56 protein-coding genes and 3 pseudogenes (2 of these 59 running past the window's edge) are annotated in these 56,027 nt (G+C 61.3%); 50 read left to right on the top strand and 9 right to left on the bottom strand.

Translation table 11 applies throughout. From position 1 onward, the window contains the following. From AC1RQP_RS11175 to AC1RQP_RS11160, 4 genes are all read left to right on the top strand, one after another. On the top strand, window positions 1–1,829 hold the 3' portion of the coding sequence (locus AC1RQP_RS11175; protein ID WP_492936957.1) for a ParB/RepB/Spo0J family partition protein. 313 nt of this gene lie to the left of the window's left edge; 1,829 of the gene's 2,142 nt are visible here — the last part of the coding sequence; its start codon lies off the left edge, out of view; it ends in the stop codon at window positions 1,827–1,829. 105 nt (window positions 1,830–1,934) lie between these two features. Beyond that, the gene (locus tag AC1RQP_RS11170) at window positions 1,935–2,411 is read left to right on the top strand and encodes a DUF6878 family protein (protein ID WP_492936956.1); all 477 of its coding nucleotides are present in this window, start codon (window positions 1,935–1,937) and stop codon (window positions 2,409–2,411) included. A gap of 11 nt (window positions 2,412–2,422) precedes the next feature. Continuing rightward, complete coding sequence (locus AC1RQP_RS11165) at window positions 2,423–2,713, top strand: DUF6915 family protein (RefSeq protein ID WP_492936955.1); 291 nt, start codon at window positions 2,423–2,425, stop codon at window positions 2,711–2,713. Between the two features lie 186 nt (window positions 2,714–2,899). Further along, window positions 2,900–3,289 (top strand): A1S_2505 family phage non-structural protein, encoded by a 390-nt coding sequence (locus AC1RQP_RS11160; protein WP_492936954.1) that lies wholly within the window; start codon window positions 2,900–2,902, stop codon window positions 3,287–3,289. A 160-nt stretch (window positions 3,290–3,449) separates the two neighbouring features. Here the strand turns inward: AC1RQP_RS11160 and AC1RQP_RS11155 are convergent, their stop codons facing one another. Next, complete coding sequence (locus tag AC1RQP_RS11155; RefSeq protein ID WP_492936953.1) at window positions 3,450–4,655, bottom strand: tyrosine-type recombinase/integrase; 1,206 nt, start codon at window positions 4,653–4,655, stop codon at window positions 3,450–3,452. Here AC1RQP_RS11155 and AC1RQP_RS11150 point away from each other — a divergent pair. Next, window positions 4,647–5,201, top strand: a complete 555-nt coding sequence (locus AC1RQP_RS11150; RefSeq protein WP_492936952.1) for a hypothetical protein — start codon at window positions 4,647–4,649, stop codon at window positions 5,199–5,201. The two genes, AC1RQP_RS11155 and AC1RQP_RS11150, sit on opposite strands and share 9 nt — an antisense overlap. Before the next feature lie 275 nt (window positions 5,202–5,476). On the opposite strand, the gene AC1RQP_RS11145 is transcribed toward AC1RQP_RS11150, so the two are convergent. Further along, window positions 5,477–6,628 (bottom strand): tyrosine-type recombinase/integrase, encoded by a 1,152-nt coding sequence (locus tag AC1RQP_RS11145; protein ID WP_492936951.1) that lies wholly within the window; start codon window positions 6,626–6,628, stop codon window positions 5,477–5,479. A 49-nt stretch (window positions 6,629–6,677) separates the two neighbouring features. On the opposite strand from AC1RQP_RS11145, the gene AC1RQP_RS11140 reads away from it, so the two are divergent. From AC1RQP_RS11140 to AC1RQP_RS10970, 35 genes and pseudogenes are all read left to right on the top strand, one after another. Further along, window positions 6,678–6,980, top strand: a complete 303-nt coding sequence (locus AC1RQP_RS11140; RefSeq protein ID WP_492936950.1) for a DUF6915 family protein — start codon at window positions 6,678–6,680, stop codon at window positions 6,978–6,980. A 2-nt stretch (window positions 6,981–6,982) separates the two neighbouring features. After that, complete coding sequence (locus AC1RQP_RS11135; RefSeq protein WP_492936949.1) at window positions 6,983–7,177, top strand: hypothetical protein; 195 nt, start codon at window positions 6,983–6,985, stop codon at window positions 7,175–7,177. Between the two features lie 151 nt (window positions 7,178–7,328). Beyond that, window positions 7,329–7,790, top strand: coding sequence for a hypothetical protein (locus AC1RQP_RS11130; protein WP_492936948.1), 462 nt, complete (start codon window positions 7,329–7,331; stop codon window positions 7,788–7,790). A 266-nt stretch (window positions 7,791–8,056) separates the two neighbouring features. Next, entirely contained in the window at window positions 8,057–8,365 is a 309-nt protein-coding gene (locus tag AC1RQP_RS11125; protein ID WP_492936947.1) for a DUF4326 domain-containing protein, read from the top strand. A gap of 89 nt (window positions 8,366–8,454) precedes the next feature. Next, window positions 8,455–8,826: a hypothetical protein gene (locus AC1RQP_RS11120; RefSeq protein ID WP_492936946.1), complete on the top strand. Its 372-nt coding sequence runs from the start codon at window positions 8,455–8,457 to the stop codon at window positions 8,824–8,826. After that, window positions 8,819–9,238 carry a hypothetical protein gene (locus AC1RQP_RS11115; RefSeq protein WP_492936945.1) on the top strand — a complete coding sequence of 140 codons (420 nt, stop codon included), beginning with the start codon at window positions 8,819–8,821 and terminating at the stop codon, window positions 9,236–9,238. Before AC1RQP_RS11120 ends, AC1RQP_RS11115 begins: the two co-directional genes overlap by 8 nt. Window positions 9,239–9,399: 161 nt before the next feature. Then, window positions 9,400–13,734 carry a strawberry notch-like NTP hydrolase domain-containing protein gene (locus AC1RQP_RS11110; protein WP_492936944.1) on the top strand — a complete coding sequence of 1,445 codons (4,335 nt, stop codon included), beginning with the start codon at window positions 9,400–9,402 and terminating at the stop codon, window positions 13,732–13,734. Continuing rightward, window positions 13,734–14,795, top strand: coding sequence for a DUF7146 domain-containing protein (locus AC1RQP_RS11105; protein ID WP_492936943.1), 1,062 nt, complete (start codon window positions 13,734–13,736; stop codon window positions 14,793–14,795). The genes AC1RQP_RS11110 and AC1RQP_RS11105 overlap by 1 nt, the downstream gene beginning before the upstream one ends. Window positions 14,796–15,141: 346 nt before the next feature. Beyond that, a complete protein-coding gene (locus tag AC1RQP_RS11100) occupies window positions 15,142–16,065 on the top strand; it encodes a DUF2493 domain-containing protein (protein WP_492936942.1) in 924 nt (307 codons plus the stop codon). Between the two features lie 72 nt (window positions 16,066–16,137). Next, window positions 16,138–16,689 (top strand): hypothetical protein, encoded by a 552-nt coding sequence (locus tag AC1RQP_RS11095; RefSeq protein ID WP_492936941.1) that lies wholly within the window; start codon window positions 16,138–16,140, stop codon window positions 16,687–16,689. A gap of 545 nt (window positions 16,690–17,234) precedes the next feature. Then, entirely contained in the window at window positions 17,235–17,549 is a 315-nt protein-coding gene (locus AC1RQP_RS11090; RefSeq protein WP_492936940.1) for a DUF736 domain-containing protein, read from the top strand. Window positions 17,550–17,798: 249 nt separating this feature from the next. After that, the gene (locus tag AC1RQP_RS11085) at window positions 17,799–18,065 is read left to right on the top strand and encodes a helix-turn-helix domain-containing protein (protein ID WP_492936939.1); all 267 of its coding nucleotides are present in this window, start codon (window positions 17,799–17,801) and stop codon (window positions 18,063–18,065) included. 130 nt (window positions 18,066–18,195) lie between these two features. Then, on the top strand, window positions 18,196–18,483 hold the full coding sequence (locus AC1RQP_RS11080) for a DNA -binding domain-containing protein (protein ID WP_492936938.1): 288 nt from the start codon (window positions 18,196–18,198) through the stop codon (window positions 18,481–18,483). A 142-nt stretch (window positions 18,484–18,625) separates the two neighbouring features. Next, window positions 18,626–18,820: a transcriptional regulator domain-containing protein gene (locus AC1RQP_RS11075; RefSeq protein ID WP_492936937.1), complete on the top strand. Its 195-nt coding sequence runs from the start codon at window positions 18,626–18,628 to the stop codon at window positions 18,818–18,820. A gap of 49 nt (window positions 18,821–18,869) precedes the next feature. After that, window positions 18,870–19,400: a DUF2285 domain-containing protein gene (locus AC1RQP_RS11070; RefSeq protein ID WP_492936936.1), complete on the top strand. Its 531-nt coding sequence runs from the start codon at window positions 18,870–18,872 to the stop codon at window positions 19,398–19,400. 129 nt (window positions 19,401–19,529) lie between these two features. Further along, window positions 19,530–19,808 carry a helix-turn-helix transcriptional regulator gene (locus tag AC1RQP_RS11065; RefSeq protein ID WP_492936935.1) on the top strand — a complete coding sequence of 93 codons (279 nt, stop codon included), beginning with the start codon at window positions 19,530–19,532 and terminating at the stop codon, window positions 19,806–19,808. Window positions 19,809–19,811: 3 nt separating this feature from the next. Next, window positions 19,812–20,327, top strand: coding sequence for a DUF2840 domain-containing protein (locus AC1RQP_RS11060; protein WP_492936934.1), 516 nt, complete (start codon window positions 19,812–19,814; stop codon window positions 20,325–20,327). Beyond that, on the top strand, window positions 20,324–20,833 hold the full coding sequence (locus AC1RQP_RS11055) for a S26 family signal peptidase (protein ID WP_492936933.1): 510 nt from the start codon (window positions 20,324–20,326) through the stop codon (window positions 20,831–20,833). The genes AC1RQP_RS11060 and AC1RQP_RS11055 overlap by 4 nt, the downstream gene beginning before the upstream one ends. Window positions 20,834–21,018: 185 nt before the next feature. Beyond that, window positions 21,019–21,588 carry a lytic transglycosylase domain-containing protein gene (locus AC1RQP_RS11050; protein ID WP_492936932.1) on the top strand — a complete coding sequence of 190 codons (570 nt, stop codon included), beginning with the start codon at window positions 21,019–21,021 and terminating at the stop codon, window positions 21,586–21,588. A gap of 383 nt (window positions 21,589–21,971) precedes the next feature. Beyond that, the gene (locus AC1RQP_RS11045) at window positions 21,972–24,236 is read left to right on the top strand and encodes a DUF3363 domain-containing protein (protein WP_492936931.1); all 2,265 of its coding nucleotides are present in this window, start codon (window positions 21,972–21,974) and stop codon (window positions 24,234–24,236) included. 204 nt (window positions 24,237–24,440) lie between these two features. Beyond that, a complete protein-coding gene (locus AC1RQP_RS11040) occupies window positions 24,441–26,447 on the top strand; it encodes a conjugal transfer protein TraG (protein ID WP_492936930.1) in 2,007 nt (668 codons plus the stop codon). Window positions 26,448–26,450: 3 nt separating this feature from the next. Then, window positions 26,451–26,888, top strand: coding sequence for a CopG family transcriptional regulator (locus AC1RQP_RS11035; RefSeq protein WP_492936929.1), 438 nt, complete (start codon window positions 26,451–26,453; stop codon window positions 26,886–26,888). A gap of 387 nt (window positions 26,889–27,275) precedes the next feature. Beyond that, the gene (locus tag AC1RQP_RS11030; RefSeq protein ID WP_492936928.1) at window positions 27,276–29,330 is read left to right on the top strand and encodes an MFS transporter; all 2,055 of its coding nucleotides are present in this window, start codon (window positions 27,276–27,278) and stop codon (window positions 29,328–29,330) included. 613 nt (window positions 29,331–29,943) lie between these two features. Further along, entirely contained in the window at window positions 29,944–30,912 is a 969-nt protein-coding gene (gene trbB / locus AC1RQP_RS11025) for a P-type conjugative transfer ATPase TrbB (RefSeq protein ID WP_492936927.1), read from the top strand. Then, window positions 30,909–31,235, top strand: a complete 327-nt coding sequence (locus tag AC1RQP_RS11020) for a TrbC/VirB2 family type IV secretion system protein (RefSeq protein ID WP_346362843.1) — start codon at window positions 30,909–30,911, stop codon at window positions 31,233–31,235. Before trbB ends, AC1RQP_RS11020 begins: the two co-directional genes overlap by 4 nt. Next, window positions 31,235–31,498 carry a VirB3 family type IV secretion system protein gene (locus AC1RQP_RS11015; protein ID WP_492936926.1) on the top strand — a complete coding sequence of 88 codons (264 nt, stop codon included), beginning with the start codon at window positions 31,235–31,237 and terminating at the stop codon, window positions 31,496–31,498. Before AC1RQP_RS11020 ends, AC1RQP_RS11015 begins: the two co-directional genes overlap by 1 nt. An 8-nt stretch (window positions 31,499–31,506) precedes the next feature. Then, complete coding sequence (trbE, locus tag AC1RQP_RS11010) at window positions 31,507–33,948, top strand: conjugal transfer protein TrbE (protein ID WP_492936925.1); 2,442 nt, start codon at window positions 31,507–31,509, stop codon at window positions 33,946–33,948. Continuing rightward, window positions 33,945–34,679 carry a P-type conjugative transfer protein TrbJ gene (gene trbJ / locus AC1RQP_RS11005; protein WP_492936924.1) on the top strand — a complete coding sequence of 245 codons (735 nt, stop codon included), beginning with the start codon at window positions 33,945–33,947 and terminating at the stop codon, window positions 34,677–34,679. Before trbE ends, trbJ begins: the two co-directional genes overlap by 4 nt. Continuing rightward, window positions 34,679–35,053, top strand: a complete 375-nt coding sequence (gene trbK-alt, locus AC1RQP_RS11000; protein ID WP_492936923.1) for a putative entry exclusion protein TrbK-alt — start codon at window positions 34,679–34,681, stop codon at window positions 35,051–35,053. Before trbJ ends, trbK-alt begins: the two co-directional genes overlap by 1 nt. A 3-nt stretch (window positions 35,054–35,056) precedes the next feature. After that, on the top strand, window positions 35,057–36,262 hold the full coding sequence (trbL, locus tag AC1RQP_RS10995; RefSeq protein ID WP_492936922.1) for a P-type conjugative transfer protein TrbL: 1,206 nt from the start codon (window positions 35,057–35,059) through the stop codon (window positions 36,260–36,262). Then, window positions 36,262–36,942 (top strand): conjugal transfer protein TrbF, encoded by a 681-nt coding sequence (gene trbF, locus AC1RQP_RS10990; protein WP_492936921.1) that lies wholly within the window; start codon window positions 36,262–36,264, stop codon window positions 36,940–36,942. Before trbL ends, trbF begins: the two co-directional genes overlap by 1 nt. Window positions 36,943–36,992: 50 nt before the next feature. Next, a complete protein-coding gene (gene trbG, locus AC1RQP_RS10985; protein ID WP_492937143.1) occupies window positions 36,993–37,925 on the top strand; it encodes a P-type conjugative transfer protein TrbG in 933 nt (310 codons plus the stop codon). After that, complete coding sequence (locus AC1RQP_RS10980) at window positions 37,922–39,118, top strand: TraB/TrbI/VirB10 family type IV secretion system protein (protein ID WP_492936920.1); 1,197 nt, start codon at window positions 37,922–37,924, stop codon at window positions 39,116–39,118. The genes trbG and AC1RQP_RS10980 overlap by 4 nt, the downstream gene beginning before the upstream one ends. 5 nt (window positions 39,119–39,123) lie before the next feature. After that, a pseudogene (locus AC1RQP_RS10975) lies at window positions 39,124–39,261 on the top strand (DUF2274 domain-containing protein); the annotation flags it as partial. Between the two features lie 10 nt (window positions 39,262–39,271). Further along, entirely contained in the window at window positions 39,272–39,559 is a 288-nt protein-coding gene (locus AC1RQP_RS10970) for a DUF2274 domain-containing protein (protein ID WP_492936919.1), read from the top strand. Here AC1RQP_RS10970 and AC1RQP_RS10965 read toward each other — a convergent pair. The 4 genes from AC1RQP_RS10965 to AC1RQP_RS10950 are packed head-to-tail and all read right to left on the bottom strand — an operon-like array spanning window position 39,499 to window position 45,291. After that, window positions 39,499–39,936 (bottom strand): hypothetical protein, encoded by a 438-nt coding sequence (locus tag AC1RQP_RS10965; RefSeq protein ID WP_492936918.1) that lies wholly within the window; start codon window positions 39,934–39,936, stop codon window positions 39,499–39,501. The two genes, AC1RQP_RS10970 and AC1RQP_RS10965, sit on opposite strands and share 61 nt — an antisense overlap. Next, window positions 39,933–42,089: a hypothetical protein gene (locus tag AC1RQP_RS10960; RefSeq protein ID WP_492936917.1), complete on the bottom strand. Its 2,157-nt coding sequence runs from the start codon at window positions 42,087–42,089 to the stop codon at window positions 39,933–39,935. Before AC1RQP_RS10960 ends, AC1RQP_RS10965 begins: the two co-directional genes overlap by 4 nt. After that, entirely contained in the window at window positions 42,086–43,894 is a 1,809-nt protein-coding gene (locus AC1RQP_RS10955) for a hypothetical protein (protein WP_492936916.1), read from the bottom strand. Before AC1RQP_RS10955 ends, AC1RQP_RS10960 begins: the two co-directional genes overlap by 4 nt. Next, window positions 43,891–45,291 (bottom strand): tyrosine-type recombinase/integrase, encoded by a 1,401-nt coding sequence (locus AC1RQP_RS10950; RefSeq protein WP_492936915.1) that lies wholly within the window; start codon window positions 45,289–45,291, stop codon window positions 43,891–43,893. The genes AC1RQP_RS10955 and AC1RQP_RS10950 overlap by 4 nt, the downstream gene beginning before the upstream one ends. A 248-nt stretch (window positions 45,292–45,539) precedes the next feature. Between AC1RQP_RS10950 and AC1RQP_RS10945 the strand changes: the two are divergent. Next, a pseudogene (locus tag AC1RQP_RS10945) lies at window positions 45,540–45,686 on the top strand (DUF2274 domain-containing protein); the annotation flags it as partial. Here AC1RQP_RS10945 and AC1RQP_RS10940 read toward each other — a convergent pair. Then, window positions 45,659–46,618: a LysR family transcriptional regulator gene (locus AC1RQP_RS10940; RefSeq protein ID WP_188103712.1), complete on the bottom strand. Its 960-nt coding sequence runs from the start codon at window positions 46,616–46,618 to the stop codon at window positions 45,659–45,661. The pseudogene AC1RQP_RS10945 and the gene AC1RQP_RS10940 overlap by 28 nt on opposite strands. Before the next feature lie 156 nt (window positions 46,619–46,774). Then, window positions 46,775–47,014, bottom strand: a pseudogene (locus tag AC1RQP_RS10935) (integrase core domain-containing protein); the annotation flags it as partial. 183 nt (window positions 47,015–47,197) lie between these two features. Between AC1RQP_RS10935 and AC1RQP_RS10930 the strand changes: the two are divergent. The 6 genes from AC1RQP_RS10930 to AC1RQP_RS10905 are packed head-to-tail and all read left to right on the top strand — an operon-like array spanning window position 47,198 to window position 52,697. After that, a complete protein-coding gene (locus tag AC1RQP_RS10930) occupies window positions 47,198–47,929 on the top strand; it encodes a transglutaminase-like domain-containing protein (RefSeq protein WP_188103587.1) in 732 nt (243 codons plus the stop codon). Beyond that, complete coding sequence (locus tag AC1RQP_RS10925) at window positions 47,926–48,375, top strand: MaoC/PaaZ C-terminal domain-containing protein (protein ID WP_492936914.1); 450 nt, start codon at window positions 47,926–47,928, stop codon at window positions 48,373–48,375. Before AC1RQP_RS10930 ends, AC1RQP_RS10925 begins: the two co-directional genes overlap by 4 nt. After that, the gene (locus tag AC1RQP_RS10920) at window positions 48,372–49,481 is read left to right on the top strand and encodes an acyl-CoA dehydrogenase family protein (RefSeq protein WP_492936913.1); all 1,110 of its coding nucleotides are present in this window, start codon (window positions 48,372–48,374) and stop codon (window positions 49,479–49,481) included. Before AC1RQP_RS10925 ends, AC1RQP_RS10920 begins: the two co-directional genes overlap by 4 nt. After that, window positions 49,474–50,625 (top strand): acyl-CoA dehydrogenase family protein, encoded by a 1,152-nt coding sequence (locus AC1RQP_RS10915; protein ID WP_188103581.1) that lies wholly within the window; start codon window positions 49,474–49,476, stop codon window positions 50,623–50,625. Before AC1RQP_RS10920 ends, AC1RQP_RS10915 begins: the two co-directional genes overlap by 8 nt. Before the next feature lie 38 nt (window positions 50,626–50,663). Then, window positions 50,664–51,473 carry an enoyl-CoA hydratase/isomerase family protein gene (locus tag AC1RQP_RS10910; protein ID WP_188103579.1) on the top strand — a complete coding sequence of 270 codons (810 nt, stop codon included), beginning with the start codon at window positions 50,664–50,666 and terminating at the stop codon, window positions 51,471–51,473. A 27-nt stretch (window positions 51,474–51,500) separates the two neighbouring features. Beyond that, on the top strand, window positions 51,501–52,697 hold the full coding sequence (locus AC1RQP_RS10905; protein ID WP_188103577.1) for a phenylacetate--CoA ligase family protein: 1,197 nt from the start codon (window positions 51,501–51,503) through the stop codon (window positions 52,695–52,697). On the opposite strand, the gene AC1RQP_RS10900 is transcribed toward AC1RQP_RS10905, so the two are convergent. Further along, window positions 52,694–54,082 carry a TetR/AcrR family transcriptional regulator gene (locus AC1RQP_RS10900; protein WP_188103575.1) on the bottom strand — a complete coding sequence of 463 codons (1,389 nt, stop codon included), beginning with the start codon at window positions 54,080–54,082 and terminating at the stop codon, window positions 52,694–52,696. The two genes, AC1RQP_RS10905 and AC1RQP_RS10900, sit on opposite strands and share 4 nt — an antisense overlap. Window positions 54,083–54,200: 118 nt before the next feature. Here AC1RQP_RS10900 and AC1RQP_RS10895 point away from each other — a divergent pair, with 118 nt between their 5' ends. The 3 genes from AC1RQP_RS10895 to AC1RQP_RS10885 form a co-directional block, all read left to right on the top strand. Beyond that, window positions 54,201–54,962 (top strand): glucose 1-dehydrogenase, encoded by a 762-nt coding sequence (locus AC1RQP_RS10895; RefSeq protein WP_188103574.1) that lies wholly within the window; start codon window positions 54,201–54,203, stop codon window positions 54,960–54,962. A gap of 78 nt (window positions 54,963–55,040) precedes the next feature. After that, entirely contained in the window at window positions 55,041–55,226 is a 186-nt protein-coding gene (locus AC1RQP_RS10890; RefSeq protein ID WP_492936912.1) for a hypothetical protein, read from the top strand. After that, window positions 55,223–56,027 carry the start of an acetate--CoA ligase gene (locus AC1RQP_RS10885; RefSeq protein ID WP_492936911.1) on the top strand. The gene runs 1,121 nt beyond the window's last position, so 805 of the gene's 1,926 nt are visible here — the first part of the coding sequence; its start codon is at window positions 55,223–55,225; its stop codon lies beyond the right edge, outside the window. Before AC1RQP_RS10890 ends, AC1RQP_RS10885 begins: the two co-directional genes overlap by 4 nt.

Below are 56,027 nucleotides of genomic sequence, written 5' to 3'. Positions count from 1 at the left end.
GTGGCCGAATTTCCGCGGAAGAAGATTCACTCGCCGAGAACGTGCATCGCGTCGCACTGCATCCGCTCGATCAGTTCCGCGCGTTCCAGACCCTGCGTGAGCAGCGGAAATCCGAGGAGGAGATCGCGGCCATCTTCTTCGTATCCGTCGGTGTCGTGAAGCAGCGCCTTCGGCTTGCGGCGGTTTCCCCAAAGCTGCTCGACGTCTATGCCGACGATGGCATGTCGCTCGAGCAGTTGATGGCGTTCTCCGTCACGGCCGATCGCGCTCGCCAAGAACAGGTCTGGGAGAACGTCAACCGGTCGGGCTATGACGAGCCGTATCAGATCAGGCGCGTTCTGACCGAGCGGGCGGTGCAGGCCTCCGACAAGCGCGCCCGCTTCGTCGGCCTCGCCGCCTATGAAGCGGCTGGCGGCAACGTGCTTCGCGATCTCTTCGAAGAGGACGGCGGCGGCTGGTTCGAGGACATCGCGCTGCTCGAGCGTCTTGTCGCCGAGAAGCTCCGTACCGAAGCCGAGACGATCGCAGCCGAAAATTGGAAGTGGATCGAGGTCGCCCCGAGCTTCCCCTACGGTCACGATCATGGGCTCCGCCGGCTCGAAGGTGAACCCTCCGATCTCACCATTGAGGAACAGGTTAGCCACGATGCGCTCGAGGCCGAGTATACGGCGCTTCAGGAGAAATACGAAGACGCCGACGAAATACCCGACGAGGTCGACACGCGTCTCGGCGAGCTCGAGCAGGCTCTCGCGGCCTTCGAGGACCGGCCGCATATCTTCGACCCGGCTGCCATCCCGCACGCCGGCGCCTTCATCAGCATCGATGCCGATGGGACGTTGCACGTCGAGCGCGGCTATGTCCGCCGCGAGGACGAAGTAGCGTTCGTTGCGGCAGTAGCTGAGCCAAATCCCGACGCCGGCGCGGCAGCACCTGGCCCGGATGATGGCGGCCAACGCGCATCAGCGGTCCAGGGCAGCGTAATCACCATGGCCGGGCAGGCGACTCCGGATGAGGAAGAGGACGATGCCATCCGCCCCTTGCCCGACCGGCTCGTCACGGAGCTCACCGCGCACCGGACGCTGGCGATGCAAGACGCGGTTGCGGCCCAGCCGCATGTCGCGATGACCGCGCTCCTGCACAAGCTCTGCCTCGACGCCTTCCATCGAACCTACGGTCCGAGCTGTATCGAGGCAGGCGTGCGCCATGTTCAGCTTTCCGTCCAGGCGCCGGATCTGAAGGAGAGCGCATCGGCCAAATCGATAGCCGCTCGGCACGACGCCTGGACGGTCGAGGTGCCGGCCGAAGAGGCCGCGTTGTGGGATTGGCTGGTCGCCCTTGACGACGCAAGCCGGCTGGCGTTGCTCGCCCACTGCGTGTCCTTCGGTGTGAACGCCCTGTTCGAGAAGGTCGATCGCCATGGTGGGCCCGGCATCACGGCCCATGGGCTGCAGCGTCGCCTCGATCAGGCCGATCGCCTGGCCCGTGCGGTTGATCTTGACATGGTGGAGGCCGGCTGGCGCCCGACGGTCGACAATTATCTCGGCCGTGTCACCAAGGGCCGCATTCTTGAAGCGGTCCACGAAGCCAAGGGTGACTCGTCGGCCCAACTGATCGACCATCTCAAGAAGGCCGAGATGGCCAAGGAGGCCGAGCGTCTGCTCGAAGGCAGCGGCTGGCTCCCCGAGCCGCTGCGCATTGCCGCGGTGGCTTCACCATCGGTTGGCTCCGACGCACCGTCCGGGCCGCTTCCCGAATTCCTCTCTGGCGATGACGAGGAAACGACCGACGGCGACGAGCGCGAGCAGCCGGACCCCGTCGCGGCGGAATAGTTCGTCGCTGCGGGGTGGCATCTGCCACCCCGCAGTTCTCTGCCACATCACCTCTCGCCCAAACCCGGCCCTCGCGCCGCGCTTTATCGTCTTTGGAGAACCATCATGACCGACGATACCTCAACACCCGGATCGGGTTTCGATTCTGCTTGCTGGCTCCTGCGGGACCAGGAGTTCATGAGGCTGTGCAAGTCCGCTCTTTCCGAGAATAAGACAGCGTTGTTCGATGCGCTCGCGGCTGCGCGCATCGACACCGTGGAGGTTACGTTCAACGGCTATGCCGACGAGGGACAGATCGACGGTGCTGTCGCAGACGGAGAGGGCGGTGATACAGATCTCCAAAGCATCCGTATCGAGATTGCGCGGGTCGAATGGAGCAGCCAAGTCGTCACTCGCCAAACCCTCTCGGTGAAGGACGCGATCGAGAAGCTCATCCACGATCTCCTCGAACAGACCTACTCCGGTTGGGAGAATAACCAGGGCGCCTATGGCGACTTCCTCTTCGACGTCGCCGAACGGACGATCACGCTCAACTTCAATGAGCGGATCGAAACCTCCGAATTGACCCAGCATGTATTCTGAAGGAGGAAGCGATGGCACATCCCTATCACCATTCGCTTTCGTCGTCGAAGAAGTGGGGCGGGACAGTCGATGACTATCTCGCGATCCATAGCTGGTTCGACGTTATCTGGACTGTCAAGCCTCGCTGCCGTGCGACAATCAAGGTGAGACAGCGTCAATCAGGACGAGAATGCGCCGGGCTGGACGGACGGAGCGAGGGCGTAGCCCGAGCGAAGTTCGTCCAGCCCGGCGTCGCACTTTTCGCCAAAGGGGTCAGTGCGGTCTGGCGACCGGGTCAAGTGTCTGATTCACAACGATCATGATCTCAGGCGAGAGACGAGCGCTGTGCGTTGTCCTCCCATGATGACGCCGAACCCGCAAAGTCAACGGCTTCGCCGTTCCCCAGCGCGGACGCCTTCGGACGTCCGCTCCGGTGACTATGCGGGACCCCCGTCGCCTGCTGGGAGGCCAGCCGCACACGATGGGCGGCCGTAGTCAGGAGCATATCGATGCATACCCTCACATCCACCATTCCGGTCTTTGTCTTCGGATCCAATCTCGCTGGTCGTCACGGCAAGGGCGCTGCCCTATGGGCCCGTCAGCATCGCGGCGCGATCTACGGCCAGGGCGTCGGGCGGCAAGGCAATGCCTACGCCATTCCGACCAAGGATCGCCAATTGCGGGTGCTCCCGCTGCACGTCATCCAAGCACATGTTGCCGACTTCCTCGATTACGCGCGGCAATGGCCTGACATCACGTTCGAGTTGACGCCCATCGGTTGCGGCTTGGCCGGTTATCGCCCCGACCAGATCGCTCCGATGTTCTCGAGCGCTCCCGCAAACGTGACGTTGCCGGATGCCTTCTCGGCAGCACTGGCGGCAAGGCCGCCTACGAGCTGACCGACCGGCGTGAAGTTGCAACTGATGCGCCTCGGCCTTCGCCGAGCGCACATACCGCCAAACCTTACCAAACACAGGGCGGCTCTCCGCCGAGCCAGAAAGCGAGGACAATATGGCTGATTGCGTATCTGCTTCAATCATGGTGGGCCGTAGCCGTACCTCAATCGGCTGTCTCGCCGAGATCGGACAGCAGCTGCTCGATGCGGCGCGCAATGCCGCAGTGGCGCTCAACCTCGCGCGGCCAAGCGCGATCACGGGCGTCATCGGCGAGGCTCAGCTCCAGAGTCCGCCTCTCGCGCAGCCGTGGCGCATAGGCCGGTGTCGTTACGAAACGCGAGCAGTTGAGGTAGAGGTCGCACTCGCACGGCCCTTCGCTCGGCAGCCGCAGGCAGTGCCCGAGCTCAAGCTCGGTCTTGAAGAAGTTGCTGCGCAGCCAGTCGATCGCGGGGCCGCCGAGCTCACCGGTGCGGATCGCGTCCGCGCCGGCGCCGGCGATAATGGCGCCCGGCTCAAGCACCGAGCGATAGTCGCGCAGCACCTCGGCGTCGCTGATCCGGGCGTAGATCATCGACATGTGTGGACTCTCGTGGCCAAGCACGCTCATGATCGTGTTCAGCTTGGCGCCGCGCTCCGCAAGCTGTGTGCCAACCGTATGCCGAAACCGGTGCGCGGTGATGGTTGGCCGACCCGCCTGGTCGACCAGGCCGGCAGCGTTGCAGGCGTCACGGAGCGCGTAATCGAAGAGGTAGAATGCCGACATAGGCCGGCCGCGGCGAAGAAACAGGAAGCGGACCCTGTCGCCGGTCCGGCCGTCGAGCAGCGGGTGGTCGGTTGCCGCTTTGCGCAACGCGATGATCGCGCGCAGTGCTTCAGCGGCGTCATCGTGCAGCGGCACGACCCGCTCCTTCATGGTCTTGCCCGCAGGGATGCGCAGCCTGGCCGTTCCGTCTGGATAGGCGTCAAGGCAGTCGATCGGGAGCCGGCAGATCTCGCCGCGGCGGGCACCCGACCAGCGGGCAACCAGCAGCGCGGCGCGCTGCCAGGGGCATGGCAGTTCCACGACCGCTGCCATCAGCCCGGTCAGCTGATCGGCGGGAATGTAGCGCGGGATGCGCGTCGGCATCTTCGGCATGTCGCGATGGTCGAGCAACGGCCGGCTCGGCATATCCGGCCAGCCCCACGCGATCGCATCGCGGAAGAACATGATGATCGCGGCGATCCGGGCACGTCGCGCCGTCGCCGACAACGACCGGCCGGTTTGCGTCCGGGCGTCTTCAGCCATCGCCGACACGAACCCGAGCGCATGATCGCGGGTGACATCGGCGAAACGCGCCAACTCCGGGACGGCGATCGCGAGATGCTGCATGAAATGCCGAAGCGACACCTCCTGGTGATCGACGGTCTTCCTGCTGAGCGTCAACCGGCGGATCGCGATCCAGCGTTCGACCGCGGCTTGCATAACGGCGCGATCGGACGGCAGCGGCTCGCGGCGCTTGGACGGCAGTGCTGGATACTCGCCGACTTGCCCGCGATGATAGAGCAGGAGCTGAAGCTGGCGGGCGTTGATGCGCCAGCACCGTTTGAGCGCGGCCGCCGGACAGGTGCGGAACAGACCAATGTCCTGCCGATCATCGAATCGCTCAATCGCTTCGAGGAGCCCGGCGATATGCTCGTAGTGGACCTCGTCGACCGAACCGAGTGCATTGCGCAGCGTAATCCGCGACATCGCCCAAGACATGCTCGCCGTCACGCTTCCCAGACGATAGCCGTGCTCAACGCCTTGTCGCGCGAGCCCGCCGATACCGAGATCGACACCCAGCGCTTGGGCGACGGGCGCGACGCAGAGATCGCCGACGGCGAGGAGCCAGTCATAGTCGAGCCGCAGCCAGTTGGTCAGCGCCAAGTAGTATAAATAGGAGCGCCCTCGATAGGATGCCGGAAAGCTCGGTCGCTTCTGCGTCTCGCCGCACAATCGCCCGACCCGCTCCTCGAAAGGCGCGTCGAACCAGCTCTCGATCCTTGGCCAACGCTCGACAAAGTCGCGCCGATAGCGGCGCCGCATCGCGCGAAAACCTTGGGTGACGGGTAAGCCGGCGAGAAACGCGACATACTCGGCCTCGTCGCAATGCTGGAAGGCGACTGCATCCGCGGTGACCGTCGTGCTATCGGGCGATCGTCGTGCCAAGCTCATGCGATGTCGACCTCATCGAGGCCGACCGCCCGGCGATACTCGGCAACAACGCTGGCGTCCGATACTCGCGTGTACAGGCGTGTCGCCTCGACGCTCGCATGGCCGAGCCGCTTCTGCAGCGTCAGCTCGCGCATACCCGCCTCCCACATCTTGGTAGCGTGGGTGTGGCGTAGCGCGTGCGGCGTCACCCAAGGCGCTCGGAATCCCGCTCGCTCGCAAGCCCTCGCGAACATCCGGACGAGCGCCGCGTAGGACAGCGGCTCGGCACGGCGTGGGCCGCGACCGCCGACGAGCAACAGGATCGGCGAGGTCGCGTCGCGCGGCCGCTCGTGCATGACGTAGGCGCTGACCGCCTCCAGTGTCGCCGCCTCATGCACGTCGACCAAGCGTTCGGTGCGCGACTTGGAGCGCGCGCCGCGTGGATGATCGTCACGGTGACGCACGGTCAGCCGCCGTCGACCATAGGCGATGTCGGTCAAGTGAAGGCCGAGAACCTCGCCCGGGCGCAGGCCACCGTCAAGCATCAAGCGCACGATCGCAACGTCACGCCGGCTGCGGAGCTGCGGCAACAGCTTCGCGATCTGATCGGGATCGAGCGGCCGCGGCAACCGGCGCGGCGTGCGGACCCGCAACGCCTTCGTTGACGGTGGGCGCGATGCGATGCCGGTCAGAAACGGCCGGTGTCGGTCCGAGGCCATCATGGCGCTGCGCTCGCTGACGCGGGTAATCGGATTAACGCCATCGCGGCGACCGCAGAGGATCGCCCAATCGTAGAATGCCGATATTGCCGCCAGCGCGCGGTTGACGCTTCTGGGTGACAGCGTCGGTGCAGGCTGCGGCTCGCCCTTCGAGGCAGCGAGCACCGGTCCGGCTTGGACTCCTCGGCGACGCGACCGCACCGACCGGAGATAGGCGAGCACTTCCGGCGCACGCTCCGGCGTCAGTCGATCCCAAGTCAGGTCACCTGCCGTGAAGAACCGCCAAAGATGAGCGAGATCATAGGCGTAGGCGAGCACCGTGTTCGGCGAGCAACCGCGCAGCGAAACATACGCCAGGAACTCGGTCGCGACCGGAATCGGCGTGCCGTCGGCGTCGACAAGCAGCGCCGGGACGTCGCTCGTGCCGCTGCACCGTCTGACGAATGCCATCGCTCACCTCGCTGATCGACTCGTAACACTGTAGCAGGAGACCCAACTTATGGCTGTCCACATAATCGACGCAAGCAAGCAGATCACGGCGGACTTTCGGCACCGAGCGCTCCGCCACCACGCCGAAGGCATCTTCATGGCCGAGACCATCTTTGGCCCGGCCGTCACCTTGTCGTCCGGCCGCGTTGTCCCGACGCGTTGGATCGGTGAGCAACACGTTCTCGAGGATCTCGGCTTCATCCCGTCCTTCGCCGACTGGGTGAGGTGCATCCGGCCTGAACCCTGGATGAGCCGCACGCGGCGCATCGCAGACGAGGTCGATCCGTCGCTTGCGGTCAAGGAAGGAGCCTGACCATGTACGGCACCTATCTCCGCCTCGACATCACCGCGCATGACGGTTGGCGGGCCGTCATTCGTGCTGCATCCCGCAAGCTCACCCTGCAAGCGCGGCGCGATCCGGAACGTCGGGCCGCACGCAAGCGCTTCTATCGCGAGATGCTCGACTATCACCGGCAGGAGCAGGACATCGTGCGAACCTGGCAGTTCTGACACCTCCTCCATCGGACGTTCTCTCTCATTTCACCGCATACCGGCCTGGCGCCTCGCGAGAGAGCGTTGGGTCGTCGCATCTTAAAGGAGGATTCCACTGGCTGACTACTATACCCCGACTGTAATCCAGCAGACGGTACCCGAGGCGGACATGACACCGCTTGAGCGTCTGCTGCTATCCTACGTCTTCGACGCCGAACGCGACGGAGACGGCTGGTATTTCTTCTCCGAGTTGGGTCCGGCCGACATGACCGTGATCGAGCGTGCGGCGCTGGAGGCCGCGCTCGCTGTGTCCGAGCTCGATGTCGACAATACGGCCAATACGTTTGTCAGGAAGCATCTCTCGGGTCTAAAGAGTGACGAACTCCAGCATACTCACTTGGACATCGATCTTAGCGAGACGTCCTGGCAGCTCATCCTTCAGGACATCGTACGGCGTTCGTCGACACTTAAATATGTATCGGCGGTATCGTCCTTCACTTGCTCACGGATGCGTGCCGACGGCTTTGGTGGTGCCGTCGTCGTGATCTCGGCCGAGACCATTCTCGGCGAGTCCACGAACGATCTTCTCGAGGCGTTCATCGACCAGGTCTCGCCTTGGACCGAAAGCTGACCAATGCCTTGGCGGGCCAACCATGGTTCGCTGCGCATGCGTCCGAAACCATCACCATGCCCAAGGCCGCGGCGCGCAGCGCGATTTAAACCCGGCATTTGTCCGCCCCCTGACCACGTTGCGGCCTGTCCTGTCTGGGCGCGGCGCATCTGATGTCAACGGGCAAGCCGTTCCCACAGCGGCCAAAGGCCTTCGCGTGACATCCGATGCTGGACCGCGCCCGGTCGCCAGTTCGTCGCAACGCGAAGCTCAGGAGGCGATAGGCAATGTGCAGGGTTCTGAACAAGCATCACGCCGGCATTCCGGTAGGCGCCGTCTACATTGGGCGCGGCAGCAAGTGGGGCAATCCGTTCCGGATCGGCCGCGACGGAGATCGCGCGGCCGTCATCGCCAAGCACGCGCGATGGCTGGCTGACCAGCACCATCTGCTGCGCGCGCTCGATGAACTGCGCGGATGCGATCTCGTGTGCTTTTGCGCGCCGCGCGCTTGCCACGGCGATCTCTTGCTGCGTCTCGCCAACGCCACGCGCGAAGCGCGTGTCGTGTGGTGGCGCGCCGTCCAGGCCGCAGCATGAGAGTGAGAGCAGGGCCGAGCCTCAGGCGAGCCCGGCGCGCGGCGAGAGCGAGTCGCCGGGATGACTAGCCCGCTCTCGGGGTCTCCCACATGTCCAAAACGTCCAATGCCTTCGATTTTCGCAAGTCTGTTGCCTACGACGCCGAGGCCAAGCGCCTCTTTCACAGCGGTGTCAAATCTCAACTCCGCCGTATTGCAACCGCGCTGGGTCTTGAGCCCGGTTCCTACGACCTCCGCTCCAACCAGGCCGGCATTGCCGTATCCGGTGAAATCACCCTCCACGGCGATCATCTCTACGTGCGGGTCTCCCAATCGGCGATGGGCTACCACAGCGGCGTTCTGTTTCGGACCTGCACGGGCCGGAAAGACTATGTCGGCGGCCCCAACAATTTCGCATCGCTCGATTTGCTCAACAGGCCCGACGAGCTCGCGCATTGGATCCGCGAGGTGTGCCATGTTTGACGCTATCCGCCGCCGCACCACCGCCGTTACGTCTTGGACACGCCGTCTCCGCTATCGTTGCGGCGCCAAGCTCAGCCGATGGACACGAGCCTGGCGTTATGCCGCCGGACGGCTTTCGGCGGATGAGGCGCAGCGATTGATGCTCGACTGCCGCTATCCGGCAGGCTGGCATCCGCTGCTCGTTCTCACCGTGGAGGATACGCTCGAACAGGCGCGCCAAGAGATCGCCGATCATCCCGATCTACCCCGTCTCATCGCGGACGGCTGTGCGCGCGTCGGCGACAAATGGGAACCCTACTACGGCGAGCTGTTGGAAGCGCGATGCTGGGCAATCAACCTCGCCAAGAACTACGCTGTCGACGAAAGCATCACATTTGCTCTGCTCGATGATGAGCACGACCTCAAGAAGTGATCGCCGGTTCGGATAGTTCGCTGAAAGGGTCCGGCGCTGGTCGCCGGACCCTTTCTTTCTGTGGTCAGAGGCAGAGGTGGGCCGGGAAGGGTTTGAGCCGCAGCGGTTGAGGAGAGCGCCGGGCGGCTCGGCCCTTTCCCGCTCTCCGAAAGACACCCCTCATGACCGAATCTCTCGTCGGCGGCGCCAGCGCCGCACCGCTCTCGATGCGTGCCGCCGCAGTCGTCGCATCCGCGATTGTCCGCGCCGCCCGACGGCTTTTGACCGAACTCGAACAGGGACGTCGTATCGATGCGACTCTCCTGCGCTCCGCCATGGAGGCAGCATATGGCGCCTCCGATGCAAGTGGTGCCTGGAACTGGAAGATCGCCTGCGATGCCTGCGAGGCGGCGACCATTTTGTTCCTGCGCCGGCATGGCGCCGCCATGCGCGCTAAGGCGGCATCGCCGTCCGTCATGCTGTCGATGCTGATGCGGATCACCGCTCTTCTTCCGACCCAGACACGCCGGTCCGAGGAAAGCGAATCGCTCCAGCAGTTCTCGACACCGATCGGATTGGCCTACGTCGCGAGCGTTGCCGCGGCGATCACGCCTGCCGATGTCGTACTGGAGCCGTCAGCCGGTACCGGCCATCTCGCCATCTTGGCAGAACTTGACGGCGCCTCCCTTGTTCTCAACGAGTTCGCCGAGAGCCGCGCCGGCATTCTCGGGCAGATCTTTCCATCCGTCTCCACCACGCGGTTTGACGCCGCACACATCAACGACCACCTCGATGCTCGCATCGTGCCGAGCGTCGTGCTGATGAACCCGCCATTCTCGGCAGCGGTCCACGTCGATCGCCGGATGGCGGATGCGGCATTGCGGCACGTCGGCTCCGCGTTGGCCCGTCTTCCAGAAGGCGGACGGCTGGTCGCCATCACGGGCGCAAACGTCTCCCCCGAAAATCCGGTGTGGACTGACTCCTTCGTGCGGCTCCAGGAACAAGGCCGGGTCGTGTTCTCGGCGGCGATTGACGGTGCCGTCTATGCCAAGCACGGCACCACCATTGACACCCGCCTGACGGTTATCGATCGCGTGCCGGCGGACGACATCGCGTCACTGCCGCCATCTGCTGGCATCGCCCCAGACCTGCCGACTTTGCTCGGCTGGATCATCCGGGACGTGCCAGGGCGTCGCCCAATTGCTGGCACGCCGACCGCGGTGGTGCCAGCAATTGCAGGCCCGTCGAGGCCACGAAGTGTCCGCGCCTACGTTGCCCAGCGTCAGCCGACGACCGCGGCGCCGGCATCCGATCTCGTGGCGACGGAACTCGCCCATGAGCCCATCGAATGGGCGCCCACCGATGCCGGCAAGATCACCGACGCGCTTTATGAATCCTACGCGTTGCAGTCGATCCGCATTCCGGGCGCGCAGGCCCATCCCAGCAAACTCGTTCAGTCAGCCGCAATGGCCTCGGTCGCGCCGCCAAAACCGTCCTATCGTCCGCGTTTGCCGGCCAACGTCATCGCGGATGGCATCCTGTCGGACGCGCAGCTCGAGAGCGTCATCTACGCTGGTGAGGCGCATTCGGAGTTTCTTAGCGGTTCCTGGACGGTCGACGCGACTTTTGACATCGTGGCGGCCGCACGTGATGACGCGGAGAATGCCGTTCGCTTTCGTCGCGGCTGGTTTCTGGGAGATGGGACGGGCGCGGGCAAGGGGCGACAGGTCGCCGGTATCCTGCTCGACAACTGGCTCAAGGGCCGCCGTCGTGCGATCTGGATCAGCAAGTCCGACAAGCTGATCGAGGATGCGCAGCGCGATTGGTCGGCGCTCGGCGTGGAGCGGCTGCTCGTGACGCCGCTTTCCCGTTTCCGGCAGGGCACGCCGATCCGGCTGTCGGAGGGTATCCTTTTTGCGACCTACGCTACGCTGCGCACCGACGAGCGCGGAGAAAAGCTTTCGCGCGTCTGTCAGATCGTCGAATGGTTGGGCTCCGATTTCGACGGAGTGATCATCTTCGACGAGAGCCACGCGATGCAGAACGCGGTCGGCGGCAAGGGTGAGCGAGGAGACCAGGCGGCCTCTCAGCAGGGGCGCGCCGGCCTGAGACTGCAGCATGCGTTGCCGAACGCCCGCGTCGTCTACGTCTCCGCGACCGGCGCCACCACGGTCCATAACCTCGCTTATGCCCAGCGCCTCGGTCTTTGGGGCGGCAGTGATTTCCCATTCACGACCCGAGCCGAATTCGTCGAAGCGATCGAGGAGGGCGGCGTCGCAGCGATGGAGGTCTTGGCGCGCGATCTCAAGGCACTCGGCCTCTATGCCGCGCGTTCGCTCTCCTACGAGGGCGTTGAATACGAGCTCGTTGAGCATCAGCTCACACCCGAGCAGGTTCGCATCTACGATGCCTATGCCGGCGCATTCAGCATCATCCATAACAATCTCGACGCGGCTATGCGCGCCGCCAACATCACCGGCGAAACCGGCACGCTGAACGCACAGGCGAAGTCCGCCGCGCGATCCGCATTCGAAAGCGCCAAACAGCGCTTCTTCGGCCATCTGCTCACCTCGATGAAGACCCCCTCGCTGATCCGCTCGATCGAACGCGATCTTGACGAGGGACACGCCGCCGTGATCCAGATCGTCTCGACGGGCGAGGCGCTGATGGAACGCCGGCTCGCCGAGATCCCAACCGAGGATTGGGGCGACGTCCAGGTCGACATCACCCCGCGCGAATATGTCCTCGACTATCTCGCCCATTCCTTTCCGGTCCAGCTCTACGAGCCCTTCACCGATAGCGAGGGCAATCTCTGCTCACGTCCGGTCTATCGCGACGGCCAGCCCGTCGAGAGCAGGGACGCCGTCACCCGCCGCGACCGCCTGATCGAGAAGCTCGCCTCGCTCCCGCCCGTGCCGGGCGCGCTCGACCAGATTGTTCAGCGGTTCGGCACGGACATGGTCGCTGAAGTGACCGGCCGCTCGCGCCGCGTCATTCGTAAGCGGGATCGACTCTTGGTCGAGAACCGCGCCGCCTCGGCCAATCTCGCCGAGACCGCTGCGTTCATGGATGATGCCAAGCGCATCCTTATCTTCAGCGACGCCGGTGGCACCGGGCGTTCCTACCACGCTGAGCTCTCGGCCCGGAATCGCAGATTGAGAGTTCATTATCTGCTCGAGCCAGGCTGGAAGGCGGATGCCGCCATCCAGGGCTTGGGTCGCACCAACCGCACCAACCAGGCGCAGCCGCCGCTGTTCAGACCGATCGCGACTGACGTCAAGGCCGAGAAGCGCTTCCTCTCCACGATCGCTCGCCGGCTCGACACGCTGGGCGCGATCACGCGTGGCCAGCGTCAGACCGGTGGCCAAGGCTTGTTCCGGCCCGAGGACAATCTCGAAAGCCATTACGGCCGCGACGCACTGCGCCAGCTCTATCATCTGCTCGTGCGCGGCAAAGTGGAGGGGTGCTCGCTTGAGATTTTCGAGGACGCGACCGGCCTAAAGCTGATGGATGCCAATGGAATCAAGGACGAGCTTCCGCCGATCACGACCTTCCTGAACAGGTTGTTGGCGCTGACCATTGACCTGCAAAACGTCCTCTTCACGGCGTTTGAGCAGCTACTCAACGCCCGCATCGAAGGCGCCATCGCGTCCGGCACCTACGATGCCGGTCTGGAGACACTTCAGGCCGAGAGCTTCGTCGTCGCTGACCGGCGCGTCATCTACACCCATCCCGGAACCGGGGCGGAAACCCGGCTGCTCACCGTCACCGAACGCCGGCGCAATCATCCCGTGACCCTCGAGGAGGCGTTCGATCGGATCTCCGATTCCTGCGCCGTCCCGCTGCTCAACGAGCGCTCGGGCCGCGCTGCCATTCAGGCGCCGGCGCCGAGCCTTATGCTCGATGACGGCGAAATCGAGCGGCGCGTGCGGTTGATACGTCCGATGGAGCATAACAGCCTTCCGCTGAAGATGATGGCGGAAAGCCATTGGGCGGAAGCTGACCGCGAACGCTTCGCCGCGGCCTGGCAGGCGGAACTGGCCGAATTGCCCGAGTTCACCCATAGCACCATCCATATGGCGGCAGGCCTGCTCTTGCCGATCTGGAAGCGGCTGCCGAATGAGTCGACTCGCGTCTATCGGCTTCAGACGGATGCCGGTGAGCGCATCATCGGCCGCAAGGTCTCGCCGGCCTGGGTGGCGACGACGCCGGCTGGTGACGCACCGGCGCTGACGCCGGATGCTGCCTTCGCGGCGCTGCTCGAAGGTCGCACGGTTCTCGAGCTTGCCGAAGGCATAAGACTTCGGCGCGTTCGTGTGATGGGAGCACATCGTATCGAACTGTCTGATTTCACCGACAGTATGCGGGACCGCCTGCGTGCTTATGGGCTCTTCGGCGAGATCATCTCCTGGAAGCTGCGCATGTTCGTTCCGACTGATGCCACCGGCGTCGGCGTGCTGGCCAAGGTGCTCGAATGTTATCCGCTCGTACGAGTCGGTGAACGGGAGGCGGCGTGATGTCCCACGACGCTTCCGAACTGGCACGCCGTCTCGCGCGTGATGCCGAGGCGGTGTGCCGCCATTATCTCTCCAATGGCAAGCGTGAGGGACGGTATTGGCTGGTTGGCGATGTCCACAATAGTCCGGGCCGTTCAATGTTTGTACGGCTCCAGGACTCCCCTAAGGGACCTGCCGGCAAATGGACAGACGCCGCGACCTCCGAGCATGGCGATTTGCTCGACGTCATCAGAGAAAGCCTTGGGCTTCTCGACTTTCGCGAGGTCGCGCAGGAAGCGCGGCGATTTATGAACCTGCCTCGTGCTGAACCGCAACCGGTTTTGAAATCGGTGCGTCCCTCAGTAGTAGCTGGCTCGCAAGAGGCAGCAAGACGGCTGTTTGCAATTTCGGGTCCGATCGATGGCACCATCGTTGAGACGTACTTACATCGTCGTGGAATAACCCACGTGCACCATGGCGGCAGCCTCCGTTTCCATCCGCGTTGTTACTATCGGCCTGACGAGCATCTGCCGACCGAGACCTGGCCAGCCATGATCGCCTGCGTCACCGACCTTGATGGCAAAATCACCGGCGCGCATCGCACATGGCTCGATCCGCTCGGCTTTGATCGGATCCGTCTCGGCAAGGCCCCGATCGACACGCCGCGACGTGCCATGGGCGACCTGCTCGGCAATGCGGTTCGCTTCGGGGCCGCGGACGACGATGTGCTCGTCGCCGGCGAAGGCATCGAGACCATGTTGTCGCTACGCTGCGTGCTTCCGACCCTGCCGATGGCCGCCGCCCTGTCGGCCAACCACCTCTCAGCCATCGCACTGTCGTCGAGTTTGCGCCGGCTCTATATCGCCCACGACGCCGATGCCGCTGGGGACACGGTGCAAACCGTTCTGTTGCAACGCGCGGAAATCGCCGGCATCGAGGCGATTCCATTATCGCCTCGACTCGGCGACTTCAATGAGGATCTGCACGTCTTTGGCCTTCATGCACTTCGGGCGGCCTTGCGGATCCAGCTGGCACCGGAGGACGTCTCCCGCTTTCTGCTTCTGCCGGCCACCGTCAGATAGGCGCGTTTGGCTGCCATCAACGTCGATAGCTCGGTCGCGCGGCGGATCCAATGCCGGCGAGGGCGCGACCACGGCCTTCTAGAGGGCGATCGGACGGCAGCCGGCCCGGGCCGGCAATGGCTGCGGCCAGCTATTTTCCGCCGCGCGCCGCCGAAGGGACGATCACATTATGTATGGGGCGATGGCGCGCTTTGCATCGCGAAGCAAAATAGCCGGCCTCCGCCATCCTTCGCTGGCGCTGCGGCCCTCCGCTAGCGCTCTGGGTGCTGGCCCGTCCCGCCCGCCGTCAGGTGATCGCCACGAAGGCCGCGATGGACGCGGCCGATCCGGCAAAGGACCTCATCCCATGACCGATCGCGACGACATCGAACTACAGCATACGGCATCTCCGACCGACATCGTCCTCAACGAATTGCAGCTCTTTGGCTACCGTCCATTCGACGACCAGCCCGATCCGAGACCTCTACCGGAAGGCAAGATGATCGCGGGCGCCGTTGCCGACATCTTCGACGCATTGGTCGCCACATTGAACGACACCCGGCTCGAACCGGACCTTCCAGATCTGCTGTGGTCGACCGTCAATCTCTTCCACCGCGCCACGGACCGTATAGAACGCGAACTGGACAACAACGAACAGGCCCAACGCAAGAGCCAGCGCGAGCAGAACGGCTCGGAAGTGCGATCGGTCGAACTCGAGCGCCTGACGGCCGAAGGCATCACACTGATCGAGCGTCGCAATTGCCTCGAACTCTTCCGCGAACAGGCCATCGAACGTTTCGAGGTCCACACGGGCTCAGCCTGGCGCCCCCGATCGGGATCACTGGTCAACCATCGCAACCTCACCGCGGCAATGATCGACTCCCGGGACTTTCTCGCGGCCAAGCGCCGCACCGAGACGGAGGTCATGTTGCCAGCAGGGCCGAAGATCGCACTTACGGGTGGCTTTGACTTCAACGACCACCACTTGATCTGGGATCGCCTCGACAAGGTTCACGCCAAGCATCCCGACATGGTCCTGATCCATGGCGGCTCGCCAAAAGGCGCAGAACTGATCGCCGCCAAATGGGCGACCACCCGAAAGGTGCCACAGATCGCGTTCAAGCCGGACTGGACCAAGCACGCCAAAGCAGCGCCTTTCAAGCGTAACGACGCCATGCTCGAACTGCTGCCGATCGGCGTCATGCATTTCCCGGGCACCGGAATCCAGGACAACCTCGCCGACAAGGCGAAGCGCCTCGGCATCGCCGTCTGGAAATTCGGCGCCTCGTGAGCGCCGACCTGCCATCTTCCACACCACCGAGGTAGAGTTGCGTCGCCGCAACTCCGCCTCGTTTCGATTGCATTGCAAAACCGCGCCGTGGTGGTGGTGGAAGGCGCGACCGTTTCACCTTTGCAACTTGGAGCCACCACCATGCTCGCCCTCGGACTCCTCCTCAACACCGTTGGTCTCGGCGTAATCTGCTGGCTGATCTTCACGCTGGCGGTTTACATTCTACCTTTTTTCGTGGCGCTCAATGCTGGCTTTTGGGCCTACCACAGCGGCGCCGGCGTGCTCGGCGCGCCGATTGTTGCCATCGCCGCCGGCGGCATGACGCTGGCAATCGCGCAAATCGCGTTCGCAATGACACGATCACTGATCTTGCGAGCCGTCATTGCGGCCCTGTTTGCTTTGCCGGCCACACTCGCCGCCTATCATCTCGCTCTTGCGATGGCGCACTTCGGAGTGCCTTCTCCTGCTTGGCAGCAGGTTTTCGCTTGCCTCGGCGCCGTCTGCATTGGCGGCACAGCATGGACGCGACTGAGCACCTTAACCGAGCCCCGCCCGCTCGATTCGAAAGCGGTAGTCGGAAACGGTCCTCAACCAGTTCTCAGGGCCCCGGCGCATCAGAAATGATCCTGCGCTATCCGGCTCTCCGACAGATTGGCTAAATCCGCGCGCTGAAGCAAGATCGTCAAGCTTGAGCGAAAGGTAGTCGCGACGTTCTTCGGGGCACCTCGATGAGGTGGCATTGATTGCGTCCGGTGCACATCGATGCGGCCCTGGAGCCGGTCGCTTGCGGCTGGCTTTGCGCTGACGACTACCGCTTTTGCCTCCTTACGTTTCTTTTCCTGCGCCGAAACGTAACGACCTCTTGCCTGGTCGAACCGAGGCCCGCCATCTTCTCCCGGACTTGTGGTTCAGCACGCGACACACCGGGCCTCTGTGATGGCTCGATCTGGCCGAAGACCGGCTCCGCCTCGATCGCCTGAGCCGCAACGCCGTCGTAGCGACTTTCTTCCCCTGGGCTTCGCCCATTCCTCGCGAGGCAAGAAAGTCGCTACGACGGCATCCTCCGCTGCGCTGCGGCCCTTCGGGTGCGTCGCCGATCGTCCTCGGCCTGCAGATCGCCATCGAGGCCGCGGTGGTCGCGGGCTCGAAACACAAACAGGAGAAGACACATGGCTACCATCGGTTCGTTCAAGAAGGTCGGCAACGATTTCCAGGGCGAGATCGTCACCCTCAGTCTGCAGGCCAAAGGCGTCCGCATCGTCGCGGAAACCAGCCCCTCCAACGACAAAGCTCCGAGCCACCGCGTTTTCGTGGGTCGTGCCGAGATAGGTGCCGCCTGGTCGAAGCGCTCCGAAGAAGGTCGCGACTACCTTTCGCTCAAGCTCGACGATCCCTCCTTCAACGCGCCGATCTACGCGAACCTGTTCGACGACGAGGGTGGCGAAGGCTACACCCTGCTGTGGTCGCGGCCGCGGAAGGATTGAGGCTCGCCTCCGACCAATACCCCGCCCGGTCCCGGGCGGGGCTTTCCGGCTGATGCTCCCAATCAAACCGACAACCGCTGAGTCTTCGATCGATTTTCAATGACCGAGAATTGGCGATATCGAATCAGCTTCGTCGCGGCGACCTTGGCGTCGCCGTGTCGGGCCAAATAACAGCTAGACATCGGCCAAAGGCGACTATTATAGTCGTTTCCATAGCGTTCTGTCCGTCTGCTGTGGATGTGATCATACATGATCACATCCCGCCAAGTGCGGGCCGCACGCGCGCTTCTCGGTTGGACACAGGAGACGCTCGCTGACAAGGCCTTGGTCGCTTTAACGGCACTGAAGCGCTTTGAATCCGAAAGCGGACTTCAGGTGCGCGAGGATACGCGCGACCGAGTTCGCGCTGCCCTTGAGGCATCTGGCATCATGTTTTTGGTGTCGGAGCGCGGCGAAGGAGTGATGCTCGTCCACAAACCGGATGTCGCTCGCAAGCCAGTCCGAAGGCGAACTTAGAAAACGGATCTTGCGTGCGAGCGAGACGCCAGCGAAATCCTGCTGACAGCGTCAAGAAAGGGGCTAAAGTAAGTCCGCTGGATCGTTGTGGTTGGCAGCAACTAAGAATCATTCGTTTTGTGACGCACGCATGAAGAAACCACCCCGAGATCCCGACGTTGCCGACGTCGCGCCGACGGATTCCGTGCTCACGGTCTACGACGAGGAGCATATCATCACTTATTTGCGCATGCTTGATGCGGATAAGGAGGGGGCAGACTGGCGCGAGGTGGCGCAAATCGTGCTGCACATCAATCCAGAGCTCGAGCACGATCGCGCAAAGCGTGCATTTGATACTCACCTGACCCGCGCAAAGTGGATGACAGAGCACGGCTATCGGCATTTGCTCCGCGGCGGAGCGTCAAATCCCAATCTTTAGCTCTTTTCGCAGAAGAATTTTTCTTTCCTTCACAAATCAGATTTGGTGCATCACGCGATGCGCGATTAGGGACTAGTTGCAACCAGAGGTTCTCAGAATTATGGCGCCGCCAGCGCGGCAGCTCAGTTTTGGGGACGAGTACATGCCTAAGTTCAACTGGAGATCGCTAGACGACACCTACTACGACCACGTCGAAGAAGCGGAAATGACCGGGATTGCGTGGGAATGCCTGCGCCGCAACGCGTCGTTCGAACGAGATTATCAGACGATCTCGTCATCGGGTCGAGCTCTAAGCGACGGATTCCGTCAGCATTGGGGGTTGGTTTTTCGCAGCTGATCCCGATCGATCCTTCCTTGAACAGACGATCGTCTGGGCTCCCGAGGCCGTGCCGACGATCGTGCCAGTCCGCCCGGAATTGCTTGTCAGCTCGGATTCACACGTAAGGCTGGATCTCAACGAGCTGAACGAAAGTCAATTTCGGCAAGGTCCGGATGGATGGCACGCCGTGTTATATTTGCGCGGCGTAGAGCATCGTATTTGGTTCAAAGAAGCGCCAATCGTCGCCGCTGCCTACACTGTCGAATTGCCGCTCGACCGCGACTTCGAATTCAGGGCGGCTGCCGGCATGCGCTTGTGGCGAGGGCTCAATGGCAGGCCGCAGGGCGCGCCGCCGCACGCGATCTCACCGCATCGCCGGCGGCGAATTGCGCTTGCCTTGCGTGCGTCGGATGCACGGCGCGACGGCGCAACTCATCGCGAAATCGCCGAAGTTCTGTTGCCCGCTCAGCGCATTCCCAAACGGGACTGGGGAACGCACGAGGTGCGGGATCGGATCAAACGCCTGGTCAAGACTGGATTCGCTCTTGTGCAGGGCGGCTACCGCGCTTTGCTAAGACCGCCCTCCCGAAAAAAATAGACCGTTGTCAGGGGGCGAAAATGCACCCCCCAATCTTCGCCCTCCCGTTTCGAGGTTTTCTTCCTCCATGGTGTCCGCGGCCGCGCCGGTGATTGCGCTGGCGTACCAGACGACCATGGAGCACCTCAGATGCCTGATCCGAACGCCGGTCTGCCGCCACGGTACTTGCGGACTGCCGAGGCCGCCCGATTCCTCGGCCTTTCGCCTCGCACTTTGGAAAAACACCGCATTTACGGCACCGGGCCCGCTTACCGGAAAATCGGCGCCCGCGTCGTCTACGCGGTTGCCGATCTGAACGCATGGGCCGACCGCGGCACTAGAACCTCGACCAGCGACCCCGGCATCGGTACAGTGCTGCCGGCGAAGCGGCACGCTCCCATTCCTTATGCAGGAAAGGAGCGGCGCTGATCCATGAAGACACATCCTCACGCTCCCGGCGGCCATTTAACGAAGGAGGCCAGCCCGAGCGATCTCACGACCGTCGAGCTCTTGTGGCTCGAAAAGCGCATCGAGAATCGGATTCGATTCGGTCGACACGTTTCGGAGAAGGTTCTGGACCGCAACCGGCGTGTCCTATCGTTCGCTCCCGGCAGCATCTTTGCTTTCGTCCGTTGGACGTCCAACGACTTCGGCACGGTCCTATCCCGTATCGATATCCTGCGCGCCGTAACGCCGGGGCAACGCTATTCGACCGTTCCCTGGATCACGCCGGGCGGCGAAAGTCTGTTGCGACTATCCGGCTGGCCCAAGGTGGAACGGGCGCTGCAATCGATCGATGCCGTCGAGGCGCTCGGCATCGATCCCGCGGACGCCGCACCCGACCATTGGCACCATGTTCACAACCGATTGTCGGTCAACGAAACACCTCGGCCATACACCCGGTCCCGTCACCAGGCCTGGCTCCATCGGCGGAGGGTCACGTCATGAGCAGTCGGTGTGTGACACTTTTCACGGCATTTGTTGCGACGGGTCTTCTCCTTTCTACGGTCGGAGGAACGACGCCGCGCTACATATGGAACGCATCGAACAGCGTTCCCATCGGCCTTTATCGTGTTCAACCTGCGGCACAGCTAGCCGTCACTGAACTCGTTGCCGTGCAGCCTCCCGATCTTCTCGCTGCGTTCCTTGATCTCAACGGCTATCTGCCGGCCGGCGTCCCCATGCTCAAGCGCGTGTTGGCGCTTCCTGGACAAACGGTCTGCAGAAACGGCCTAACGATCGCTGTCGATGGCATCGATATGGGTCGGGCGCACGAGCGCGACGGAAAAGGCCGTCCGCTTCCAGCTTGGCATGGATGCCGCGTAATCGCCGATGGCGATGTCTTTGTCATGAACTGGCAGTCCGCAGACTCACTCGACAGCCGATACTTTGGGCCACTACCTGCGTCCGCTGTCATCGGCAGAGCGGTAGCCGTGTGGACTGACGAGGAGTGACCATGCGCCACAGTCACACTCGCTTGGTCGGGTGCGAGTTCCCCGAACCCCCTTCGATTCGTCCTTCCCGGCCATGCTCATCAATCAGAAAACGTTCGGCCAGCCTGCAACGGAAGAGCTGTATCTGTGCAACGGAGGACTCGATCGCGTGGCTCCGTTCGCGTCGAACGATCGCGCGCGTCATCGTGGCCATCGCGCCGTTCGTGTACCAAATCACAGCCTTGACAATCTTCGAGAGCGCCCGTGCACAGCCCGCGACACGTTCAGAGGCCGTCGATCGCTTCGCTAAATTCATCGACGCTGCATCCACTCGCTTCGCCGTTCCGGCAAGCTGGATCCGTGCCGTGATGCAGATCGAGAGCGGAGGCAACCAGCGCGCGACGTCGTCCCGCGGCGCCCTAGGCCTGATGCAACTCCTGCCCGGCACCTGGGTCGAGCTCAGCGCTCGCTATGAGCTGGGTCTCGATCCCTTCGATCCTCACGACAACGTTATGGCCGGCGTCGCGTATCTGAAGGAGATGCACGATCGCTTCGGATCGGCAGGCTTCCTTGCGGCCTACCATGCAGGTCCGTGGCGATATGAACAGCATCTCGCAATTGGCAAACCACTTCCGCAAGACACCATCGCCTACGTCGCTGCGGTTACGTCAGTGCTCGGCCACGAGCAGGGCGAATACTCCGCAGTTCGCGTGAAGCGTGCAGTTCCCTGGCGGGAGTCTCCGCTGTTTATCGACCGCGCGGATGCACGAGATTGAACGACTGGCGTGCATCCGTCGTGCAGCGACAGCGCAAATCGTCGGTCGGCTCACGGCAAATCTTCGCCGCCGAGCTGACTTCTGATCGAGCTGTCCCATGACCATTCAACGAGGATCTTCCGCAATGACCGCAATCGCATTTTGTCGCAAGCCGCTCAGAGCCCATGGGAGCTTTAGAACCGGAAATTTGGTGCTGGGGACGAGCAACCGAGGAGGGCAAGATAAAGCGAACTGGCGTTCGCGAACTCGCCGACGATCGGCGATCGGGAAACCTTTGTCTGCACATTGGTTTTTAGCAACGCGACGACTGGCGCTCAAACGACGTTTAGGTGAGGGCGGCTGGCGCTGTTCAAACTTTTCGAACAATTTCAACGCGCCACGAGATGGCGCTCGCGGAGTTCGATTTGAGGGGCTCCACATTTTATTTCGATCTCGTGCGCGTGACTGCGATTTTATGCGATCGACCCATCGCGGCTCTTGCGCGGGGCCTGTCCGATGAGGATCGTCAGTTCATGGCGCAAGATCAAGGCGATGATTTTCATGTGCGACCCGGCCGCGTAGGTAGCCGCGGCACCCGGATCAATCCGCGCGGCAATCTCAGCTCCCAGCCATTCCTGAAGCAGGTGCAGGTGGCCGTTAGGAAGGCTGGCGGCAACCCAAATAGGATTGGCCGCGAGCCTGGTCCCGGTGCCGGACGCGAGAGAGGGTTAAGCGGCCGGTTCAACGCGCGGGGACGCGGCGCAAAAGTTGTTCCTTTGTTTCTTCGTGAGGGGCGCGACGGTGGGTGGCAGCAGGACTCGAGCGGACGCTTCCGGTCGCGTCGCGTCGCTGTCAAGGCGAGGATCATCAAGCTCAATCCGCAGGGAAAGAAGCAGCAGCATGGCGCTGCGAGGGCGAAGGCGGCGAGCAAGTCGGTCGATGCCCACCTTCGGTACCTTGAACGCGATGGAGTTGATCGGGACGGGCAGAGAGGAAAGGCCTATTCGGCTGTTGAGGACGAAGCTGACGGCAAAGCCTTTGTCGAGCGGGGTCGGGAAGATCGGCATCAGTTCCGCTTTATCGTCGCGCCTGAAGACTCCAACGAGATGGCTGATCTGAGAAGCTTCACGCGCGACCTGATGCGGCAGGTGGAAAACGACCTGGAGACGCACCTCGACTGGATTGCGATCGATCATTACAACACCGGCCATCCCCATACCCACATCATCGTTCGCGGTGTTCTGGAGGAAGGCGGCGTCCTCAATATCGCCGGAGATTATATCGCCCACGGCATTCGTCATCGCGCTTCCGAACTGGTGACGCTGGAGCTCGGACACCAGAGCGAACTCGAACTTCAGGCCAAGTTGAAGACTGAGGTTGAGGCGGAACGGTGGACCCGACTCGACAAGATGCTCGTGATTGAGCAGCGGGAAAGGGGGAAAATTGACCTCCGAGCGGGAGAAGGGACGACCTACGCATTTCGTGAGAACCGCGCCGTCATGATCGGTCGGGTGAAATTCCTGGAACGCTATGGCTTGTCGAGCGAGGTTGAGACCGGGCAATGGGCGATCTCGGATCGTGCCGAGACCTCCTTGAAGGAACTCTCCGACCGCAACGATATCATCAAGACCATGCATCGGGCGCTCACAAGCCACGGACTGGAAGAAGAGCGCGGTATCGAACAGTACGTTCGCCATGGTGTTCGGCCGGGCGAGAAGATCACAGGCCGGGTCCTTGCCAAGGGGTTGGCGGGCGATGAAATGGACGAGCGGGTCTATTTAGTGATCGATGGGGTCGACGGCCGTGTCCATCACGTTGAATTCCCCGACGGCTCGAATCTGAAGGATACTGGACGGGACATGATCGTGGAGGTGGCTCCGGCCGCCTCCGGACCGCGAGCCGCCGATCGCAATATCGCGCTCAACAGCGGCGAAAACGACGGAATCTACCGGCCGAGCCGGCACTTGGAACGCATCCGCCAGCAGTTCGAGCGAGAGCTCAAGGATCCTGAGTCGTTTGTCCGCTCGCATGTCCGCAGGTTGGAGGCCTTGCGTCGCGCGGGACATGTCGAACGGATCGACGACGACCATTGGAAAATCCCCGGAGATATCCTTGAACGTGGTCAGGCCTACGATCGCACGAGAGGCGGTGATGGGCCGAGGATCAAGATCCTTTCGTCGGAAAAGCTCGAGCGGCAAATTGCAACGGAGGGCGCCACATGGCTCGATCGCGAGCTGACGGCTCGCGAGCCTCAGGTTATCGCTGATAGTGGCTTCGGCCGAGACGTCAAAAGTGCTCTTCAGCGCCGCGCCGAGCGCCTCGTTGAAATGGGCTATGCCACCGTCAGAGAGGGCGCGGTCCGGATTCCGTCCCATACCGTCGCAAATCTAGAGCAACGGGAAGTGGATCGCGTCGGTCGCGAAATGGCTGCCGAGCGAGGTTTGACTTTCACGTCCAGCAAAGCGGGCGACTATGTCAGTGGCCGCCTCACCGGTCTTGCCTCTCTTGCCAGCGGACGCTTTGCCATGATCGAAGATGGATTGGGTTTCCGGCTTGTGCCTTGGCAACCCATTCTCGAAAACCGCATCGGCCAATTTATGAGCGGCACTCAGCGAGACAGCAGCGGCATCGATTGGGACTTCGGAAGGAAACGTGGGTTGGGACTGTAAATCCGGTTTTGAAAAATGCGAGCAGTCTAGCGATTCATAGCCGTCAATGATGAGATCATCTCTCTCCTGAACTCGACTGCCCTGTTTGACACCCAGTCGCTGATCGCCCGCGAACGCTTGTCCGATTTCTACGCCAGGGCCACATGTTCTACTACGCAAGCGAAACCGTCTTGCAGCGTGCCGAGGACTCCGCAACTTGCGCGTATGTCCTCGACCAGAATCCTTTGGGGTCAAATTTGCGCCGCTCTCGGCATCGTACTCGTCACGATGTGGGCGGCAACGCAATGGGTTGCCTGGAAGCTGGGATTTCAGCCGCAGTTAGGTCCACCCTGGTTCGAGTTGGTCGGTGGGCTGCCCGTTTATTATCCATCAGCCTTTTTCTGGTGGTGGCTGGTCTATGACGCCTACGCGCCAAAGATATTCATCCAGGGCGCCTGCATCGCAGCGTCGGGCGGCATTCTTTCTATGGTGGTCGCGTTCGCGATGTCGATCTGGCGGGCACGCGAGGCGAGGACGGCCGCGACCTACGGCTCGGCGCGTTGGGCTACAGCGTCTGAGGTCCGGACTGCGCAGCTGATGGGCCCCGACGGCGTCGTGCTCGGCAGGTTCGGGCGCCCGTACCTGCGCCATAATGGACCAGAGCATGTGCTTTGTTTTGCGCCGACGCGGTCTGGCAAGGGCGTTGGCCTCGTCGTTCCGACCCTTCTGACCTGGCCGGGCAGCTGTATCGTTCACGACATCAAAGGGGAGAACTGGAATCTGACATCGGGCTTCCGCGCACTGCATGGCCGCGTACTGCTGTTTGACCCGACCAACCGAAGGTCGGCCGCCTATAATCCGCTTCAGGAGGTTCGCCGCGGGGAATGGGAGGTGCGCGACGTCCAGAACATCGCGGACGTGCTCGTCGATCCCGAGGGCGCCTTAGAAAAGCGCAACCACTGGGAAAAGACGAGCCACTCCCTCCTGGTAGGCGCTATCCTTCATGTGCTTTACGCGGAAGAGAACAAGACCCTCGCCGGCGTCGCAAATTTCCTGTCCGACCCCAAGCGGAAAATCGAGGCCACACTAGACGCCATGATGACGACAGCGCATCTTGGTAATTCCGGCCCTCATCCCGTTATTGCGTCAGCGGCACGTGAGCTCCTGAACAAGAGCGAGAACGAGCGCTCCGGCGTATTGTCGACGGCAATGTCGTTTCTTGGTCTCTATCGCGATCCAGTCATCGCGCAGGTCACGCGACAGAGTGATTGGCGGATCAGTGACCTTGTCGAGGGCAGGCAACCGGCCTCATTGTATCTGGTCGTGCCGCCATCCGACATCAGCCGGACCAAGCCGCTGATACGCCTTATCCTCAACCAGATCGGGCGGCGCTTAACGGAAGATCTCGATGCCCAAAAGCACCGGCATCGGCTGCTATTGATGCTGGACGAGTTTCCTGCCCTTGGAAGGCTCGACTTCTTCGAATCGGCGCTGGCGTTTATGGCGGGTTATGGCCTGAAAAGCTTCCTGATCGCCCAATCCCTCAACCAGATCGAAAAGGCTTACGGTCCGAATAACTCGATCCTCGATAATTGCCACGTCCGCGTTTGCTTCGCGACCAATGACGAGAGGACGGCACGCCGGGTTTCGGATGCGCTCGGAATGGCGACAGAACTTCGCGCCATGAAGAACTACGCCGGTCACAGGCTGAGCCCGTGGTTGGGGCATCTGATGGTATCAAGACAAGAAACTGCCCGACCTCTGCTTACCCCAGGTGAAGTCATGCAATTGCCACCCGACGACGAATTGGTCCTGATTTCCGGTTGCTCGCCGATCCGGGCGAAGAAGGCGCGGTATTTCGAGGATGAGCGTTTCCGCGAACGCGTGATACCGCCTGCCAAACTTGGCGGCATCGCAGGAGCCGGTGATCGGCAAAATGACTGGAGCGGGCTCGGTCCGGCCACGGCCGTCGTCAAAGAAGTCGGTACAGCGGGCGGTCCCCGGAACGGCAAATCCGCTGACGATCACGCCAACAGCGGCATCCGGCGGGAACCTGAACTGCTCCAGCATGAAGAGGTCATACCGGAGCCCGCTCCGGCCAGGCCGGAATTCCAGTTCGCCGACGACGAACCGGATGACGAGGTCCAGCGTGCAACAACCTTGAGAAAGCAAGCGGCTAACATTGCACGCCAGGTCGCGATGGATCCCGACGACGGTCTGGGCCTCTCTTAAGCGATGCGGACCAAGCACACATTTCGTCTCCCGCCCGAACTTGCGAAGCAACTTTCCGACTATGCGGGCCGTAAGCGCCTGCATCAGGCATTCGTGGTCGAGACGGCGCTTACCTCCTTTCTGTCGCCGGACAATTCCGAGAGAATGGAGGCGGCGCTTGGAAAACGGCTGGACCGATTGACACGCCAAGTCGAACGCCTTGAACGTCATGTCACGATCTCCAATGAGGCGCTCGCCCTATTCGTGCGATTCTGGTTGACTGCGACGTCACCTGTGCCGGACGCCGCGCTCCCCGCTGCGCAAGCCAAAGGCCGAGAACGCTACGAGCGGTTTGTCGAGGCCCTGGGAAAAAGGCTCGCCAAGGGCCAGAGTCTCGCAAAAGAAATATCGCAAGACGCTGAACCGCAGAGCGACCAATCGAACGATCGGAGTTCGGCGTGATCGCGCATTGCCAACGATCCACCTTGTTACGCCACACTACGATCGGCATCGCTGTCCATTAGGTCACGCGGCTTTCGCGCAAGCGCGGTGATCCGATCCGGCATCTCTCCGTCGAATTGACGGCTCTCAGCAAGTTAGCGCCGAATTTGATGAAGGCGCCATAAAGTTTGGCACGTCTTCTGTGCGTTTGCCGTTGCGCTATGTGAGTCCGGTCCGGACAGCGCGACTCCGCATCTCCTTTCTTTTTCTACGCCAGCGTAGGGCAGGCACATTTGCACTGTTGAAGCGATGCCCGTCCTGTTCTTTCTGTAATTCCCATCAGGTTGGTTCGCTCATCGTGTCGCGACGCCGCGGCCTCGATCGTGGTGTCTTGGGGATTATCAGAACATGCAGCAGCTGGCCGAGGCGCAAGCCGATCTCGTTGACGTTCGACAACAGCGCAGACGAAAAACCTCGGAGCGTCGCAAAGTAACGGTCCGGCTGAGTGAGGGTGTCTGCGGTCGGCTCGACGTTGCAAGCGACCGACCAGGTGCCGGCAAGAGCATGCTTGTTGAAGCTGCTCTTGAGCATTTCTTGAACCCCACGCCATCGGTCGAAGCTTTGCTGCGCGAGGGTCTCGACGGCATACACGCCAGATTCGACCACCTCGAATGCGACATGCGGATAATCGCCGAAACCGTCGCGCTGCACGCTCGCTATCATCTCACCGTTGTCCCGCCGCTTCCGGAGTCACGACAACGCGAAGCAGTTGTTCTCGGCGACGAACGCTTCAAGGTCTTGGCCGAGCAGGTCGATCGACGTGTTCGTCTCGGTCGGCCTCTCATGCAGGAGACCATTAATCGCCTCAACTCCGCGGAACAGGAAGGACCAGGGCCGACACCGGGCGAGGAATCGAGGCATAACTCTGAGCAAGCGCGCAAGAGTCCGAATGCCTTCCCTGGATGCGTCGACCTCAAGCAGACGCCGCCCGCGTCAGCCAAGGCGGCACGCGGCAATCCGACCTTTGCCCGGCATCCCAAAATGACGCGCGGGGCTAACACCTCCGATGAAGAGTTAGACCCGCGCGTCACACAAAATACCGATCCAAGATCGGCAACAGCGAGGTTGGAGGCTGCAAATGAGAAGCCGCTTTCAAAATGGCGGATGATCCTCTCTGTCTTCCTTCCCTTTGCTGCTGGTTATTATCTCTCTTTCCTGTTTCGAACTATCAATGCATCGATTTCGCCATTTCTGACATCCGATTTTGGGCTCGGTGCGGCCGAAACGGGGTTGCTTGCGTCGGTCTATTTCCTTGTCTTTGCCGGCGCCCAGATCCCTATCGGCGTTCTCCTTGATCGATACGGACCACGGCGGGTCCAGAGCGTCTTGCTGGTGATTGCGGTCGGCGGGACCTCACTGTTCGGTCATGCTGATAGTTTTGCTGAGCTTCTCGTCGGCCGCGCCATGATTGGGTTAGGTGTTGCCGCTTCATTGATGGCGGGGCTTAAAGCGATTGTCATGTGGTTTCCGAGAGACCGAGTGGCGTTCGTCAATGGTGGCATGATCATGTTGGGCTCGCTGGGGGCAGTCACGGCAACAACGCCGACGGATTGGCTGTTGAGTTGGATTGGCTGGCGCAGCCTGTTTGAAGTCTTGACGATCGCGACGCTTGCGACCGCCGGGTTAATCTATTTTGCCGTGCCCATCTCCGGCCGGAGCTCCAAGGGCTCCGTCTCTTCGGGCAAACCGCTTACACTGCGCTCAATCTTTTCGGATCCGCGCTTCCTGAGAATTGCCCCTCTCTCCGCAACCTGCATCGGATCGTCCTGGGCAATGCACTCGTTGTGGGCTGCATCCTGGCTCGCTGACGTCGAAGGTTTCGACCGACAAGGCGTGATCAACCAGCTCTTCACGATGGCTATCGGAATCAGCCTAGGCGCATTACTGCTGGGAACGCTCGCGGATCGTCTGCGCAAACGCGGAATTTCGGCTGAAGGTCTTCTGGCAATGTTTGGCGCACTGTTCATGTTGGCCGAGCTCGCCCTGATTATGCGCGTGCCACTGCCATCGATCTTGCCCTGGTCCATTGTATCGGTTGTGGGAGCAGCTACCGTACTGAGCTATGCGATCATCGCGGACTACTTTCCTGTCGAAATCGCCGCTCGTGCCAATGGCGCTCTGAATCTGTTGCATTTCGGCTGGGCATTCGCAGTTCAATACGGGATCGGACTGGTCGTCAACCAATGGGCGCCGCAAGACGGACATTATCCGTTAGACGCCTATCAGACTGCATTTGGCTTCAGTCTCGCGCTTCAGTTCGCTGCTCTGTTGTGGTTCGCAGGACCTTGGCTCCGGAGCTTTGTCAGATTCATCTTTGTTCCAGCGGATGGCCGAGCAGTACTCGCGCCTGCCGCGGTCGCCGAGGAATCTGTCCTTGAGCCGTCTGAAGGAATCGAATGGTAGAACAGGCGCAAAACCTGCAATCTCGATTTCTGTTTATCGTCCGGAGACGTTGGCCCAGACGCTGAATGCGGCAAAATATTCGCCTCCAGGACCTCTGCGCGACCCCTGACCGGGCATGGTACGTCGAACTTGAACCTGAATCGTCACCATTTGTCGCCTTCGCGATGAAGTTGGAGACGACCAACGAACCTCTTTTCCTCGAAGTCGAGGAAGCAAAGCGATTTCGGTTACTTATAGCCCATTGTGGCTTTCCGTCCCAACGATGCCAGGGGCCGGTTGCGCCGAGCTAGGCCTGCGTGGACGTGCGCAGTGCGAGGCGGCATTGCCGCTTTCCGTCTTATCCGACACGCGAACATCGGAGCAAGTCAAGCTCATAACGCCACGCTGCGTGGTTGTTTGCTCAAGCAATAGACGCTAACCCATGGGCAGGTGGTTCACGTGGTTCACATGCCGCGGAATCGTTGCGCCAGAGTCTACGGTAGATCCCAATCTTTCTTTTCGTACGCCACGCTGCGAGCAAGGTCAGCCACTTGTTGCGCGAAGCTGTTTTCTGCCTTTTCTAATCATCCCCATCTGAGGCCGCCTAAAGCGACCTCCGTTGTTGGGGGCAGCGATGGCAGTCCATTCCTTTCAGTCAGAAGCAATCTCGCGCGGCGCGCGCATGCTGCGCACGGCATTCGGTCCCGCGATTGCGCGCTTTCTTGAAGATCCGGCCGTCATTGAGGTGATGCTTAACCCCGATGGCCGGCTGTGGATCGACCGGCTATCGAGCGGCTTGGCAGACACTGGAGAGGTCGTCTCTGCTCCCGACGGGGAGCGCATCGTTCGGTTGGTAGCCCATCACGTCGGCGCTGAGGTTCATGCAGGCAACCCGCGCGTCTCAGCCGAGTTGCCCGAGACGGGGGAGCGTTTCGAGGGTCTGTTGCCGCCGGTCGTAACGGCTCCGGCGTTTGCAATCCGCAAGCCCGCCGTCGCGGTGTTCACGCTGGACGACTATGTCGCCAAAGGGATCATGACCTCCGGCCAGGCTGGCGCGTTAAAGGAAGCCGTTGCAACGCGCCACAACATCCTTGTCGCCGGCGGCACTTCGAGCGGCAAGACGACGCTGACCAATGCGCTGCTGGCCGAGGTTGCCAAGACCTCCGATCGGGTCGTCCTCATCGAAGACACCCGAGAGCTTCAGTGCAAGGCCCCGAATCTCGTGGCGCTGCGCACGAAGGACGGCGTGATCTCGCTGTCGGATTTGGTCCGCTCCTCGCTGCGTCTGCGACCCGATCGCATTCCGATCGGAGAAGTGCGCGGTGCGGAGGCTCTCGACCTGCTCAAGGCCTGGGGCACCGGGCATCCGGGTGGCATCGGCACCATCCATGCGGGCACCGCGCTCGGAGCATTGCGCCGGCTCGAGCAGCTGATCCAGGAAGCCGTCGTCACCGTCCCGCGTGCCCTGATTGCGGAGACCATCAACGTCATCGCCGTCCTTTCCGGTCGCGGCGCAGATCGCCGCCTGGCCGAGCTCGCCAGCGTCACAGGCATCGGGTCTTCCGGTGACTACAGCCTCACCACAATGGGGGACAAAACATGAGTGTGATTTCGTCGTTTGAGCGAAGGATCGTTTCGACCGGGGTATCCGTCGCCGCCTGTCTTGCCGCCAGTCCGGCATTCGCCGCCGGCTCCAATATGCCGTGGGAGCAACCGCTCAACCAGATCCTGCAATCGGTCGAAGGGCCGGTCGCCAAGATCATCGCGGTCATCATCATCATCGTCACCGGACTGTCGCTCGCATTCGGCGACACGTCGGGTGGCTTCCGCAGATTGATCCAGATCGTGTTCGGCCTGTCGATCGCCTTCGCCGCGTCGAGTTTCTTCCTGTCGTTCTTCTCGTTTGGCGGCGGGGTGGTGATCTGATGGATTCGCAGATCCCAGGCTTTGAAGCGCCGGTCCATCGCGCGCTGACCGAGCCGATCCTGATGGGCGGTGCGCCGCGCTCGATCGCGATTCTCAACGGCACGCTCGCGGCGGCCCTCGGCATTGGTTTACGCCTCTGGCTCGCGGGCCTCCTGCTCTGGTTCGTCGGCCACATGGCCGCGGTCTGGGCGGCCAAACGCGACCCTGACTTCGTCGAGGTCGTTCGCCGACATCTCCGCATCCCCGGCCATCTCAACACGTGAGGTCTTCCATGATGAATCTCGCCGAATACCGCCGTTCCAATACCCGGCTTGCCGATTTTCTGCCATGGGCGGCACTGGTCGATGAGGGGATCGTCCTGAACAAGGATGGGTCATTCCAGCGGACGGCAAAATTTCGGGGACCGGACCTCGACAGCGCGGTGCCGGCCGAACTCGTTGCCGTTGCGGGCCGTCTCAACAACGCATTGCGGCGCCTGGAATCCGGCTGGGCAATCTTTGTCGAGGCGCAACGTCATTCGGCAGGAACCTATCCGCCCGACACGTTTCCCGACGTGGCTTCCTCTCTGGTCGATGCTGAACGGAAAGCGCAGTTCGAAGAGGCCGGTACCCACTACGAGTCGAGCTATTTTCTGACATTTCTCTATCTGCCGCCGGCCGAAGGGACCGCGAAGGCAGAACGGTTGCTTTACGAGGGTAGCAACCGCACCGTCGACGCTGATGCGCGCGAGATCCTTCGCGGTTTTATCGATCGTACCAGCCGCGTCCTGCAGCTCGTCGAAAGCTTCATGCCGGAATGCGCCTGGCTCGACGACGAGGAGACCCTGACTTACCTGCACTCGACGGTCTCGACCAAACGGCACCGGGTCAGGGTGCCCGAAATACCCATGTATCTCGACGCACTGCTTGCCGATCAGCCCCTGACAGGCGGTCTCGAGCCGATGCTCGGGTCAGCGCACCTGCGAGTCCTGACAGTGGTGGGGTTTCCGACGGCGACGACGCCCGGAATTCTCGATGACCTGAACCGCCTTCCGTTCGCCTACCGCTGGTCGACCCGCGCGATCATGCTCGACAAGACCGATGCAACGAAACTTCTGACCAGGATCAGGCGGCAATGGTTCGCCAAGCGGAAATCGGTGGCCGCAATCCTGAAGGAGGTCATGACCAACGAGACGTCTGCGCTCCTTGATACCGATGCCCACAACAAGGCCATGGACGCCGACGCAGCGCTGCAGGAGTTGGGCTCCGACCAGATCGGGGAAGCTTTCGTGACGGCGACCATCTCGGTCTGGGATGGCGATCCTGCGACTGCTGACGAGAAGCTCCGCCTTGTGGAAAAGGTCATCCAGGGGCGTGATTTCACCTGCATGACGGAGACGGTCAATGCGGTCGAGGCTTGGCTCGGTAGCATCCCCGGACATGTCTACGCCAACGTCCGGCAGCCGCCGATCTCCACTTTGAACCTGGCGCACATGATTCCGCTGTCCGCGGTATGGGCCGGGGAGGCGAGGGACCATCATTTCAAGGCTCCACCTTTATTCTTGGCCAAGACGGAAGGATCCACTCCATTTCGCTTCTCACTGCACGTCGGCGATGTCGGCCATACATTGGTGGTCGGACCGACCGGAGCCGGCAAATCCGTATTGCTGGCGTTGATGGCGCTGCAGTTTCGCCGCTATCCGAACGCCCAGATCTTCGCCTTTGACTTTGGTTGCTCTGTGCGCGCCGCCACCATCGCCATGGGCGGCGATTGGCATGACATCGGCGGTGTGCTCTCGGGCGAATCGACGGAATTTGTGGAGCTTCAGCCGCTCGCCGCGATCGATGATTCGTCCGAGCGTGCGTGGGCAGCAGACTGGATTAGCACGATCCTCGGCCGCGAGAGAATCGAAGTCACGCCGGAAGCACGGGAGCATCTTTGGTCGGCGTTGACCTCGCTAGCCTCCGCGCCAATTCCGGAGCGGACCTTGACGGGCCTTTGCGCGCTTCTTCAGTCGAATGTGCTCAAGCGCGCACTCCAGCCCTACTGTCTCGGTGGGCCGTACGGCCGACTTCTTGATGCAGAGTTCGAGCGTCTTGGCGAAGGCTCCGTTCAGGTCTTTGAGACCGATGGCTTGATTGGTACGGCAGTTGCGCCAGCCGTCCTTTCCTATCTGTTCCACCGCATCGAGGGACGGTTTGATGGTCGGCCAACCTTGCTCGTCATCGATGAAGGGTGGCTGGCGCTCGATGACCGGGAATTTGCTGGTCAACTGCGGGAGTGGTTGAAGACGCTTCGCAAGAAGAACGCCTCGGTCGTTTTCGCAACCCAATCGCTCGCGGACATCGACGGTTCGGCAATCGCGCCAGCGATCATCGAGAGCTGTCCGACGCGAATCCTGCTTCCGAACGACCGCGCCATCGAACCGCAGATCATGGCGATCTATCGACGCTTTGGTTTGAACGATCGCCAGATCGAGATCCTTGCGCGCGCCACCCCGAAGCGGGACTACTACTGCCAGTCGCGTCGCGGCAATCGACTGTTCGAGCTCGGCCTTGGCGAGGTCGCACTCGCCTTCACCGCGACGTCCTCCAAGGCCGACCAACTCCTGATCGAGCAGGTCCTTACCGATCATGGCCGCGACGGCTTTGTGTCCGGTTGGCTGAAGGCGCGCGACATCGCCTGGGCGACCGACCTCATCCCCCATCTGCCTGAGTTGGAGGCATCCAAATGACCCGCCTCCGCCGTCTCGCCTTCGCCAGCATTATCGCGATCACCGTCACCGTCGACTTCAAGCCTTCTTCGGCACAGTCGGTTGTATTCGATCCCAACAATTATGCGCAGAACGTCCTGACTGCAGCTCGCGCCCTGCAGCAGATCAACAACCAGATCGTCTCTCTGCAAAATCAGGCGCAGATGCTGATCAACCAGGCAAGGAACCTGGCGACGTTGCCGTTCTCGTCGTTGCCGCAATTGGAGCAGTCGATCCTGCGGACCCAGCAGCTTCTCGCCCAGGCCCAGCACATCGCCTACGACATCCAGCAGATCGATCGTGCGTTCTCGACGACCTATGCACCCGCATCATCCAGCGTCTCCGACCAGGCGTTGATCGCAAATGCTCAATCGCGTTGGCAGAACGCGATGTCGGGTTTCCAGGACGCCATGCGGACGCAGGCCACGGTCGTCGGCAACCTTGATACCCATCGCACCCAGATGTCCGCGCTTGTCACCTCGAGCCAAGGGGCGAGCGGTGCCTTGCAGGCAAGTCAGGCGGGCAACCAGCTCCTGGCGCTGGCAGCACAGCAACTCGCGGATCTCACTGCCGTCGTCGCAGCCCATGGGCGCGCGCAAAACCTGGAGTCCGCGCAGCATGCCGCAGCCCAGGACCAAAGCAGGGAGCAATTGCGCCGCTTCCTGACGCCAGGCGCCGGCTATCAACCCACAACCGTGCAGATGTTTCACTGATGAATACGCAGAAACCCGATCGCATTCCATTTGTCGCGGCATTGGCGCTTGTCGCGCTCGCCATCGCAGCCTGCACCATCCCGCTTCGCGGTGGCGAAGAGCAGGCCAAGATGCTGGAGCCCGGCAGCACGTCCCCTGATCCCTTGGCGGCAAAGCTCGCGGAGTGCCGCTCGGTAACCCATGAGCAGAAAGATGCTCTCACTGAGTGCCGGAAGGCTTGGGCCGAGAAGCGCCGCCAATTCTTGGGAAGGACAGCTCCAGCACCATCCGATAGCCGGATGCCCCAAGCGGGATCTTCCCTGTTCGTGACGCCGAAGGATCAGAGCCGCTTGCCGTCTGGCGTCCCTTCGATTCAGCAGAACGAAAAGGAATGATCCATGGGTGGCACGGGGATAATCGATCAATTTCTGGAGACATTCACCCGTTACATCGACTCCGGGTTCGGGCTGCTCGGAGGCGAGGTCGGATACCTTGCCAGCACACTGGCCGCAATCGATGTCACATTGGCGGGCCTGTTCTGGGCCTGGGGGGCCGACGAGGACATTCTGGCCCGCCTCGTCAGGAAGACCTTGTTCGTCGGTGTGTTCGCGTTTCTCATCAGTAACTGGAACAGCCTGGCGCGTATCATCTTCGAGAGTTTTGCCGGCTTGGGGCTGAAAGCCTCCGGTACTGGTCTCTCCTCGGCCGATTTCCTGAGACCCGGGAAGATTGCCCAAGTCGGGCTCGATGCCGGGCGGCCGCTCCTCGAGTCGATTTGGAGCATGATGGGCTATGTCGGCATTGTCGAGAATTTTGCGCAGATCGCGATTTTGCTGTTTGCCTGGATCGTCGTGCTGTTGGCCTTCTTTATTCTGGCGATTCAGCTCTTCATCACCCTCATTGAGTTCAAGCTGACAACGCTCGCGGGCTTCGTGCTGATTCCGTTTGGGCTGTTCGGCAAGACCGCCTTTGCCGCCGAGCGGGTACTGGGCAACGTGATCTCCTCCGGCATCAAGGTGTTGGTGCTAGCCGTCATCGTCGGCATCGGCTCGACGTTGTTTGCGCAATTCACCGCCGGCTTTAGCGGCAACCAGCCGACCATCGATCAAGCCATGGCGCTAGTGCTGGGGGCGCTTTCCCTTCTCGGCCTCGGTATCTTTGGACCGGGAATCGCCAACGGCGTCGTGGCCGGCGGACCGCAGCTTGCTGCCGGTGCCGCGGTTGGGACCGGTCTGGCTGCTGGAGGCGCCGTTGTTGCAGGAGCAGGTCTTGCAGCCGGTGGCGTTGGCCTCGCCAGTGGCGCGCTCCTGGGCGGAGCGCGTGGTGCGGCGACGGTCGCGAGCGGAACAGCAAGCGCCTATCGGGCTGGAGGCTTAAGCGGGGTTGCAAGCGCGAGCGGCTCGGCCGTCGTCAGCCCGTTGCGTCGCTTGGCGGCCAGAGTTGGAGGTGGTTCGCCACCGGCGGAGGGGGCTCCGGCATGGGCGCGTCGCATGAAGCGCGCGCAGAGCGTCAACCAGGGTGTGTCCGCCGCTATCCAGGCCGTCCGCAGTGGTGATGGTGCCGGTGGCGGATCCTCGGTCGATCTCTCCGAGGGAGGGCACTGATGTTCAGACGACCCTCCGTGCATTACGGCCGTACGCCGCAAGCCGTGACGCCCTACCAGAAAGCAGCGCAGGTCTGGGACGAGCGCATTGGCTCGGCGCGCATCCAGGCCCGGAACTGGCGACTGATGGCGTTCGGATCCCTATTGTTGTTGGGCGGGCTTGCCGCGGCTCTCGTTTGGCAGTCTACCCAAGGCACGATCACACCCTGGGTCGTGGAGGTGGACCATCTCGGTCAGGCCCAGGCCGTCGCGCCAGCGAGCCCCTTCTATCAACCGACCGATCCGCAAATCGCGTTCCACCTCGCGCGCTTCATCGAAGATGTGCGAGGTCTGCCGACCGACGCCATCGTGCTACGGCAGGATTGGCTCCGTGCCTACGACTTCACGACCGATCGAGGCGCCGCGGCTCTGAATGATTATGCGCGCACCAACGACCCCTTTGCCAAGCTCGGCAACACTCAGGTTGCGGTCGAGATCTCCAGCGTCATACGCGCCTCGCCGAATAGCTTTCGGGTCGCATGGACCGAACGCCGCTACGACAGCGGTCAGCTCGCTGCGATCGAGCGCTGGACGGCGATCATCTCCATCGTCATCGAAACCCCACGTGATGCTGACCGGCTGCGCAAGAACCCGCTTGGTATTTACGTCAACTCCATCAACTGGTCGAAGGAGCTCGGCTAGTGAGAAACCTTGCACTCTCGTCGCCGGCATCAAGCTTCAATCGCAAGCCTGTGCATCTCGCCCTTCTGCTGACGGTCGCCCTTTCCAGCTGCACGACCTTCAAGCCACCACAGATCAGTTACGACGATGACTTACCGCCGTCCCCCGATCTACCGATGCCGTTGGACGAGCACGCGAAACCCTTGAATGTCCCTCCAGCGTGGACGCCGTCCCGCGGCGGCAACAAGGGTGAAACGGAAGCCAAGGACCCCAGCGATCGCATCGAGATTGCCAACGAGGTCGCGCGCGTCCAGCCCCGGCGCGCGGGATATTTCAACGCCGTCCAGGTCTTTCCCTTTAGTCCCGGCGCGCTTTATCAGATTTATGCCTCGCCAGGGCAGATCACGGATATTGCGCTCGAGCCAGGCGAGCAACTGACCGGTTCAGGGCCGCTGGCTGCCGGCGACACCGTGCGCTGGATCGTCGGTGACACCGAAAGCGGCAGCGGCGACACCAGGCGCGTCCACATCATGGTGAAGCCGACACGACCCGCCATCGAGACCAATCTTGTCGTCAATACCGATCGGCGCACGTACCTGATCGAACTTCGCTCTCGCGAAAAGCTCTATATGCCGTCGGTCGCCTGGTTCTATCCCGAAGACCGAAGTGGTCGCTCGAAAGCTCTGCCTCTAACACCGTTCATCCCGGAGATGAGTGAGCGCCGCTACCGCTACGTCATCGAGGGCGACAAGCCGCCCTGGCGGCCGGTGAATGCCTATGACGACGGCCGCAAAGTCTATATCGAATTCTCGCCCGGCATCTCCCAGGGCGAAATGCCGCCGCTGTTCGTCATCGGCCAGGACGGTAAGCCCGAGCTCGTCAATTATCGCGTCTACAGAAATGTCCTGATTGCCGACCGTCTCTTCGCGGCGGCCGAACTGCGTCTCGGCGGCGAGAAACAGCAGAAGGTCCGGATCATCAGAAATGACGGGAGGCCATCGTGAATGACAATGGTTCGGACCCCAATGGGGGTCCGGTATCAGTATCACGGGGGCCGTCATCGCCCGAGAAAGGCACACAAGCCCTGCGTCTAGGAGCCGAGCGTCCAAGGATTACACGTCTCTCAAGGAAGGTCCTTGCCGGCGGCACTGCACTGGCTTTGCTGCTCATCTCAGGAGCGGTGCTATGGGCGTTGAAGAGTAATCAACCGCACAATCCATCTCCGGATGAACTCTACAGCACGGATCATCACACTATTGCAGACGGCCTGACGACGTTGCCGCGGGACTACGCAAGGATTGCCCGTGATGTTCCACAAATAGGACAGCCACTGCCGAGCGGACTGGCGCGCCCCGTCGTTTCGACTGAAGGGCAACCTGCGTCGATCGGTCTGGATGCCGAACAACAACGTGCCAACCGAGAGACCGAGGCAGCGCGGACCAGCAAAGTATTTGCGTCGACAACGGCGCCGGTCGCCCAACCGCAGTCGAAGGAAACGCCAACCAACGCTGCATCTCCTTCCGATGAAACCTTCACGCAGAACGGGCAGGATCGTAAACTACTGTTCGTCAATGCTCCCGTCGATCGACGAACAACGGCACCTGATCGGCTTTCACGTCCCGCATCACCCTTTGTCATCCAGGCAGGGACGATCATTCCAGCGGCCCTAATCACGGGCGTTCGCTCCGACCTACCGGGACAAATCACCGCGCAGGTCATCGAGACGGTATATGATACGCCTTCTGGCCGTATCCGCTTAATTCCTCAGGGAGCGAGATTAATTGGCATTTACGACAGCCAAATCGCATTCGGCCAATCTCGGGTACTCTTGGTGTGGACTCGGCTCATTATGCCGAATGGTCGCTCGATTGTATTGGAACGGCAACAGGGTGCTGACGCAGGTGGCTATTCCGGTCTCGAGGATGAGGTCGACAATCATTGGAAAGAGCTGTTCGGAGCTGCCGCTCTGTCGACGTTGCTCGGCGTCGGTTCGGAACTTGGGTCCGGCGCTGACAGCGGCAGCAACACAGCGCTTCTGCAAGCCCTTCGGCTGGGCGCGGCTAATTCGCTCAACCAAACAGGACAACAGGTTGTCCGTCGAAATCTCAACGTTCAGCCAACGCTATCTATCAGACCGGGATTTCCAGTCACTGTGATAGTCAACCGCGATCTTGTGCTCGAGCCGTACAGAGGATGAGAGCGATGGCTAAGCTTAGACTCGGAGCGATCGAGGACGATAAGCCGGTTAAACTCACACACGAATTGCCAGCGAGCGTACATCGGGACCTTGTCGCCTATGCCGATTATCTGAACAGTCAACATGTCTCAGCAGCATCGGAGGTGACGAACCGTGGCTGATCTGAAACTCGGCCGGCTGCCCAAGCAAGGCACGGCGCGGCTCACCATTGTGCTCTCCGAACCACTCAAGGAAGAGCTCGATGCGTATGCGGCCGAGCACAGCAGGCTCTACGAACCCGTCGAAACCGCAGCTTTGATTCCGCACATGCTCGAAACATTTATCCGCACTGATCGCGGCTGGCGCAGCCGTCGAAAACGGACGAAGCAAGCGCAACGCGGTCAGCGTCGCGCCAGTCCAACCAGCGGCACCACACGCGCGGATTCCGAAAGCTCAAGCTGAAGCTTTGCGATTTGTTGTTGCTGCTCGCGGACGAGCAGGCTGAGTGCTTGAATGTGCTGAGCCAAGTTGCGGTTGGAGAGTCGCAAGTCACGCATCTCATCGCTCTCCCGACCGCGCAACGTGGCAATCTCTGCTTCGAGTTGGTTAAGCCGGTCTGGGTTTGGAAGCGCAGTCTCGTCTTCACGATTGCGTTGTTCCAGCGCAGCACGAAATCTGTCGAGCAGCTCTGGCGCCCGGTAAAGCGTCGCACGCGACACGCCGGCATCCGATGCAAGCCGGGCGATGGTGAGTGTTGCCCGGTCATCGACTGTTGAGAGCAGCCGCGCTATTGCAGCTTCGATAGCCGCGTGGGCAGCTCCACTGATCGGCTTCGTCATTCCGGTGGTCCATCAAGAAGCGGCGCGATGAGTTGACGCTTGCGTTCGTTATCGTCGGCGATGAGTTGGCGTTGAAGCGATGAGAGACGCTTCGTCCGAAGCATCTCTTCGCCCTCGGCGATCGACATCTGCCAGGGCGCCAGATGACGGCGGGTAATACAGGCATTCGGACAGCGATCCGGCCGGCAATGGGAAAGTGCGGGAGCGCTTCGGTCTGGAGTCGCGCCCTCCCGGTCGAGACAGAGCGCCGTGTCAGGATCAAAGAAGCAGTCGGCCAGGAGACCCACATGCAGCGAGCGGCCGAGATGGGCGAGCATTGCGCGGAGGCGCTGGGCGTCGACAATATGGCCGGGAAAATCACCGAGCTCGTCGCGGATGCGCGCGAACTCGCCGCGCAGACGTGCTGTGGCAGGGCCGGCTGGCGGAAGGCCGCGCCGGATCGCTTCCTCGTAGTGCTCAACGACATCATCGAGCTGGCCGAGCGCGCGTTCCTGCTCAACCTCGCGGCGGAAGCCAGAGGGGATCGACCCCGCATAGCCCTCGAACATGGCAATCGAAGCGTGTTTGTACTGAATCTTGCCTGCAACGGTGCCGAACGGGCGGTTCGCAATGTACCAAGCGAGTGTCCGGCGAAACTGCCGCGGCGTGAACCACCACGGTCGGCCCTCGACATGGGGAATTGCCGGTCCATCGGACGAAAAGCTGTCGAGATGGTCGCGCAGATCGTTGAGAAGGCGGATCACATTGCCGCACAGCTCTGCATGTTCCCCGCCCGCCATCGAGAGAGTTTGCCAGATGGTGTCTGTGCCGCGGGCCTTGCGATGTGGCGCCGTGAGGCGTTCGACGATCTCGATCGCGCGTGCGACTGGGGCGACCGTTACCCACTCAGCCTCTTCGCCGCTTCGGTCCCGCGCCTTGTAAGTAATGCTTTTGATACGGTGTCGTTCGACGATCCCGTCTGCACTGTTGGATATCGAGTGACAACCGACACGCATCGCCTGCAGCTCGCTATCGCGCATGCCGGTCAGATAGGCGCAGACGACATAAGCGGCGGCCAGCAGCATCCGTTCCTCTTCGGCGAGGCTGCGCTCGTCGAACCGTGCGCGCCAGGGCAGGCCTGTGTCGGGGTTGACCGAGATAGGACAATCCATGCCGCCAATCTCTGCGCCGAGGCGTTCGACGGCGCGCACCAATCGTTCCCGGAGGGTTGGGCGGCCGATTAGAAAACGCGCGTCGCAGCCGAGCTGAAGGGCAATGAGATGAAAGTTGATGCTGGTCTCGGCCGCATTGCCCGCGGCTTGCGGCCGGCCGCCTCGGTTATGCTCTGAGACCGGAATACCGCGTCCCTCGGCGCAGCGGCGGCCAATGTAGGCATCTATGCGATTGAGGAGTGTCGGCGTCGCCTCCCGTTTGTTGCCATGAACTGCATTCTGTTCAAGCGCCTCGTACTCGGCGCGAGCGGCGAAGACGTTCGCCGCGAAGTGCTCAATATACTTCAACGACCAACGTAGCAGGGCAGCGATCACCGGCTCAGGAATACGGGGTGTGCGATTATCGGCCGATTGCGGTTGTGGTGATAGACCTGCGATCCGGACGGCGGGCCGACCTCGCCACGGTCGGCAAGAAAGGCCGCCGAGCGTCAGAAATGGCGAATACCGATCGAGGTCGATGGGTGTATTGAGCAGGTGAGCGACCCGGTCGGGGGTTCGGCTTTGCTCTCGTCGAAGCTCAGTGAGATAGGCATCGAGCAATGCCTGATCAACTTTGTGGAGAGCAAAGACGCCCAGATGGCGGGAGACAAACACCATGAACTTTGTGAGGTCGGCCAACGTCGCGCGGGCAGAGGTCGGCGCGAGCCGTGCCTGCGTCGGACATGGCGACGGCTCGTTCAGCCGCGCCCAGAGAAACTCCTTGGCAGTGAGGCGCTGCAACGGATCGTAAAGCGCTGTGAAATTGACGACCGTAACGGAGCGCGGGACGTTCTCGCGAAATATCGCCGGCGCAAGATCCCAGCGGTCATCAGCGAAACGCGACAGCGTGGTCTCGTTGATTCCCGCCTTCAGCACCTGCGTCGCCAGCACCAGTTCGTCGTTACGCCGAATCCGCGAGGTGATGGTCCAGCTGTCGGACAGAGCGGCCTGCAGAGCGGTCATATCGCGCTCGCCTCCGGCGGCAGATAGATCAGACCGGGTGTTGCTTTGGCCGCGTCACGGGCGGCAGCGACCACCGCCTTCGGAAAAGCCGGTATGATCTGGTCGCGGATACGTCGATGGGACTGCCCGAATTTGGCCTCCCAATCGGCTTCGGCCAGTGACTCCCGCTGCGCCGTCGTGAAGCCCAGAAAGGCGATCAGCGCCGGAAGTTTGCGCGCAGTGATGACGGCATTGCCGCAGTCGAGGCAGCTCCAGAATGGCGAAGGACAGGCCTCGCCCTTCGTACCAAAAGGGCTATCATAGAAGCCAGCGCAGCCGGCCAGCCAGACATCCTGTGCGCCATCGAGAACGGGAACGACCGCATCGGCAGCGAGCGCTGACGGCAGCTTGCGGCTGCAAGGATTGTGACGGATCGCCGCTTCCTGCTTGGGAGTGAGAATACATGGTTCTCTGCGCGCAGGTGCCATCGCGTCCTCGATCGCAGCGGCAATGGTGGCTTCATGGATCGTTCTGAGCGCGGGAATATCGGCGTAGTGCTCCGCGGCGACCTCGACGCTGTGACCTTGCGCGAACGTCTCGAGTTGGCCGCCCGTCTTCACATACCATTCGGCCTTGTAGGTCTTGCGCAACCGTGAGAGCTCAAGATGGAGGGCACGACCTCGGTCGTCCACGAGATTGTGCTGACGCATGAAATAACGCGCCATGAAGTTGCCACGCGCCACGCCGGCAATGAGACCATGAACGCATCCCCAGACCCAAAGCTCATCGGTCTCCACGCGTCGGCGTGCTCTGGCCGTGAGCGCCAATGCAAGGCGGACGAGGCCTCCGGGCGTGGTCGTCCCGCCATCGCGTACCCTTAGCACCTTCCACTCGGCGCCATGGGCACGACGCTTGAAATAGGCAATATCGACAAAACCCCTGGCAGGGTTCCTCAGACAGTCGGCCTTCAGCTCGCGCAAGCACTCGATCTCGAGTCCGGTTCCGAGCGACAGGAGGATAATGAACGCGACAACATCGATAGCCGTCAGATAAAAGCGCGCATGTGTCGCCGCGCAACTCAAATCCTTGCGTCGCGCCGCCCCGTGATAAATCGCGCATTGCCGCATACTGTCAAAGATCGGCTCTTTGGAGGCCGCCCAGCCATCTCTGGCGATGGCGTCAACCAGCACCTGGTATTTGTCTCTCACGACGGGATGAAGACCGGGAGGGGGCGCCGGCAGTTCGCCCTCGCGCGCGATCCGCCGCGCCGCCTCTACGACTTGGCGCCGCGCCGCGCGTCGAATCCTCGCGGCGATCGCGCCGCTATAGGCGTCGCGTGGGCGGCTGTTCTTGTAGGGATCGAGGCTGAGATACGTCAGGCGTGGCAACAGCGCTGGCAGAAGGGTACCCGGCTTCGACTCCTCGATCCGCCGCAGTAGCGCTATAGGGCGAGCCAGCAGATGGCGGCGATAGATGGCGCCCGCATAGGTGTGCCGCTTCAACCAGACCTCATAGCGATCGAGCAGCGCGGGCTCAATCGCCTCTACCCGGTCAACGGCTTCACCCGCATCGTCCAGGAAATACAGAAACCGGCGGAGCTGATCGACATGCGTGCGCACCTTGGTGGGCGTGCAGACGACACCCGGCGCGGTCAGACTGTCGCGGAGTGCCGAGCCGAGGGCACGTACGAGCCGAGAGCGTGAGGCGTCATTGAGCGTGACGACGACATGCTTGCCGTCCTCGACTGGGATATCAAAGCGAGCTGTCCCAAGAGGCCTTGGCGCGGCCGTCTCGACTGCAGGAAAGCTCGCCCTCCTGCCGCTCACGACATACCCATCGGAGCGTCAAGCGCCTCACTCCAACGCTCGGCAGCGGCTTCGACGAGCGCGCGACTCTCTTCCAAACTGTCGAGATAGATATACGTGCTGGTGATGCTGGCGTGTCCCAAGAGACGCTGCAGCTTTTGCAATGGATCGCCAATCATGCGGCGGTAGGCGGCAGAACCTGGCTCGCTGGGACGACCGTCGGTTAACACGGCTCCGATTTGCTCGCGGATTAACATGGATAGCATGTAAACCGCGAAAGTATGGCGCAGGGCGTGTGGGGTGACGTTGAGATCGATACCCAGATTGCGGCACCGCGCGCTCGCGCGCCGAAATGCCGCCGCCCAAGCCTCGGCAGTCATCGGACTCCCCACCTCATTGAGCCATAGCGCCATCGGCTCGCCCGCCGGCGTGACGAGTCGCTTGCGCTCTGTGGGGCCAAGCAAATCCAGGCGGACAGCGCGGGGCTGACCGTCTTTGCCAACGATGCCGATCGTGGTGCGGGTGGTGTCGACGCCTATGATTGGCCTGGGCAGGATCACACGGCGCTTGCCAAGGGCGTTGGCTCGCTCGATCGCTCTGTAATCAGCGAGCCGGCGCAGAAGACGAACCGGCAGCCTGATCTCTCGCGCTCGTCCACCCTTGGCGATTGCAGCCGGAAGGCGGAATGAGAGCGATCGCTGTTTTGCGGGCATCCGATCCGGCGTAGGCATCTCTATCGCGAGCAGGCTCGCTGCTTCGTCCAGTCGGAGTCCGGTCGTAACCAGCAGCTCCGCGAACAGGGCATTGCGCTCACCATGACGTCCGCTCCATGCGGAATCCTCACATCCATCGGGGTCACGACCGCGTAGGCCTACATCCCTGAAGAGCAGGAAATGATCGAGGCTGACGAACCGAACATCGCCGCACCTTGCACCCGGTTCGCGTGCCCGCATGGTCTTCACTGGCACAAGGCGGCCACGCTGAATCCGCCGCCAGCCCATTCCAGACCCGAACGGAGAAGTCTTGATCAACTCCTCTTCGAGCGCCCATGCATAGAACTTCTCCAACGCTGCGACGGCACGGTTCCATGAAGCAGCGGAGATTCGATGCGTCGGCGCCGATCGGCGGCGAGCAGCATGATAGGTGGCGACATCGTCTCGATCGGCTTCCCAGACAGACTTGCCGTCGCGCTGTTCGCGGAGGAATCGCATCCAGACCACAAGATCGCGGCCATAGGCCCGGAGGCTGTTCGGCGAACGTACGCCCATGGTAGGGCAGGCGCGAAAAAACCGATTGAGATCGACATCGTAGCGTCCATCATTATCCAGGATGAAGGGCATGCCCTCGCTCAGACCAGCCTTCTCCGCCGCCGCGATCGCGGCGGCGGAGAAGGCTAGCATTCCACCGTGCGTCATCATCGCAGACCCGCCAAGAGCACCCAGGTCGGTGAAATAGAGCTGTGGAATGGAAATCTCCGTGGTGGGGGGGGGGGGGGGGGGGGGGGGGGGGGGGGGGGGGGGGGGGGGACGNACCTACCCCCCCCCCCCCCCCCCCCCCCCCCCCCCCCCCCCCCACCTCACCTTGTCGCCCGAATCACGCTCTCATTACCCGAAGCGTGGCGTTGAAACATAACGCCCGTGAGACGCGCCTATAGAGTCAGGATAATGCCGAAATCCTCGCACGCGAAACTGGTCAGCCGATCAATGATCCAGCCAAACTCATTGCACCCATGTTGGCGCGGTTCATGGCAACGGACAGGAGCTTTTTGAAGGCTCGCCGCGCTCGTCACCCCTCTAAGCGTGGCGAGGGATAGCGCTCGGAGAGCATCTTGAGGAAAGCATTCAAGGCGGGGTTTTCGTTATCGCTTTGCCAATATGCTGAATAGTCCAATCTACTTGGCCCAGTGCCATCACGCAGCTCCCGATACACCAGACCTGAGAAATTGGCGCCAATGTCTGATTCCAAGACCAGGCTGATACCCACTTTCATTGTAACGAGGCTCTTCACGACGCCGCGACTGATATCATGACGTTCAATCCTTGGGCGATCGTCTGGCGACATAAGCTTCGAAACCAACAGGTCTTCGATCTCGCGCCCTGGATCGTATTCGCTTAATATGATCGTTTCATCGCGCAAGTCAGTCCAATAGACGACTTGCTGTGCTGAAAGCGGATGGTCCTCAGGCAACACAACTAATACTCGCTCACTCCAAAGGAATTTTGTCTTGCTGTCCTGCAACGATGTGCTTCCACCCGTTAGAATTAGAACATCGAGCACACTATTACGGAGTGCGGTCGCCAAACGCGTGCGCCTGCGCTCAACGGTGGCAAGTTCGATCTGCGGAAATCTCTGCCGAAAATCAAGCAAAGATGCTCTCAGGTTGCCGGTTGTGAGCGATGTACAGAAACCAATTGCTAGCCGGCCGCTCTCACCGTTACGCGTCGACTTCGCGGTTGCCAGGAGCGCGTCAAGTTCTTCGAGGATCGTTCTTGCCATGCGTAGAATTTGTCGCCCGGCAGGAGTGGACCTCACTCCACCGCTTGAACGCTCAAACAGTGTGACGCCGATCGAGAGTTCGAACTGGCAAACGGTACGGCTGAGCGTCGATTGTCGTACCGCCAGGCTCTCGGCTGCTTTTCGAAAACTCCCATAATCCGCGGCTGCGACAGCGAATCTAAGGTGCCGCAGATCAACCGATAAGAGCCGATTTGGTGCAGGGAGCTTGAGGGAGCCACTTACTAACATTTTTGAATTTCCAAATGCATTATCCGGCTGGGCGCTCACGGCGACATATAGCGGTTTTCCGCGAAAGATCGTCTGCTGTAGTTCAGGCGTTTAGCTGAAGTGGTCCCGGTTGTCTGAACAGATTTTCCGCGTCGCTAAGTGGAGCCTATGCCGTGGTTAGGCTGCCAAGCGGAGGGGCAGCGGGTTGAAGTAGGCTTGATCGGGGGTGATCCCGTCAAGGCTCGAATGCGGTCTTCGGCTGTTGTAAAAGTCGAGATAGCGGCCGATCGATGCACGGGCTTCGCTGACGCTGTCATAGGCCCTCAGGTAGACTTCCTCGTATTTGACGCTACGCCATGGCCGCTCGACGAACGCGTTGTCGCGCCATGCGCCCTTGCCGTCCATGGTGATCGACAGCCGCCACGACAGGACGCGGCGACACTGACCTTTACCAAGGTCGGCCGTTCTGCGCTCCCTCATAGGAGAAACCAGTCGAAGGCTGTCGATTCACACGCAAAATTGTAGCCCGTTGACAGGCGTCGACACGGAAGGTAATCTAACGAATGTTAGAAAATAGCGGCTCGCTGGAGAGAAATTAAAATGTCGAACGCGAACCATCAGCCGCTGGCGGATCCGGCGCGCTTCACGTCCCCGACCAGATTTGTCGATAGCGACGCCGCAGAGGTGAGGGCCTTCGTAAAGTCTGCTTTGCGTGGCCTGAGCTCCAGCGTTTCCAACACGGAAAAGGCAATCCAACTATTCGAAGCTGTGCGCGATGGAATCCGGTATGATCCCTACACGTTTGAACTGGACCCCAATGCTTATCGCGCCAGTGTGGTGGCAGGCGTGGAGTCTGCGTTTTGCGTGCCCAAGGCGATCCTGCTGACCGCTTGCTTGCGTGCTGTTGGGATTCCAGCTGCATTGGGGTTCGCCGACGTCCGTAACCATCTGAATACGCCGAAGCTGACCGAGCTGATGCAAACGGACCTCTTCATCTATCACGGATACGTGCAGCTGTGGCTCGACGGAAGGCCCTACAAGGTTACGCCGGCCTTCAACATGGAGCTGTGCAAGCGCTTCGGCGTAAAGCCTCTTGTCTTCGACGGGGCATCTGACGCGCTGTTTCATCAGTTCGACGAAAAGAATCAGAGGCACATGGAATATGTTCATGACCGGGGCTTGTACGTGGACGTGCCATTTGACGAATTCCTGACTGCATTCAAGGCAACCTATCCGAGGCTGGAGGAATTTAACCGTTGCCGGATCGCGGGACAGGACGCCAAAGGCCCTGAAGATGTTTTTACTTCGATGAACGAAGGGCATCGCAAGTGACGTACTTAGAGGATTTCAAGGTCGGACAAATCTTTGCGTTCCGCACGCCGCCCTTAAGCAAGGACGAGATCATTTCGTTTGCCAGGGAATGGGATCCGCAGCGGCTGCATACGGATGAAGACTATGCCAGGCAAATTCATGGCGGTCTGATCGCATCGGGGTTCCAGACGCTTCTGCTCGTATTCAGGCCGATTATGCGAGATTTCATGACGGGGGTCGCAAATATCGGTGGTTTGGGTTTCGAGAGGCTGTGCTGGAACATGCCAGTACGGCCGAATGAACCGCTTGATATCACGCTAGAAATGCAGGCAATTCGGCCATCCCGAAGCAAGCCCGATCGCGGTGTCATCGGCTACCGTGTCGAAGCGCGTAACATGGCAGGAGAGCCCGTGCTGACCGTCGATACCGCTGCGATGGTTAAACGAAAGACAATGTTAGCGTCATGAGCAATGTGAGGGCGCATTCACAGGAAGATCTGCGGATGCTGCGCGCAAGCGTGCGCACACTTTTGGAGCGCGCGGGCGGCATCGCGCGCGCCCGTAACGCTCGCGAAAATGGCTGGGATCGGCGGGTGATGAGCCAGTTGGCCGATGCGGGTGTGCTCGGAGTCGCCGCTCCAGAATCGGTCAGTGGGCTTGGCATGGGCCTTATGGCGGCCGGCGTTATTTCGGAGGAGGTTGGCCGCGCGCTCGCGCCCGAACCGGTGGTGCCAGCCATCGCCCTTGCGATCGGAATGATGCAACGGGTATGTCCGGGCGATACGATGCTCGCTGCGGCGATCACTGGCGAAATCGCCTCTGCCTTCGCTTGGCAGGAACGCGGCCCTCGAGGTTATCCCGACCAAATGGCGTGCCGTTTCGACGGCCAAGCGCTGAACGGCTCGAAGGCCTGGGTTGCCGGCGCGGTCGGCGCGGATCAACTGCTCGTAGTGGCGCAAAACAATTCCCAGCCTGTTCTTGTTGTCCTCGACGCTGATGGCAAGGGGATTTACGCGGAGCCGCGACGACAGTCCGACGGAAGCCAGCTCTGTGACATCGGCTTTGTCGACGCCCCAGCTAAAGTGCTTGCCGAAGGCTCGGTGGTGTCGGAAGCGTTGTCCGGCGTCGTCGCCGACGCCACGGCGCTCGCCGCCGCCGAACTGGTCGGCGTCAGCGCGAAAGCGCTCGAACTGACACTCGATTATGTGAAGACGCGCGAACAGTTCGGCAAACCGATCGGGTCGTTTCAGGTGATCCAGCACCGGGCCGCAGACCTGTATGTCAGCCAGCAGGTGGCCGAGGCGGGGGTGAGCGAGGCGCTGGCCCGGATGCATGTGTGCACCGATCCGCGCGCGCGCACGCGTGAGGCGAGCCGCGCCAAAGCTCGCGCCTGCAGCACGGCCAAAAAGATCACGCGGGAGTCGATACAACTTCACGGCGCAGTCGGCTATGCGGACGAGTTCGACATCGGTTTGTTTCTGAACCGTGCGCTTGTGCTTTCGGCCTGGCTCGGGGACGCGGCTTACCACCGGGCTCAGTGGATGGATGCCGTTGAGGCAAAGGCTGATGACTGACTGGAATGCATTGAGTGATGAAGCGTTCCGCCGCCAGGTTCGCACTTTCTTCGAGACGGAGTATCCCGAAGAACTACGCCATCTACCGCATCGGGCGAAGTTCGCCGAGATCCGCCAATGGCACGAGAAGCTCTACGCCAAGGGCATGGTCGCACCAGCTTGGCCGGTCGAATATGGCGGGATGGGTCTGGAAGCTTCGAAGCTGCTTATCTTTTATGAAGAGCAGCAGCGCTGGGGCGTGACCCGGGGCCGTGACATGGGTGTGCAGATGGTTGGTCCCCTGATCATCAAGTTCGGCACCCAGGCGCAGAAACACTACTGGCTGCCGCGTATCCTGAGTTGTGAGCACATCTGGTGTCAGGGCTACTCCGAGCCGGGCTCGGGGTCCGATCTCGCCAGTCTGCGCACCAGTGCCGTAATCGACGGCGATTATTTCGTGATCAACGGGCAGAAGATCTGGACCACGATGGCTCATGACGCCACACACATCTTCATGCTGGTGCGCACCGATCCTCGTGCGACGAAAAAACAGGAAGGCATCAGCTTCGTGCTCGCCGAAATGAACCAGCCGGGCATCGCAGTTCGCACGATCACGACGCTCGCGGGCGAAGACGAGTTCTGCGAGGTGTTTTTCGACAATGCCCGCGCGCCCTGCGAGAACCTGATTGGCGAACTGAACAAGGGGTGGGCAATGGCCAAGACCCTGCTCGGCTTCGAACGAATCTTCATCGGTGCGCCCAATCTGGCGCAAAACGCACTGGTTCAGTTACGGACGATTGCGCAAGGGCGCTACATGTTCAACGATCCGGTGTTCCGCGATCGCTTTGCGAAGGTCGCTTTGGATGTTGAGGATCACGCGGCGCTCTATACCCGCTTCGCCGACCAACTCAAGCGAGGCGAGACGCTCGGCCCGGATGTGTCGATGTTGAAGATCTGGGTGACCGAGACGTTTCAGGAGATTACCGAACTGATGATCGAAGCCGCGGGGCCTGACGGCGGCATGATCGGTCCCTTGCAGGTTGGCAATGTCGGTATCGACGTGCTGGCGAACTTCTACAAGGCGCGACCGACGACGATCTACGGGGGGACGAATGAGATCCAGCGCAACATCTTGTCCAAAGCAGTTCTCGGGTTGCCTGAGTGAAGGCCGGTTGCCCACACATTAAAGGAGGAAAAACAGTCATGACTGAACGCTACGCCAAGTACAATAGGCTGAAATTCGATCATCCAGCGGACCGTGTTCTTCGGATCACGTTCGATCGTCCCGAAACCTTCAACTCCGTGGATGCGGAAACGCACACGCAAATGACCGACATGTGGATTGATGTCGACCGCGACCCCAACATCAACGCGGTTATCGTGACGGGGGCTGGCAAGGCGTTTTCGGCGGGAGGAGATTTCAGCCTGATCGAAAGAATAGCGGGCAACTTCGACGAAATGATGAGAACCTGGAAGGAAGCCAAGGATCTCGTCTACAACATCATCAATTGCAACAAGCCTATCATCTCGGCGATCAATGGCCCAGCCGCGGGTGCGGGGCTCGTTGTCGGAATTCTGGCTGACGTGTCGATCGCAGGCAAGCGAGCCAAGATTGTTGACGGGCACCCTCGCCTGGGGGTTGCCGCAGGTGACGTAGCGGCGATCATTTGGCCGCTGCTCTGCGGCATGGCAAAGGCAAAGTATTATCTTCTGACGTGCAAGGCAATCTCCGGCGAAGAGGCCGAGCGCATTGGCTTGGTATCCATGTGTGTCGACGATGATCAACTGCAGCAAGTCGCTCTCGACACCGCGGTCGAGTTGGCAAACGGCGCGCAAAGCGCGATCCGCTGGACAAAGTATTCACTAAATAACTGGTTGCGCCAGGCCGGGCCAATCTTCGACGCTTCCACTGCGTTCGAGATGCTGGGTTTCATGGGCCCTGACGTCAAGGAAGGCGTGCTGTCACATCGGGAGAAGCGCGCTCCGAATTTTCGCAAGGACTGCCCTATTTAGTTTGCGCGGGAGAGAGGTAGCAAGCATATGCCCGACGCGATTTACCGGGAGATCGCTGCAGCCTATGGCCAGGCGGCACGTAAGGCACCCGGCCTAAAGGCACGCTTCGATGCGGCTGATTTCGACCCGGCAAGCATCAGATCATTGAGGGATCTCTCTCGCCTGCCGGTTCTGAAGAAAGAACAGCTCCTGGCACTCCAAAGGGACAATCCGCCCTTCGGAGGCTTTCTCGCAGCCGATCCCGAAAGCCTGTCGCGGATCTATGTGTCGCCCGGACCGATCTTCGAGCCTTCATTGTCGGGAGGTGGCGGGCACGGCCTCGAGGAGCTGTTCAAGGCTGCGGGGATCACGGTGGGCGATCTCATCCTGAACACATGGTCCTATCATCTGGTCCCGGCAGGTCTTCTGTTCGACGAAGCGGCGCGTGCAGTCGGCGCGACTGTCATTCCCGGTGGTACGGGAAACCGTGAGCTGCAGGCGCAGATCATCGTTGAAACCGGGGTTACCGCGGTCTGCGCCAGCACGGCATTCTTCCTTACATTGGCGGATGCGGTAATCGAGACGTATGGGCGGAACGCTTGGAAGGTCAGATCAGCATTCCTCGGCGGCGAGATGGGCGACTGGATGGCGAAACGGCGTCGTATCGAAGCGGACTATGGTGTTACAACCTGGGCCGCCTATGCGACGGCCGATCTGGGTCTTGTAGCTTATGAGGATGACGGCGAGGGGTATGTTGTGCATCCCAATCACGTGGTGCAGATCTGCGATCCCATCAGTGGGGAACCCTTGGCCGCCGGCGAAACCGGTGAGATCGTGGTGACCGCACGCGATGCCAACTGGCCGATGATCCGCTTCGGCACTGGAGATAGCAGCTTCGCTCTTGAGAGTGATGGAGATGGTCGCGTTACGCGTCTTTCGGCCTTGCAGGGACGAGTCGGCGCGGCCGTAAAAGTCCGCGAGATTTTCGTTTACCCCCGCGCCATCGAAGAGGTGGTTATCGCGACCCCGGGCGTGCGCGCCGCCCAGGCGGTTGTGACATGCGAGAACGATCGGGATACCGTGCGCCTCTTGCTCGTCGCCGAGCCCGGCGCCGATCGTATCATGGCCCAAACACGCGCCATCGAAGCTTTTGCCACCAGCGCACGAATTCGGGCCGATGGCGTGGAATTTATCGATATCCTGGAGGAGAACGCGTCGCTGATTGTAAACAAGAAAGACGCTTAGCCGGCGTGAGATCCAGCGCGCAAGGCACGCCGCCTCGTTCGTTTGCTCGTGGAGGGCAAGTCGCGATGATGAAACGAAGGACCGGCATCGTACTGAAGGCCATCCAACAGCAGGCTCTGCAACATCACAATCAGTTCAGACAGCGAATAGTATCCATCGCGTTGGCCCTTTTCGGGATTGAACCACTCTACAGTCCAGTTGAGCGCTCCCAGCATGGCCTGCCGCAAAGGCACAACCTTGATATCGGAGCGCAGCTCACCCGCTTCCTGCGCTTTGCGTAAGCAGTCATCCCAAAGGTTCGCGTATTTGTGTCGTATTGGCTGATGACGTGCTCGCACCTTCTTGGGTAGCTGCCCGTAGATGCGGATATTCGCAGACGTAAATTCGCTCAAACGAAAGAGGTACTCCATATGGGTACGGATCGCGGCGGCGATCCGGCTGCGGTGATCGGGAAACTGATGTGTCTTCGAAATGGTCGCCGACATTCCGCGCAAGACCGCTCGCAATCCGATATCGAGCACTTCGTCGAGTATCTCATCCTTTGAACTAAAATGATAATAGATGCTGCCTGCTTCCATGCCGGCTTCTTGCGCGATATCTCGCATTGTTGCGGCCTTGTACCCTCTGTCGCGAAAAATTCGCGCTGCAGCGGAGAGCACTTGGACGCGGGTGCGGGATGATTTGCTGTCGTCGGAATCAATCAGGTCCAGGGTTTCCAGTTCGATTGGAGCTGGCTGTTTCAATGGCATGCCGCGTGCGATGGACATTCCGTCCAAAAGAAGTTTACACAAGCGCTCAGACAGCATGCTTACGGGATAGCGCGTCGCATCATACCATTCGACTGTCCAATTCATTGCTCCCAGCACGAACTGTCGCAGCGGTACGACTTTGATGTCGCTCCGAATGTCCCCGGCCGTTTGAGCCTCTGCCAAGAAATTGTCCCACACGGAGGTGTAGGCTTGGCGCAGTGGTCGATGGGCCACGCGCATGTCCTGAGGAAGCCTCGAGTAATTTCGGATATTTGCCGAAGTGAAATCACTTTCTTTCAGGAAATACGTCAAGTGCGCGTCGATCATCAAGGCGAATGTCTGGCGGAAATCCCTGCCGGAGAGCCGGCAATCCTCTCGGACCTTCTGTACGGCGTCGAAAACGTGCCGTACCCCCAATCGAAGGATTTCGTCGAAGATCGCCTCCTTCGACGCAAAGTGATAATATAGGCTACCCGCCTCCATACGCGCAGCCTTCGCGATCTTGCGGAGCGTCGTGGCATCGTATCCTTCATCTCGAAATAGCTTCGCGGCGGCGCTCAGGATGAGGGCGCGCGTCTGCTCCGACTTGCCATGATTCTTTCCAGTAGTTCCAAGCTGCGGTGAGGGCGAATTCATATTGTGTAATTTGCCTCTAGACATCGAAATAGCAAGTGCGATAATCTAACATACGTTAGAATTTGGTCGCCAAGGTAGAACACCGATGGCGTATCCGCGGAAGGGAGGGGTGATAACCATGCGCGGGCTCAAAGGGAAGCGGACAATCGTAACCGGCGGCGGCAGCGGGATCGGACGCGAGGTCTGCAAGCGATTTGCCGAAGAAGGCAGCGAGGTCGCCGTTTTCGACATCAATGCCGCGGGTGCGGCCGAAACAGTGAAAATCATAAAGGATGCAGGTGGCAAAGCCACTGCCTACGCCGTTGACATCACCGACCGTGCGGCAGTCGATGCGGCTGTGGCCGAAGTGGAGAAAGTCGGACCCGTCGATGTTCTGGTCAACAATGCCGGCTGGGACGTACCTCGACTTTTCCTGGAATCCGACGCGACACTTTGGAAAAAGGTTATTGACATTAACCTCTACGGTCCGCTGAACATGCATCACGCGGTACTTCCGGGCATGGTTAGAAACGGAGGCGGGCGCGTGGTCAATATTAGTTCCGACGCGGGCCGCGTTGGCTCCTCAGGCGAAGCTGTTTACTCGGCCTGCAAGGGCGGCATTATTGCCTTCACCAAGACAGTGGCGCGGGAATTGGCGCGCAAGGGAATACAGCTCAATGCCGTGGCCCCAGGGCCGACCGACACACCGCTTTTCGCCGAATTCTCAAAGGGCGAAGGTGGCGAGAAAATCGCGGAAGGTCTCAAGCGTTCCATTCCGATGAGGCGGCTCGCGCAACCGACCGACTACCCGGGGATCATCTGCTTCCTTGCCTCCGACGACGCTGGTTTCATCACCGGCCAAGTGATTTCGGTCTCCGGCGGGCTGACGATGCATGGATGACGTGCGCGACGGCGGCGCCCTCAACTTGCGGATTGATACGGCCGGACCGTGCCGAGATACCGTATCGGATGAAATGGTATGTTTACGCCATCTAAAGACATCCAGGACGGCAGCGCGATCAGAGCTTTTCTCAAGCGCTGCGGCCTGACAGATTACGAAAGTCTCGTCGCGCGGGCCGACGCCGACCCCGATTGGTTCTGGTCACAAATTCTCGATCTTGCGAACATAGGTTTTTGCGTCGTTACCGAACGTTGCGGGACGTGAGCGGTGGGCCAGCCGGAATCCGTTGGGCCGCGGACGCCACTCTCAACCTCACCGAGACTTGCCTTGACGCTCGTATCGAAGTTGGGCTCGGGGAAAAAGCCGCCATCGACTGGATCGGCGAAGACGGGGAACGGCGCGTCTGGACCTACCGCGAACTCGCCTGCGAAAGCGCCCGGGTTGCCAGCGCCCTGGCCGCCCGCGGCGTCGGCGCGGGTGATGCGGTTGGCATCTACATGCCGATGGTGCCCGAGATCGAAGCGGCCCTCCTGGGCGTTGCGAGGCTCGGCGCCATCGCCGTACCCCTGTTCTCCGGATACCCGGCGCCGGCCGTGGCGGCACGCTTGAACGACTGCGCGGCCAAAGCGGTTTTGACGGCCGATGCGACTAGGCGGCGCGGCAAGCCTGTTCCCATGGAATCCGTGCTGGTTGAGGCTCTGGCCGACGTATCCAGCGTGCACACGGTGATCAGCCTGCGCCGTTTCGGCGGCAGCGCTGCCGACCCACGGCGGGATCTGGACTGGGCTGCCACAGTCGGGGCCGCAAAGGCGGATTTTGCACCCGTTCCGGTTGCATCAGAGGCGCCGCTGATGATTGCCTACACGTCTGAGACAACCGGTCGGCCCAAGGGGGTGGTTCACACGCATCTCGGTGTGCAGGCGGCGGCAACGACCAATTTCTTGTTGTGCCTCGACTTGAAGCGCGAGGACCGGCACCTGTGGATGACCGATATGGGCTGGGTCATGGGCCCGCTGACCCTGATCTCGACGCTTCTGGCAGGTGCGACACTGGTGCTGGCCGAAG

The organism is Bradyrhizobium sp. GW821-FHT13H06 (assembly GCF_058803975.1).
This window is presented reverse-complemented; position numbering and strand designations above follow the sequence as displayed.

Coding starts and splice junctions, on each gene's coding strand:
- AC1RQP_RS11155 (WP_492936953.1), bottom strand. CDS start 4,655: ATGCAGCATCTCGCGATCGCCGTCCCGGAGTTGGCGCGTTTCGCCGAT.
- AC1RQP_RS10905 (WP_188103577.1), top strand. CDS start 51,501: ATGCCCGACGCGATTTACCGGGAGATCGCTGCAGCCTATGGCCAGGCG.
- AC1RQP_RS11135 (WP_492936949.1), top strand. CDS start 6,983: ATGTACGGCACCTATCTCCGCCTCGACATCACCGCGCATGACGGTTGG.
- AC1RQP_RS10930 (WP_188103587.1), top strand. CDS start 47,198: ATGTCGAACGCGAACCATCAGCCGCTGGCGGATCCGGCGCGCTTCACG.
- AC1RQP_RS11105 (WP_492936943.1), top strand. CDS start 13,734: ATGTCCCACGACGCTTCCGAACTGGCACGCCGTCTCGCGCGTGATGCC.
- AC1RQP_RS10890 (WP_492936912.1), top strand. CDS start 55,041: ATGTTTACGCCATCTAAAGACATCCAGGACGGCAGCGCGATCAGAGCT.
- AC1RQP_RS11170 (WP_492936956.1), top strand. CDS start 1,935: ATGACCGACGATACCTCAACACCCGGATCGGGTTTCGATTCTGCTTGC.
- AC1RQP_RS11080 (WP_492936938.1), top strand. CDS start 18,196: ATGAAGAAACCACCCCGAGATCCCGACGTTGCCGACGTCGCGCCGACG.
- AC1RQP_RS11085 (WP_492936939.1), top strand. CDS start 17,799: ATGATCACATCCCGCCAAGTGCGGGCCGCACGCGCGCTTCTCGGTTGG.
- AC1RQP_RS11035 (WP_492936929.1), top strand. CDS start 26,451: ATGCGGACCAAGCACACATTTCGTCTCCCGCCCGAACTTGCGAAGCAA.
- AC1RQP_RS10940 (WP_188103712.1), bottom strand. CDS start 46,618: ATGTTAGTAAGTGGCTCCCTCAAGCTCCCTGCACCAAATCGGCTCTTA.
- AC1RQP_RS11030 (WP_492936928.1), top strand. CDS start 27,276: ATGCAGCAGCTGGCCGAGGCGCAAGCCGATCTCGTTGACGTTCGACAA.
- AC1RQP_RS11060 (WP_492936934.1), top strand. CDS start 19,812: ATGAAGACACATCCTCACGCTCCCGGCGGCCATTTAACGAAGGAGGCC.
- trbL (WP_492936922.1), top strand. CDS start 35,057: ATGGGTGGCACGGGGATAATCGATCAATTTCTGGAGACATTCACCCGT.
- AC1RQP_RS11120 (WP_492936946.1), top strand. CDS start 8,455: ATGTCCAAAACGTCCAATGCCTTCGATTTTCGCAAGTCTGTTGCCTAC.
- AC1RQP_RS11110 (WP_492936944.1), top strand. CDS start 9,400: ATGACCGAATCTCTCGTCGGCGGCGCCAGCGCCGCACCGCTCTCGATG.
- AC1RQP_RS10960 (WP_492936917.1), bottom strand. CDS start 42,089: ATGACCGCTCTGCAGGCCGCTCTGTCCGACAGCTGGACCATCACCTCG.
- AC1RQP_RS10895 (WP_188103574.1), top strand. CDS start 54,201: ATGCGCGGGCTCAAAGGGAAGCGGACAATCGTAACCGGCGGCGGCAGC.
- AC1RQP_RS11045 (WP_492936931.1), top strand. CDS start 21,972: ATGGCGCTCGCGGAGTTCGATTTGAGGGGCTCCACATTTTATTTCGAT.
- AC1RQP_RS10965 (WP_492936918.1), bottom strand. CDS start 39,936: ATGACGAAGCCGATCAGTGGAGCTGCCCACGCGGCTATCGAAGCTGCA.
- trbK-alt (WP_492936923.1), top strand. CDS start 34,679: ATGAATACGCAGAAACCCGATCGCATTCCATTTGTCGCGGCATTGGCG.
- AC1RQP_RS10920 (WP_492936913.1), top strand. CDS start 48,372: ATGAGCAATGTGAGGGCGCATTCACAGGAAGATCTGCGGATGCTGCGC.
- AC1RQP_RS11160 (WP_492936954.1), top strand. CDS start 2,900: ATGCATACCCTCACATCCACCATTCCGGTCTTTGTCTTCGGATCCAAT.
- AC1RQP_RS10915 (WP_188103581.1), top strand. CDS start 49,474: ATGACTGACTGGAATGCATTGAGTGATGAAGCGTTCCGCCGCCAGGTT.
- AC1RQP_RS11115 (WP_492936945.1), top strand. CDS start 8,819: ATGTTTGACGCTATCCGCCGCCGCACCACCGCCGTTACGTCTTGGACA.
- trbB (WP_492936927.1), top strand. CDS start 29,944: ATGGCAGTCCATTCCTTTCAGTCAGAAGCAATCTCGCGCGGCGCGCGC.
- trbJ (WP_492936924.1), top strand. CDS start 33,945: ATGACCCGCCTCCGCCGTCTCGCCTTCGCCAGCATTATCGCGATCACC.
- AC1RQP_RS11150 (WP_492936952.1), top strand. CDS start 4,647: ATGCTGCATGAAATGCCGAAGCGACACCTCCTGGTGATCGACGGTCTT.
- AC1RQP_RS10950 (WP_492936915.1), bottom strand. CDS start 45,291: ATGATGACGCACGGTGGAATGCTAGCCTTCTCCGCCGCCGCGATCGCG.
- trbE (WP_492936925.1), top strand. CDS start 31,507: ATGATGAATCTCGCCGAATACCGCCGTTCCAATACCCGGCTTGCCGAT.
- AC1RQP_RS11075 (WP_492936937.1), top strand. CDS start 18,626: ATGCCTAAGTTCAACTGGAGATCGCTAGACGACACCTACTACGACCAC.
- AC1RQP_RS10910 (WP_188103579.1), top strand. CDS start 50,664: ATGACTGAACGCTACGCCAAGTACAATAGGCTGAAATTCGATCATCCA.
- trbF (WP_492936921.1), top strand. CDS start 36,262: ATGTTCAGACGACCCTCCGTGCATTACGGCCGTACGCCGCAAGCCGTG.
- AC1RQP_RS11140 (WP_492936950.1), top strand. CDS start 6,678: ATGGCTGTCCACATAATCGACGCAAGCAAGCAGATCACGGCGGACTTT.
- AC1RQP_RS11090 (WP_492936940.1), top strand. CDS start 17,235: ATGGCTACCATCGGTTCGTTCAAGAAGGTCGGCAACGATTTCCAGGGC.
- AC1RQP_RS11020 (WP_346362843.1), top strand. CDS start 30,909: ATGAGTGTGATTTCGTCGTTTGAGCGAAGGATCGTTTCGACCGGGGTA.
- AC1RQP_RS11130 (WP_492936948.1), top strand. CDS start 7,329: ATGACACCGCTTGAGCGTCTGCTGCTATCCTACGTCTTCGACGCCGAA.
- AC1RQP_RS11040 (WP_492936930.1), top strand. CDS start 24,441: ATGTCCTCGACCAGAATCCTTTGGGGTCAAATTTGCGCCGCTCTCGGC.
- AC1RQP_RS10900 (WP_188103575.1), bottom strand. CDS start 54,082: ATGAATTCGCCCTCACCGCAGCTTGGAACTACTGGAAAGAATCATGGC.
- AC1RQP_RS11065 (WP_492936935.1), top strand. CDS start 19,530: ATGCCTGATCCGAACGCCGGTCTGCCGCCACGGTACTTGCGGACTGCC.
- AC1RQP_RS11015 (WP_492936926.1), top strand. CDS start 31,235: ATGGATTCGCAGATCCCAGGCTTTGAAGCGCCGGTCCATCGCGCGCTG.
- AC1RQP_RS11145 (WP_492936951.1), bottom strand. CDS start 6,628: ATGGCATTCGTCAGACGGTGCAGCGGCACGAGCGACGTCCCGGCGCTG.
- AC1RQP_RS11165 (WP_492936955.1), top strand. CDS start 2,423: ATGGCACATCCCTATCACCATTCGCTTTCGTCGTCGAAGAAGTGGGGC.
- AC1RQP_RS11100 (WP_492936942.1), top strand. CDS start 15,142: ATGACCGATCGCGACGACATCGAACTACAGCATACGGCATCTCCGACC.
- AC1RQP_RS11055 (WP_492936933.1), top strand. CDS start 20,324: ATGAGCAGTCGGTGTGTGACACTTTTCACGGCATTTGTTGCGACGGGT.
- AC1RQP_RS11125 (WP_492936947.1), top strand. CDS start 8,057: ATGTGCAGGGTTCTGAACAAGCATCACGCCGGCATTCCGGTAGGCGCC.